At 47.5% G+C, this 57671-nt stretch carries 48 protein-coding genes (1 of these 48 running past the window's edge); 30 read left to right on the forward strand and 18 right to left on the reverse strand.

Annotated features, from left to right (window positions below; genetic code table 11):
* The 3 genes from ACWIP2_RS09305 to ACWIP2_RS09315 all read left to right on the forward strand — a co-directional run.
* On the forward strand, positions 1-754 hold a 754-nt coding region (locus ACWIP2_RS09305), incomplete at its 5' end, for an alpha/beta hydrolase (protein ID WP_448519651.1).
* Positions 755-935: 181 nt separating this feature from the next.
* The gene (locus ACWIP2_RS09310; RefSeq protein WP_448519652.1) at positions 936-1727 is read left to right on the forward strand and encodes an SDR family oxidoreductase; all 792 of its coding nucleotides are present in this window, start codon (positions 936-938) and stop codon (positions 1725-1727) included.
* A gap of 225 nt (positions 1728-1952) precedes the next feature.
* Entirely contained in the window at positions 1953-3638 is a 1686-nt protein-coding gene (locus ACWIP2_RS09315) for an AMP-binding protein (protein ID WP_448519653.1), read from the forward strand.
* 60 nt (positions 3639-3698) lie between these two features.
* On the opposite strand, the gene ACWIP2_RS09320 is transcribed toward ACWIP2_RS09315, so the two are convergent.
* The 4 genes from ACWIP2_RS09320 to rplS form a co-directional block, all read right to left on the reverse strand.
* Complete coding sequence (locus ACWIP2_RS09320) at positions 3699-4100, reverse strand: hypothetical protein (RefSeq protein ID WP_448519654.1); 402 nt, start codon at positions 4098-4100, stop codon at positions 3699-3701.
* Between the two features lie 69 nt (positions 4101-4169).
* Entirely contained in the window at positions 4170-5459 is a 1290-nt protein-coding gene (locus ACWIP2_RS09325; RefSeq protein WP_448519655.1) for a M43 family zinc metalloprotease, read from the reverse strand.
* Positions 5460-5523: 64 nt separating this feature from the next.
* Positions 5524-5751: a DUF3368 domain-containing protein gene (locus ACWIP2_RS09330; RefSeq protein ID WP_448519656.1), complete on the reverse strand. Its 228-nt coding sequence runs from the start codon at positions 5749-5751 to the stop codon at positions 5524-5526.
* A gap of 429 nt (positions 5752-6180) precedes the next feature.
* The gene (gene rplS, locus ACWIP2_RS09335; protein WP_448519657.1) at positions 6181-6537 is read right to left on the reverse strand and encodes a 50S ribosomal protein L19; all 357 of its coding nucleotides are present in this window, start codon (positions 6535-6537) and stop codon (positions 6181-6183) included.
* Between the two features lie 189 nt (positions 6538-6726).
* Between rplS and rpoC the strand changes: the two genes are divergently transcribed.
* The gene (rpoC, locus tag ACWIP2_RS09340) at positions 6727-11046 is read left to right on the forward strand and encodes a DNA-directed RNA polymerase subunit beta' (RefSeq protein WP_448519658.1); all 4320 of its coding nucleotides are present in this window, start codon (positions 6727-6729) and stop codon (positions 11044-11046) included.
* A 107-nt stretch (positions 11047-11153) separates the two neighbouring features.
* On the opposite strand, the gene gldB is transcribed toward rpoC, so the two are convergent.
* The 5 genes from gldB to ACWIP2_RS09365 form a co-directional block, all read right to left on the reverse strand.
* Entirely contained in the window at positions 11154-12149 is a 996-nt protein-coding gene (gldB, locus tag ACWIP2_RS09345; RefSeq protein ID WP_448519659.1) for a gliding motility lipoprotein GldB, read from the reverse strand.
* Positions 12150-12340: 191 nt separating this feature from the next.
* On the reverse strand, positions 12341-12772 hold the full coding sequence (locus ACWIP2_RS09350) for a hypothetical protein (protein ID WP_448519660.1): 432 nt from the start codon (positions 12770-12772) through the stop codon (positions 12341-12343).
* 129 nt (positions 12773-12901) lie between these two features.
* Positions 12902-13531 carry an L-threonylcarbamoyladenylate synthase gene (locus ACWIP2_RS09355; protein ID WP_448519661.1) on the reverse strand — a complete coding sequence of 210 codons (630 nt, stop codon included), beginning with the start codon at positions 13529-13531 and terminating at the stop codon, positions 12902-12904.
* 375 nt (positions 13532-13906) lie between these two features.
* A complete protein-coding gene (locus tag ACWIP2_RS09360; RefSeq protein ID WP_448519662.1) occupies positions 13907-14338 on the reverse strand; it encodes an Hsp20/alpha crystallin family protein in 432 nt (143 codons plus the stop codon).
* A 111-nt stretch (positions 14339-14449) separates the two neighbouring features.
* Positions 14450-14899: an Hsp20/alpha crystallin family protein gene (locus ACWIP2_RS09365; protein ID WP_448519663.1), complete on the reverse strand. Its 450-nt coding sequence runs from the start codon at positions 14897-14899 to the stop codon at positions 14450-14452.
* 331 nt (positions 14900-15230) lie between these two features.
* Between ACWIP2_RS09365 and ACWIP2_RS09370 the strand changes: the two genes are divergently transcribed.
* From ACWIP2_RS09370 to ACWIP2_RS09380, 3 genes are read left to right on the forward strand one after another with little or no spacing between them, the layout of a single operon-like run.
* Positions 15231-16112: a bifunctional 5,10-methylenetetrahydrofolate dehydrogenase/5,10-methenyltetrahydrofolate cyclohydrolase gene (locus ACWIP2_RS09370; RefSeq protein ID WP_448519664.1), complete on the forward strand. Its 882-nt coding sequence runs from the start codon at positions 15231-15233 to the stop codon at positions 16110-16112.
* Between the two features lie 30 nt (positions 16113-16142).
* Positions 16143-16901 (forward strand): iron-sulfur cluster repair di-iron protein, encoded by a 759-nt coding sequence (locus ACWIP2_RS09375; protein ID WP_448519665.1) that lies wholly within the window; start codon positions 16143-16145, stop codon positions 16899-16901.
* A gap of 49 nt (positions 16902-16950) precedes the next feature.
* Positions 16951-19284, forward strand: coding sequence for an ATP-dependent helicase (locus ACWIP2_RS09380; protein ID WP_448519666.1), 2334 nt, complete (start codon positions 16951-16953; stop codon positions 19282-19284).
* Positions 19285-19293: 9 nt separating this feature from the next.
* Here the strand turns inward: ACWIP2_RS09380 and ACWIP2_RS09385 are convergent, their stop codons facing one another.
* Complete coding sequence (locus ACWIP2_RS09385) at positions 19294-20526, reverse strand: proline dehydrogenase family protein (protein ID WP_448519667.1); 1233 nt, start codon at positions 20524-20526, stop codon at positions 19294-19296.
* A 78-nt stretch (positions 20527-20604) separates the two neighbouring features.
* On the opposite strand from ACWIP2_RS09385, the gene ACWIP2_RS09390 reads away from it, so the two are divergent.
* Genes ACWIP2_RS09390 through ACWIP2_RS09405 form a run of 4 tightly spaced genes read left to right on the forward strand, consistent with a single transcriptional unit; the run spans position 20605 to position 24653 of the window.
* Positions 20605-21633 (forward strand): dipeptide epimerase, encoded by a 1029-nt coding sequence (locus tag ACWIP2_RS09390; protein ID WP_448519668.1) that lies wholly within the window; start codon positions 20605-20607, stop codon positions 21631-21633.
* Positions 21634-21685: 52 nt separating this feature from the next.
* On the forward strand, positions 21686-22423 hold the full coding sequence (locus ACWIP2_RS09395) for an NfeD family protein (RefSeq protein ID WP_448519669.1): 738 nt from the start codon (positions 21686-21688) through the stop codon (positions 22421-22423).
* A 24-nt stretch (positions 22424-22447) separates the two neighbouring features.
* Positions 22448-23179, forward strand: a complete 732-nt coding sequence (locus tag ACWIP2_RS09400; RefSeq protein WP_448519670.1) for a tetratricopeptide repeat protein — start codon at positions 22448-22450, stop codon at positions 23177-23179.
* Between the two features lie 10 nt (positions 23180-23189).
* Positions 23190-24653: a S1C family serine protease gene (locus tag ACWIP2_RS09405; RefSeq protein ID WP_448519671.1), complete on the forward strand. Its 1464-nt coding sequence runs from the start codon at positions 23190-23192 to the stop codon at positions 24651-24653.
* Here the strand turns inward: ACWIP2_RS09405 and ACWIP2_RS09410 are convergent.
* Positions 24650-25678 carry an isoaspartyl peptidase/L-asparaginase family protein gene (locus ACWIP2_RS09410; RefSeq protein WP_448519672.1) on the reverse strand — a complete coding sequence of 343 codons (1029 nt, stop codon included), beginning with the start codon at positions 25676-25678 and terminating at the stop codon, positions 24650-24652. The two genes, ACWIP2_RS09405 and ACWIP2_RS09410, sit on opposite strands and share 4 nt — an antisense overlap.
* A 79-nt stretch (positions 25679-25757) precedes the next feature.
* Here ACWIP2_RS09410 and ACWIP2_RS09415 point away from each other — a divergent pair, with 79 nt between their 5' ends.
* Genes ACWIP2_RS09415 through lpxB form a run of 3 tightly spaced genes read left to right on the forward strand, consistent with a single transcriptional unit; the run spans position 25758 to position 28647 of the window.
* Complete coding sequence (locus ACWIP2_RS09415; RefSeq protein ID WP_448519673.1) at positions 25758-26327, forward strand: acyl-CoA thioesterase; 570 nt, start codon at positions 25758-25760, stop codon at positions 26325-26327.
* 38 nt (positions 26328-26365) lie between these two features.
* Entirely contained in the window at positions 26366-27544 is a 1179-nt protein-coding gene (locus tag ACWIP2_RS09420; protein WP_448519674.1) for a hypothetical protein, read from the forward strand.
* Positions 27541-28647 (forward strand): lipid-A-disaccharide synthase, encoded by a 1107-nt coding sequence (gene lpxB, locus ACWIP2_RS09425; RefSeq protein ID WP_448519675.1) that lies wholly within the window; start codon positions 27541-27543, stop codon positions 28645-28647. Before ACWIP2_RS09420 ends, lpxB begins: the two co-directional genes overlap by 4 nt.
* Here lpxB and ACWIP2_RS09430 read toward each other — a convergent pair.
* Positions 28621-29907 carry a hypothetical protein gene (locus tag ACWIP2_RS09430; RefSeq protein WP_448519676.1) on the reverse strand — a complete coding sequence of 429 codons (1287 nt, stop codon included), beginning with the start codon at positions 29905-29907 and terminating at the stop codon, positions 28621-28623. The two genes, lpxB and ACWIP2_RS09430, sit on opposite strands and share 27 nt — an antisense overlap.
* Between ACWIP2_RS09430 and ACWIP2_RS09435 the strand changes: the two genes are divergently transcribed.
* Entirely contained in the window at positions 29906-30598 is a 693-nt protein-coding gene (locus tag ACWIP2_RS09435) for a hypothetical protein (RefSeq protein WP_448519677.1), read from the forward strand. The two genes, ACWIP2_RS09430 and ACWIP2_RS09435, sit on opposite strands and share 2 nt — an antisense overlap.
* A 10-nt stretch (positions 30599-30608) precedes the next feature.
* Here ACWIP2_RS09435 and ACWIP2_RS09440 read toward each other — a convergent pair whose 3' ends face one another.
* Positions 30609-32147 carry an AAA family ATPase gene (locus ACWIP2_RS09440; RefSeq protein ID WP_448519678.1) on the reverse strand — a complete coding sequence of 513 codons (1539 nt, stop codon included), beginning with the start codon at positions 32145-32147 and terminating at the stop codon, positions 30609-30611.
* Positions 32148-32723: 576 nt separating this feature from the next.
* Between ACWIP2_RS09440 and ACWIP2_RS09445 the strand changes: the two genes are divergently transcribed.
* The 8 genes from ACWIP2_RS09445 (at position 32724) to omp85 (ending at position 43305) form a co-directional block, all read left to right on the forward strand.
* Positions 32724-34778 carry an alpha amylase C-terminal domain-containing protein gene (locus ACWIP2_RS09445; protein ID WP_448519679.1) on the forward strand — a complete coding sequence of 685 codons (2055 nt, stop codon included), beginning with the start codon at positions 32724-32726 and terminating at the stop codon, positions 34776-34778.
* A gap of 410 nt (positions 34779-35188) precedes the next feature.
* A complete protein-coding gene (locus ACWIP2_RS09450) occupies positions 35189-36685 on the forward strand; it encodes a GH3 auxin-responsive promoter family protein (RefSeq protein ID WP_448519680.1) in 1497 nt (498 codons plus the stop codon).
* A 45-nt stretch (positions 36686-36730) separates the two neighbouring features.
* Positions 36731-37585, forward strand: coding sequence for a hypothetical protein (locus ACWIP2_RS09455; RefSeq protein WP_448519681.1), 855 nt, complete (start codon positions 36731-36733; stop codon positions 37583-37585).
* Positions 37586-37588: 3 nt separating this feature from the next.
* Positions 37589-38281 (forward strand): response regulator transcription factor, encoded by a 693-nt coding sequence (locus ACWIP2_RS09460; RefSeq protein ID WP_448519682.1) that lies wholly within the window; start codon positions 37589-37591, stop codon positions 38279-38281.
* Complete coding sequence (locus ACWIP2_RS09465; protein WP_448519683.1) at positions 38281-39639, forward strand: sensor histidine kinase; 1359 nt, start codon at positions 38281-38283, stop codon at positions 39637-39639. Before ACWIP2_RS09460 ends, ACWIP2_RS09465 begins: the two co-directional genes overlap by 1 nt.
* 87 nt (positions 39640-39726) lie before the next feature.
* Complete coding sequence (locus ACWIP2_RS09470) at positions 39727-40458, forward strand: MgtC/SapB family protein (RefSeq protein WP_448519684.1); 732 nt, start codon at positions 39727-39729, stop codon at positions 40456-40458.
* A 3-nt stretch (positions 40459-40461) separates the two neighbouring features.
* Positions 40462-41805, forward strand: coding sequence for a magnesium transporter (gene mgtE / locus ACWIP2_RS09475; protein WP_448519685.1), 1344 nt, complete (start codon positions 40462-40464; stop codon positions 41803-41805).
* Positions 41806-41841: 36 nt separating this feature from the next.
* Positions 41842-43305 carry an Omp85 family outer membrane protein gene (omp85, locus tag ACWIP2_RS09480; RefSeq protein ID WP_448519686.1) on the forward strand — a complete coding sequence of 488 codons (1464 nt, stop codon included), beginning with the start codon at positions 41842-41844 and terminating at the stop codon, positions 43303-43305.
* Positions 43306-43462: 157 nt separating this feature from the next.
* Here omp85 and tsf read toward each other — a convergent pair whose 3' ends face one another.
* Both tsf and ACWIP2_RS09490 read right to left on the reverse strand, forming a co-directional pair.
* Positions 43463-44296, reverse strand: coding sequence for a translation elongation factor Ts (gene tsf / locus ACWIP2_RS09485; RefSeq protein ID WP_448519687.1), 834 nt, complete (start codon positions 44294-44296; stop codon positions 43463-43465).
* A gap of 106 nt (positions 44297-44402) precedes the next feature.
* On the reverse strand, positions 44403-44552 hold the full coding sequence (locus ACWIP2_RS09490; protein ID WP_448519688.1) for a hypothetical protein: 150 nt from the start codon (positions 44550-44552) through the stop codon (positions 44403-44405).
* 122 nt (positions 44553-44674) lie between these two features.
* Between ACWIP2_RS09490 and aroC the strand changes: the two genes are divergently transcribed.
* The 5 genes from aroC to ACWIP2_RS09515 are packed head-to-tail and all read left to right on the forward strand — an operon-like array spanning position 44675 to position 52238.
* Complete coding sequence (gene aroC / locus ACWIP2_RS09495; protein WP_448519689.1) at positions 44675-45799, forward strand: chorismate synthase; 1125 nt, start codon at positions 44675-44677, stop codon at positions 45797-45799.
* Between the two features lie 25 nt (positions 45800-45824).
* Positions 45825-48596, forward strand: a complete 2772-nt coding sequence (locus ACWIP2_RS09500) for a T9SS type B sorting domain-containing protein (RefSeq protein WP_448519690.1) — start codon at positions 45825-45827, stop codon at positions 48594-48596.
* A gap of 47 nt (positions 48597-48643) precedes the next feature.
* Entirely contained in the window at positions 48644-49672 is a 1029-nt protein-coding gene (locus ACWIP2_RS09505; protein ID WP_448519691.1) for a sugar phosphate nucleotidyltransferase, read from the forward strand.
* Positions 49672-51438 (forward strand): tetratricopeptide repeat protein, encoded by a 1767-nt coding sequence (locus ACWIP2_RS09510; protein ID WP_448519692.1) that lies wholly within the window; start codon positions 49672-49674, stop codon positions 51436-51438. The genes ACWIP2_RS09505 and ACWIP2_RS09510 overlap by 1 nt, the downstream gene beginning before the upstream one ends.
* A 14-nt stretch (positions 51439-51452) precedes the next feature.
* On the forward strand, positions 51453-52238 hold the full coding sequence (locus ACWIP2_RS09515) for a DUF4292 domain-containing protein (protein WP_448519693.1): 786 nt from the start codon (positions 51453-51455) through the stop codon (positions 52236-52238).
* A 2-nt stretch (positions 52239-52240) separates the two neighbouring features.
* On the opposite strand, the gene ACWIP2_RS09520 is transcribed toward ACWIP2_RS09515, so the two are convergent.
* Positions 52241-52432: a hypothetical protein gene (locus tag ACWIP2_RS09520; RefSeq protein WP_448519694.1), complete on the reverse strand. Its 192-nt coding sequence runs from the start codon at positions 52430-52432 to the stop codon at positions 52241-52243.
* Positions 52433-52670: 238 nt separating this feature from the next.
* Here ACWIP2_RS09520 and ACWIP2_RS09525 point away from each other — a divergent pair, with 238 nt between their 5' ends.
* Positions 52671-53870, forward strand: a complete 1200-nt coding sequence (locus ACWIP2_RS09525) for a class I SAM-dependent methyltransferase (protein ID WP_448519695.1) — start codon at positions 52671-52673, stop codon at positions 53868-53870.
* Positions 53871-53879: 9 nt separating this feature from the next.
* Positions 53880-54245 (forward strand): hypothetical protein, encoded by a 366-nt coding sequence (locus ACWIP2_RS09530; RefSeq protein WP_448519696.1) that lies wholly within the window; start codon positions 53880-53882, stop codon positions 54243-54245.
* A 158-nt stretch (positions 54246-54403) separates the two neighbouring features.
* Here ACWIP2_RS09530 and ACWIP2_RS09535 read toward each other — a convergent pair whose 3' ends face one another.
* Positions 54404-57502 carry an efflux RND transporter permease subunit gene (locus ACWIP2_RS09535; protein ID WP_448519697.1) on the reverse strand — a complete coding sequence of 1033 codons (3099 nt, stop codon included), beginning with the start codon at positions 57500-57502 and terminating at the stop codon, positions 54404-54406.
* A 127-nt stretch (positions 57503-57629) separates the two neighbouring features.
* Positions 57630-57671, reverse strand: partial view of an NUDIX hydrolase gene (locus ACWIP2_RS09540; RefSeq protein ID WP_448519698.1) — the final stretch only. 549 nt of this gene lie beyond the right edge of the window; the window shows 42 of its 591 coding nt (coding positions 550-591); the start codon falls outside the window, past its right edge; its stop codon occupies positions 57630-57632.

Genomic DNA, 57671 nt, shown 5'->3' on the forward strand with positions numbered 1-57671 from the left:
ACTTTCAACAATTCTTATGAGCCAAATCATCACGCTGCCCGATTTTTACCTGCCCAGCCTTGCGCGAAAGCGCACGCTGCACATCTGCTTGCCACCTGATTACGACTATTCAGCCCGTCGCTATCCCGTTATGTATATGCAAGACGGACAAAACCTATTTGACGAAGCGAAGGCTTATGCCAAAGCATGGCGGGCAGATAAAATCCTTGCCCGCCACAGCCAGCAAACCAAACGCGGTTGGATATTGGTAGGCATTGAAAACGGCGGCATAGAACGGCTCAACGAATACGCGCCCTTTGAGCGGCAAGGCATGGGCGGCGGGCTGGCACACCAGTTTCTACACGATATTCAGGTGTTCGTCAAGCCCTTTATAGACAGCAGCTACCGCACCTGCCCCGACCGGGCGCATACGGCAATGTGCGGCAGTTCTATGGGAGGCTTGTTGTCGCTTTATGCTGGCGTGGCTTTTGCCGAAACCTTTGGCAATATTGCCGCCTTTTCGCCTGCGCTGTGGTTCAATCCGCAGGTGGTCGAATGGCTGGCGCGGCGCGAACAAATGCCTACACGTTGGTACGTTGTTGGCAGCCGTACCGAAAGCCGCTACATGGCAGCTACTTTGCACCGCATCTACGAGGCGTTGAAAAGCGGACACCGCCCCGACAGTCGCCTCCACGTCGCCATCCGCGAGCGCGGTCGCCACAACGAAAGTTTCTGGGGCAGAGAGTTCAGGCGATTGCTGAAAGCGTGGGGATGAGTAGGATGACTTAATCAAGATACTGACACATACATTGATTGGTAATTTCATTGCGTTTATTTATCCAATTGAGGAACTTTTTCCTACATGCTAAAAGTCGTTTCAACTGTGCACGTCGAATTGACAGCTATTGATTTTATTCAGATTCGCACTACCTTTAAGCACAACAACACCGGTAAATATGAGTCAGGTAATATGGATTACGGGCGCGTCTTCGGGTATTGGCGAAGCGCTGGCGTATGCCTTTGCGAAACAGCCCGACACACAACTAATACTTTCTGCCCGCCGCGGCAATGAGTTGGAGCGCGTAGCTAAGGCAACGGGGCTGCCACAGGAGCGTCTGCTGATTTTACCCTTAGATCTTGCCGCTGGCGATATGCTGCCCGAAAAAGCCCAACAAGCACTGGCACATTTTGGCAAAGTGGATATTATGGTACACAACGGCGGGGTCAGCCAACGGGCTTTTGCCAAAGATACGCGCTTAGAAGTAGATAGAGCCATTATGGAAACCAATTTTTTTGGTGCGCTGATACTAACCAAGGCGCTGCTGCCCTCGATGCTGGCGCGTAAGTCGGGGCGTTTTGTAGTGATTAGCAGTTCGGTGGGCAAGTTCGGCACGCCGCTCCGCTCTACTTATGCCGCCTCCAAGCACGCGCTGCATGGCTTTTTTGATTCGCTACGCGCTGAGTGCTGGCGGGAAAATATCAAGGTTTTGATGGTCTGTCCGGGCTATATCCGCACACAGGTATCGGTAAATGCCTTTATCGGCACGGGCGAAAAGCAGGGTACAATGGACGATGCGCAGGCAAACGGAATTCCTGCCGAGGTTTGCGCCGAGCGAATCATTGCCGCCATCCGCAGCGATAAGGAGGAAATCAACGTGGCAGGCGCTAAGGAAATGCTCGGGATTTATGTCAAACGCTTTTTCCCTGCTCTATTTTCCAAGATGATTCGCAAAATGAAAGTTACTTAGCAGCCGATATCTGATTGTACACGGATTTTGGCGGATTTGCCAATAAAATCGAAAGTGAGTTTTGATAAAAATCAGCGCAAACCCGCGTTATCTGCTACTAATCAGCGTTCAAAGAAGTTAGCATAAAGATGTTGGTTTTGAGAAAAATGAAAATCGGCGTTTCAAAGAATTGATTAAATTAGCGACCTTGCAATTTTTGAAAATGAAAACTCTGAACATATGTCAATGAATCAGCAACATCCTTGGTTTGAGAGCTATCCGGCGCGGATGCCTCGCGAAATTAATCCTGATCAGTTCTCCTCTGTCCCTGCCATGTTGGAAACAGCCTTTGCGCAGTATCCCAATCATCCGGCGTTTATCCACATGGACAAAACGCTGACTTTCAGAGAAATAGATGAGCTGTCAGCGCAGTTTGCCGCTTATCTGCAAAATAAAACCAACCTGAAAAAAGGCGACCGCGTAGCTATTCAGATGCCCAACGTAATGGCTTATCCTGTTGTCATGTTTGGCATTTTGCGTGCGGGCATGGTGGTAGTGAATACCAATCCGCTCTACACTCCTCGCGAAATGGAGCACCAGTTCAACGATTCGGGCGCAAAGGCAATCGTTATTCTGGCAAATTTTGCTTCTATTTTGGAAAAAGTATTGCCCAATACTCCAACGCTTGAACACGTCATTATTTCAGAAATTGGCGACTTCCTGCCTTTTCCCAAGCGGCAGATTGTTAATTCAGTTGTGAAGTATGTCAAAAAAATGGTGCCAGCCTACAACATTCCAAAGGCAGTGATGCTCCGCGAAGCCCTTGCACAAGGAGCGCGTCTGACCTTTGCCAAACCTTCTATCCAACCTTCCGATATTGCATTTATCCAATACACAGGCGGTACTACGGGGGTTTCTAAAGGCGCGATGCTTACCCATCGGAACATTACAGCTAATGTGGCGCAGATGCGCGCGGCTATGGAGGTTTCGCTGGAACTGGGCAAAGAGACGGTTGTAACGGCGCTGCCGCTGTACCATATTTTTGCGCTGACGGTAAATTGCTTTGGTTTCTTTATGATGGGAGGAGCGAATTTACTCATTACCAACCCGCGCGATATGAAGGCTTTTATCAAGGATTTGGCAAAACATCCGTTTACGGCTATTACAGGTGTGAATACGCTGTTCAACGGTTTGCTTAATCAGCCTGCCTTCCGTCAGTTAGATTTTTCCAAATTGAAAGTAACCGTTGGTGGCGGCATGGCGGTGCAGGCGGCGGTAGCCGAAAATTGGCGCAAGGTAACGGGTTGTTTTTTAGCCGAAGGTTATGGACTTACCGAAAGTTCGCCCGTGCTTTCTTGCAACCCTACCGACGGCACAGGCCGCATTGGAACTATCGGTATCCCGCTGCCTTCTACGGAAATGAAAATTGTACGGGAAGACGGCAGCGATACGCCTTTAGGTGAACCGGGCGAAATTTGGGCGCGCGGGCCACAAATCATGGCAGGTTACTGGCAGCGCCCCGAAGAAACCAACAAGGTAATTATAGACGGTTGGCTTGCCACAGGCGATATCGGCGTTCAACTGCCCGGCGGCTACTTTAAAATTGTGGACAGGAAAAAGGAAATGATTCTCGTTTCGGGCTTCAACGTCTATCCAAACGAAGTAGAGGACGTGGTAGCGCAACATCCAAAAGTATTGGAAGTAGCCGCTGTTGGTGTTCCTGACCCGAAATCTACCGAAGCAGTTAAAATATTTGTCGTCAAGCGCGACCAGTCACTTACTGAGGATGAAATTCGCGAACATTGCAAAGGCAACATGACCGCCTACAAGCAACCCAAGCACATTGAATTCCGTACCGAGTTGCCCAAAACCAATGTAGGCAAAATCCTGCGGCGGGCGCTTCGGGAGGAGGAAATGAAGAAATATCAGTAAGGCTATAAAAAAAGCTGCTTCACAAGAGGCAGCTTTTTATGGTTGAATAAAACTGGCCTACTACTTATTCAGCCATTCAAATGCCTTGGCCTCGTCTTCGAAAAATAAGGTTTTGTAGCCGGCGTTAATATCTTCCTCAATCGTTTGCTGAACAGAAAGCGCCGTGTAAAAGTCTTTGCTTAGTAACACAGCCATTTTCTTTAAATTAACTTCGCGGTAAGGTTCCGATAAGAGTTCATTCGTCCATTGCTGCAGTTCAGGACTAATGGTACGTATGCTATTGACCCCATCGGCAAAAATTTTGTCGGGACGTTTTTCAAGGACAAAGTTTTTATAACGGATAAACTCTGCCTTGTAAAGTTCATCCGTTACATCTTCGGTCATTGACCACCGGGTAATCAGCGCATTGGTAGCGGCATCATAGGCGATCCTTACCTGATTGGATTCGTAAAGAGTTTCCATCTGTGTGTAGGTAGTTTAAAGTGATTTATGCATTCATAACCCTTGTATTTAGATACTGAGCAAATAGCTTTATTCTGCCATAATTCGCCTGAGTATCACTCCGCGGGAAGTATTTAGCTGAAGCAGATACAAGCCCTTAGGTCTGCCTTGCAGCGAAAAATTAAGTTCGCTGCCCGAAACAACACCTGATGCTACCTGTCTTCCCATAGTATCATAAAGCTGATAATCAGATGCTTGTCCGCCTGTGATTTCTACCTTAAAATCGCCCTGCGTGGGGTTGGGATATAGCCGTACTTCGGGGTGCAAGTCTTCTGCTTCCAGCCCAACGGTAGAGGTAATCAGTTCGCGGCGGCGCGGACTTATTTCCAACACTCGTCTCATGCGCTGCGCCTGACATCTGGTGAAGATGTTCATGCAAAAATCGTCCGTAAAATCCATGTAATTTTGAATCATGGTAGGTGTAGGCGCATTCGGACAATAGCGCACGCTCAGGTTGCAGCGAAAATTTTCGGCATTGGTCGGCGGAGTGTCGGCGCAAAAATCGCCATCTACCGCGCAGGAGTACTGGTCAAACGGGTGGAGCAGTCCCAAAAAATGTCCCATTTCATGGGTCAGGGTGCGTCCTAAGTTATAGGGGCCGCGCGATAGTTGCGGTACTTGCACTTTTCTAAAAGAGCCGATGCGGTTGTAGCGAATTACTAATCCGTCGGTAAGCGCCAGACCACCTTGCGGCGGCAGCCCTTGCAAGCCGCTAAGATCAGGAAACTGCGCATAGGCGATTCCTACGCGGTTGTTGAGGCGGAGGCTGTCTATCACCCAAACATTAAGGTAGCGGGTAGGGTCCCAAATGGTTTGCGGCTTCAAGTCGCGGTCTAAGGTTTCGTTAGTCCAAAAAAAGCCGGGGATGCGTTGGATTTGATAGCGGCGAATACCTCTTTCAGGCAGCAATCGCCCCGCAGAGTCGTAGGCAGCGGGATAAAACTCAATGCCTGCATCGGCTGCCACCGATTGAAATTCGGGCAGCGTTTCGGTGCGGTCAGGATTGAGGCGGCGAAAATCTTCATTGAGTACCTCTATTTGCGAATAAATTTGCGCAGCGCTGATATTGGTTCCCGTGCCAATGGGTTCGCCATAGTGGAATACGTGGAAAATCAGCGGGATGCGATAGACGACATTTTCCGTACGGGCGTTGGCAGGTGCTTCCCCGAGCTTGTCGGCGTTTTCAAAGAAATATGCCATTTTTTCGCGGGATTCGGGGCTAAGGTAGAATCCACAGCGCACTTCTTCTATTTCCTGCTGTTGTGCGGAGGCGGCAAAAGCTGCCAGAGAGAGCCAAAAAAGCGCAAACAATTTCTTCATAATCCCAAACTTACTTTTTTTCGCTTGTTTTTCCATTCTGACGCAGAACAAAGCGCTGGTAAACTTATTCCCGGGCTAATTGCAAGATCGTTGCATACAACTTAGGATTGATATAAAATCCTGCTTCCTTATCAAGCTGTTCTAAAATGGGTTTTATGTGCATCATCATTAGTCCTTCTTGTTTGGCTTTAAGCAGGATTCCTAACAAGCCAATCACTTTAATATGAAGGTTTTCTGCTATTCTACGTCCTATAAGTTCGTTTATGATAAGGAAATCGGCTTTAAGTTCCAAACTAAGAGCTATCGCTTCAGCTTCACCTCAATCCAAGTCTTTTAATAAGTCGGAAACTTGTGCCTGATTATGAGGAGGCTGTCTAAAAAGGCTAAATGTAGCACAGACTTCAGCCTGTAGCTATTTGATAATCAAGCGACTAACAAATCACAGACTAAAGTCCGTATTACTTTTTGGACAGCCTCGATTTACCCATCATCCAATTCATAATGGCATAACTGTTTTGTTACCCCAAAAGCAGCAATCCAAAAAGAACATACTACTACTCACCGAAGAACAAAGATTGCTTGCGCGACTTTTTCAGCTTAGGTGTTAAAATGCGGAAGTCAGGAAAGAATCTGTGGGTATAAAGCGCGCCGCAAGTAAATAAAAAAAGCCAACAACTCTTAAAGCGTTGGCAAATGCTATATTGTTTGGAATCCCGAATTACTACTTCAGTCTCTCTTTGATGCGGGCAGCTTTACCTGATAAATTGCGCAGGTAATAAATTCTTGCGCGACGAACATCACCACGACGTACCAGTTCAACTTTATCAATATTGGGTGAAATCACAGGAAATATGCGCTCCACACCCACGCCATTAGAAATTTTGCGTACGGTAAAAGTTTCACCGTTGGTGCTGCTGTTTTTGCGCTGGATCACCACACCCTGAAATTGCTGAATGCGTTCCTTATTACCTTCAATAATTTTTACGTGTACGTTGATGGTATCACCCGCTTTGAATGCAGGAAGGCTTGTTCTCTTACCTGCATACTCTTGTTCTACTAATTTTATCAGATCGTTCATGACGGTACGGATTTACATGCCCTTGTAAAATGGAGTGCAAATTTAGCGTCTTTTATAAAAAAACAAGTTGTCACCTTTGAAATTTCGCTAATTTGCGCGAAGAAAATCCTGAAAAATCCTTGTAAATGTGGTTAAAATGCTTTTTTACACTAACTTTGTTGATTCAAAGCATAAACTGCATCACTATACATGGCGTTCAAGAAAAACAAGAAGTTTAGCAACGACTTTACCAAAATCACAATCAGTCTTGCTTCTCCTGAATCCATTCTGGAAAGCTCTCACGGCGAGGTTACCCAACCTGAAACGATTAATTACCGCACTTACAAGCCTGAAATGGGCGGTTTATTCTGCGAGCGCATTTTCGGTCCGGTAAAGGACTGGGAGTGTCATTGCGGCAAATATAAGCGTATCCGCTACAAAGGCATCATTTGCGATCGCTGCGGGGTTGAAGTTACAGAGAAGAAAGTCCGCCGCGAGCGCATGGGACACATTTCTTTGGTTATTCCGGTAGCTCACATTTGGTATTTCCGCTCACTTCCTAACAAGATTGGATACCTGCTAGGGCTTTCTACCAAGAAACTGGATCAGATTATTTACTATGAGCGTTATGTAGTTATCCAGCCCGGTATTCTAAAGGACTTGAAGGAAGGCGACTTTCTTACTGAAGAGCAGTATCTGGAAAAACTGGATATGTTGCCGCGCGAAAACCAGCAACTGGAGGACAGCAATCCAGATAAGTTTATTGCCAAGATGGGCGCTGAAGCATTAGAGATGATGCTTTCCCGCATTAACTTGGATGAACTTTCCTACGAACTGCGCGACATGGCCGCTAACGACAGTTCGCAGCAGCGCAAGTCGGAGGCACTCAAGCGTCTCAAAGTGGTGGAGGCTTTCCGTAGCGCAAATGCTCGTTTGGAAAATCGCCCTGAGTGGATGATCATCCGCATGGTGCCTGTGATTCCACCAGAGTTGCGTCCATTGGTGCCGCTGGATGGTGGCCGTTTTGCTACTTCGGATTTGAACGACTTATACCGCCGCGTAATTATCCGCAACAACCGCCTCAAGCGTCTGATTGATATTAAAGCGCCGGAGGTAATCCTGCGCAACGAAAAGCGTATGCTACAGGAAGCTGTAGATTCACTATTCGATAACTCGCGTAAAGTAAACGCTGTGCGTTCAGATGGCAACCGTGCGCTGAAATCGCTTTCCGATATGTTGAAAGGCAAGCAAGGTCGCTTCCGCCAAAACCTGCTCGGTAAACGCGTAGATTATTCAGGTCGCTCGGTAATCGTAGTAGGCCCTGAGTTGAAGTTACACGAGTGTGGACTGCCTAAAGATATGGCAGCTGAATTGTTCAAGCCGTTTATTATCCGTAAGCTAATTGAGCGCGGTATTGTAAAAACTGTAAAATCAGCCAAGAAAATAGTTGATCGCAAGTCGCCTGTGGTGTGGGATATTCTGGAAAACGTACTGAAGGGGCATCCTGTGCTTCTTAATCGCGCTCCTACACTCCACCGACTGGGCATTCAAGCCTTTCAGCCTAAGCTGATCGAGGGCAAAGCTATCCAATTGCATCCGCTGGTTTGTACGGCATTTAACGCCGACTTTGACGGTGATCAGATGGCGGTGCACGTTCCACTCGGCCATGAGGCTATACTGGAAGCATCGCTGCTCATGCTGGCATCACACAATATTTTGAACCCCGCTAACGGTTCGCCAATTGCCGTACCTTCTCAGGACATGGTGTTGGGCTTGTACTACCTCTCCAAAGGACGCAAGTCCACGCCTGAACATCCGGTCAAAGGCGATGGCATGTCGTTCTACTCGCCTGAGGAAGTAATTATTGCCATCAATGAAGGTAAATTAGATAAAAACGCCTACATCAAAGTGCGCGTACCTGTGCGCAATGAGCAGACCAAGCAATTGGAAACCAAACTCGTAGCGACAGTTGCGGGGCGCGTGCTCTTCAACCAGGTTGTTCCCGAAGAAGTGGGCTATGTCAACGAGGAACTGACTAAAAAGAAACTGCAAGTCATTATTTCTCAGGTATTCAAGATCGTGGGCATGGCACGTACAGCTCAATTCCTTGACGATATCAAGCATCTGGGCTTCCAGACAGCCTACAAAGGCGGTCTTTCTATCGGTTTGGATGATATTATGATCCCTGAATCCAAGAATAAACTCATCGAAGAAGCCAAGAAAGAAGTAGATGCTGTATGGAACAACTATTACATGGGTCTTATTACCGACAACGAGCGCTACAACCAGATCATTGACATTTGGACGCGGGTGAATAACAGCATTACGAATACGCTGTTGAAACAACTGGAAGAAGACAAAGGCGGCTTCAATTCCATTTACATGATGATGCACTCGGGTGCCCGCGGTTCACGCGAGCAAATCCGTCAGTTGGGTGGTATGCGTGGTCTGATGGCCAAACCACAGAAAAACCTGCAAGGTTCTGTTGGTGAGATCATCGAAAACCCAATTCTTTCCAACTTTAAAGAAGGACTGGATGTAGTAGAGTACTTCATTTCTACGCACGGTGCGCGTAAAGGTCTTGCCGACACGGCGCTGAAAACTGCCGATGCGGGCTATCTGACCCGCCGTCTGGTAGATGTTGCACAAGATGTCGTTGTAAATGAAGAAGACTGCGGCACGCTGCGCGGTCTGACTGTTGAGGCGCTAAAAGATCAGGAAGACGTGATTGAAAAACTGTCTGAACGTATTCTGGGGCGTGTGTCTGTACACGATGTTTACGATCCGCTGACAGGTGAATTGCTCGTAGAAGCCGGACAGGAAATTGACGAAGATATTGCCCGCCGCATTGAAGACACCAGTATCGAGGCGGTAGAAATCCGCTCAGTGCTGACCTGTGAAACCAAGCAGGGTGTATGCGCTAAGTGCTACGGCCGTAACTTAGCAACAGGTAAGCTCGCGCAAATTGGCGATGCGGTTGGTGTAATAGCGGCGCAGTCTATTGGTGAGCCTGGTACGCAATTAACACTCCGCACATTCCACGTAGGTGGTACAGCATCCAACATTGCCGTAGATTCAAAGCTGGTAGCCAAGTATCCCGGTCGGATCAAGTTTGAGGAGATGCGCAAGGTTACTACTACCAACTCCGAAGGTGAGCGCATTGATGTTGTAATGGCGCGCTCTGCCGAAGTAAGCATCATCAACCCTGAAAATGGACAGGTGCTGATCAGCAACAACGTTCCCTACGGATCATTCCTGCGCGTAAAAGAAGGAGACATGGTAGAAAAAGGTCAGGAAATCTGTTTCTGGGATCCTTTCAATGCAGTAATTCTTTCTCAATACGATGGTGTGGTCGAGTTTGAAGCGATTGAAGAAGGTGTTACCTATCAGGAAGAGTACGACGAACAGACTGGACACCGCGAGAAAGTAATTATTGAAACGAAAGACCGTGCGAAAAACCCTACTATCACAGTTCGCAATCCGCAAACCGGTGAGCAGGCAAGCAGTAACCTGCCCGTAGGCTCACACTTAGTAGTAGAAAACGGTCAGCAAATCCGCGCTGGACAGATCTTGGTAAAGATTCCGCGTGCGATCGGTAAAACGCGTGATATTACAGGTGGTTTGCCCCGCGTAACAGAACTATTCGAGGCGCGCAACCCATCCAACCCTGCGGTTGTAAGTGAAATTGATGGCGAAGTAAGCTACGGAGGTATTAAGCGTGGCAACAGGGAAATTTACGTGAAGAGCCGTGAGGGTGTACAGATGAAATACATGGTACCGCTTTCCAAGCACATCCTTGTGCAGGAAAACGACTACGTAAAGGCAGGTATGCCACTTTCCGACGGTGCTATTACCCCCGCCGATATTTTGGCCATTAAAGGGCCTACTGCTGTGCAGGAATATCTGGTGAATGAAATTCAGGAGGTCTATCGCCTGCAAGGTGTGAAAATTAATGATAAGCACCTCGAAGTAATCGTCCGTCAGATGATGCAGAAAGTAGAGATCATTGATCCGGGTGATACTACCTTCCTGCCAGGTCAGGTGGTTGATAAGTGGACATTCCGCGAGGCTAATGACTCTATCATGGACAAGAAAGTAGTTACCGATGCGGGCGATTCAACCGTGATGAAAAAAGGCATGATTGTCAGCACCCGCAAGTTGCGCGATGAAAACTCAAGCCTCAAGCGCAAAGACCAGAAGTTAGTGAAAGTGCGCGATGCACAACCTGCCGTATCTAAACCTACGCTGCAAGGTATCACACAGGCCTCGTTGGGTACGAAGAGTTGGATTTCTGCCGCATCATTTCAGGAAACGACTAAGGTGCTGAGTGAGGCAGCTATCCGCGGTAAAACAGACTTCCTCACAGGTCTGAAGGAAAACGTAATTGTCGGTCATTTGATCCCTGCCGGAACAGGCATGCGCGTATTTCAGACAAACCGCGTATTCTCTAAAGAGGATTATGAGCAAATGCAGGAATCGAAAGAGGCATTTAACAACGTGCGCTCAAAAGACTATCAGGAATTATCCTAAACGCTTGGAATAGTCAGCCAAGAAAGCCGCCTGAACTTGTTCTTGTTTTCGGGCGGCTTTTTAATGGGCTATTACAAATCTTACGCAGGAATCTATGGTGAAAAATGCTATCTGGGTGGACGATACCCAGAGGTTTCAAATATTTTCTGTGCATCCTTCTCCGCCATTAGTTGCGGCAGGGTTATCTGCGGATGCTTCTTTAGGTAAGCACGTACAATTTGCCAACCTAACCATGTTCCGATGCGTCCGGGACACTCGTCGCCTATTTCAAAAGTATGTGGACGTTGTTCTATGTAGCGCTTAGATGCTATCTGACTGGTCTCAAAAAACAGGTTATTTTTGATAAAGTGCGCCCAGATAACATCCTGATTGTCGTAAGAGTCTTGAAGTTCTTTTGCTGTATAGCGAATAATAAGTGAATCAGCTACATAGGGTAGTATCTGCGAGGTAAACTCATAGGCTTTTCCATAGGCAATCATTTGGTTGAGCATGGTCTGATTGCCCTCACTTATTTGGTTATACCGCGCGGAAAGCATCAATATGACGGCCGGTACAATCAGTTCTTTGCGATAATGCCTGAAGATATAATTCGGATCAGGGGAGCGGTAGCGCGAGTCCTGCCCGATGAAGTAGTCCAAGCCAATGAAAATGGCAGAGTCGGTAATGGTCAGATCGTTACCATAGCCCGTTACTATCGTATAGACAGTAGGCACATAAAAATCGGGATAGTAATACTTCACCATGCGGAAAGCCTGCTCCAACTCGCGGCGGATACCTGCCATATCACCGAGGTGTTCCTGTGCTTCCATTGCCAGTGTGTCTATATACGCGCTCTGTCCGAGCCGCAGCATATCGCTGATAGGAACAGCATCGTTGCGCAAGCGACTGCGGAACAGGTACGTATTGGCAAAAGCAGGATATTTATCCAAGAAACGGCGAGCTTCTTCTTCATTGCTAATGGCTGCAATTTCACCTTCCAGCCTCACCAACGACACTTCTACGGGGATGTGTGAAACGTCAGGTATCTCGCGATCCTGAGAACAGGCCCAAATAAAGGTCAAAGAGATAACAATTGGCAATAGCTGCCGCCGGATAATTTGCATGATGAGTGAAAAACAATTGGTGTGATGTTATACCATGATGAATCTTACAACAGGTAATACTTCTCTGCGGACTTTGCGAAAAATCATTGCCTGCTTTGCGGTAGCACTTTTTTAACTGCAAAGCAGGTCAAATTTTACGCAGAGAATACACTGAGGTTAAACTCATTTTAGTATTATTTCATCTGCAAAGATTATACGTTTACTTGTGGTTCCAAAGTTTTTTCTTTGAGCCAATTACCTGCTTGGCGAGCGCTGTGAAAACATGCAAGATCCAAACGCTTGCCGCCAAGATTTACTTGTACGTTGATTAGATTAGCAATTGTTGTACCATTAGTTTTTTCCGGATTGATAACCAGAGCATATGCCTTGATACCTTGTTTGGTCAGTTGACGCGTTTTTTCGTGTATCAGATACGAATAAGCATCTTCGCGTAGCACTTTGAGTTTACTCAAATCGGACAGCAGCAGGTTTGCACCCGTTTGCTTGATGGCTTGCAGGATAATAGGTGTTGCTGTTACGAAACGTGCATAATCTACGAAGCCATACCAGTTTTCAATCAGTACATTTTCGGTAGGCAAATACTCAAGATGTAAAAAATCATCATTGAAAAGTGTTTGGTTCATAAAGTTGGGTAGTCTTCATATCCACTAAAAGTAAGAACGTTGTGTTGTTTATCAGTTGTTGTTTAGAATACCATGTGGTTTTGTCCGATGTCTATAATAAACGTATAAGTGGTGCGGATATTATTATTGCTACAAGTATAATGCAAGATCGCCCAAACCTTCGCGTACAACCTCCATCGTGCCATCATTTTCGCACAGCACGACCGTTGATGGAACGTTGCCGCCATAGCCTGAGTCAATGACTATATCTACTAAATTGCCGTATTTGTCTCTGATAAGTGAGGGATCGGTCATGTATTCAATAATTTCGTCTTCGTCTTTGATAGAAGTCGTCAGGATCGGATTGCCCAATTCCTTAACAATCGCGCGGGGGACGTTGTGTTCAGGCACGCGAATTCCTACCTGATTTTTCTTTTGCCCTACAATTTTAGGCACTTCGCTGCTCGATTCCAGAATAAAAGTAAACGGGCCGGGCAACGCTTTTTTCATCACCCGAAAAACCGCATTAGGAATCTGACGGGCATAATTGCTAATATCGGAAAGGTCGTAGCAAATAAACGACAGGTGCATTTTATTAGGCTTGATGCCTTTAATGCGGCAGATGCGCTCAATAGCTTTGGCGCTGTATAGGTCGCAGCCGATACCATAAACCGTATCGGTGGGGTAGATGATAACACCTCCATCGCGCAAGCATTCTACCACGCGGCGAATTTTCTGCGGCTCCGGATCTTTCGGGTGAATATGAATCAACTCCGCCATGCTGCGAAGTTAAGAAGTTTATCGAGAAAAGCATTTTCGAACGCTACAGTTTGCTTAGCCTGCTGTAGCGTAGCTTCTGGATGAACTGATCACATTTTTTACAAGATTTTAAAAACTAACGGCTTCCGGTTAGGGAAGCCGTTGTTTGAATTAACAAGCAAGAACCTTTCGTCTGTTACTGCTAAATTTGAAAGTTTTATTGAACTTTAATTTAAAAAGCAATAAAATTTTGTCTTTCAACATGCTTAAGCGAGCTTTTATTTCATTCATTTTGTAAAAGCCGCAAAGCAAAAGCAGATAAGCCAGCGAAATAGCGGAGATACCTACAGAAAACTTTTCCATGATGACCTCCTTTCCTGTTTGTTAAATTCTTGCTTATTTAACTTCTATGACTTTGCTGAGATTATCGGCAGTAGCTTTTTTACCTAAGCGAATCTGTAAGATACCATTTTTAAGATTTGCCTGCACTTTGTCGGGGTCGGCATTGCTCGGCAGTTGAAAGATGCGCTGAAAACTGGCATAGCCAAATTCGCGACGCATCCAGTTTTTTTCGCGCTCTTCTCTTTCGTACTGTTTCTCGGATGATATTTTGAGATATCCTTCGTGTACTTCCACTTTGATATCTTTTTTATCCAGCCCCGGTACAGCCACGCTTACTTCAAAAGCTTTTTCCTCGTCGCTAATATTGACAGAGGGTAAAGTCCCTACTTCCTGCTTTTCACCATTTCCAATAATTTTTCCAAAAAAGCTTTCCACTACTTTTGGAAATTTGGGTATAACCTCCTTTGTCCATTTGATTAAGTCCATACCGATTGTAGTTTAGTTTGAACGAGCAAAACAGGTAGGTAATTAAAGCGAAAGATACGAATTCCATGCGTAATTGACAACAAAGAATCCGTATCTTCCACAAGCTACATGTTAAGCAATTTCAATTTGCTTGGGCTGTTGTTTTTTGGCTTCTTCCTTCTTAGGAATATGAACAGAGAGAACGCCGTTTTCATACTTAGCGGTTATATTGTCGCTGTGGACAATATCAGGCAGTGTGAAAGAACGTTGGAACGCACGGTAAGAGAATTCTTTATGAACAAACTCATCTTTCTCCTCGTTTTTTTCTTCTTGTTTTTCAGAAGAAATCGTCAATAAGTTGTTGTTTAAGTTAATTTTAAAATCGGTTTTTTCCATGCCCGGCGCAGCCATTTCCACCACGAACTCATCGTTATTCTCTTTGATGTTTACCGAAGGTAGCGTAGTGTTTGTAGCTGAAAAATTGTTGTGCATCCATGAGCCAAATTCCTTGTTTACAAAATCATCAAAAATTTTGTTGATGGATGGGAAAAATGTACCGAAATCATATCTTGCGGGTTTCATAAGTATTGTGTGTTTAGTTTAACAATGTTTACTTCTCAAATATATAATTTTTCAACTGATATGCCAAAATTCTAAGGCAGCATTTTTGACAGTTTACAGCCTTATCGCACTGTAAAACTAACAAAAACCTACGATTTTTTTAATATTCAATAATCCCCTCTGTCATCTTGTCAGTTGAGAACAAAAAATAACAGATTATTGACAGTGCTAAGTGAGCAAGTCCCACCCTTCAAGATATGCCGGACTTTGCCTGAAGACGAGATTATGATCTATCGCCGCACGTGTCATTGAGGTCAATGTTATATAACTTCGCAAAAAAATCGGGGGACACATGATTCTCATAGACGGCAAGGCTGTCGCAGAAAAAATACAGGCAACAATCAGCGAGGAGGTAGCAAGGCGCAAGGCTTCAGGTGGGCGTATTCCGCATCTGGCAGCTGTGCTGGTAGGCAACGACGGCGCAAGCGAAACCTATGTAGGCAACAAAGTGCGTACTTGCGAGCGCATTGGCTTCCGTTCTACGCTCATCCGCCTGCCGGAAACCATCAGCGAGGCCGAACTGCTGGCGCAAGTACAAAGCCTAAATGAAAACCCTGAAATTGACGGCTATATCGTCCAATTGCCGCTGCCTAAGCATATCAATGCGGAGAAAATTACTTATGCCATAGATCCTGCTAAAGACGTGGATGGTTTTCACCCTGCCAATGTGGGCAAATTGGCGCTGGGTTTGCCTACTTTTATTCCTGCTACGCCCTTTGGCATTGTGCAATTGCTGGAACATTACAACATTCCGACAGAAGGCAAACACTGCGTTGTGGTTGGCAGAAGCAATATTGTGGGTATGCCAATGGGCTTGCTTATGTCGCGCAATGCCTATCCGGGCAACTGTACCGTTACGATTACACACAGCCGAACCCCTAATCTGGGCGAAGAAACGCGCCGTGCAGATATTCTGATCGCTGCACTTGGGCGACCTGAGTTTATCAAAGCGGATATGGTCAAAGAAGGTGCAGTAGTGATTGATGTTGGTATTACACGCGTACCTGATACTGCTAAAAAATCGGGCTACAGCATTAAAGGCGATGTCGCTTTTGCAGAAGTTGCGCCTAAGTGCAGCTATATCACACCCGTTCCCGGAGGGGTTGGCCCCATGACGATTGCTGCGTTATTGCGGAATACGCTGCTGGCTTGTAGGGATAATCAGGCAAAATAGTTATCTTAGCATCGTCAAATCATTAGTACCATGTTTGCGCGCGAAAAAAGCCTTGCCGAATTAGTTACAGAAGACCATTCTATTGGGGCTGTGCTACATATTTTTGGGATTGACTTTTGTCTGAATGGCAGTAAAACGCTGGAGGCAGTCTGCCGCGAGAAGCGCATGAGTACAATACCTATTCTGAAAGAATGGGAGGCGATGCGTCAGCAAGAGCGCTCCTCTATGCCCGAACTGTTGAAAGGCTATACCGTAGATGCAATCATTGATTACCTGAAAAACTCGCACCGCATTTTTATGCGCCGCCGCCTGCCGTATATGCAGCACTTGGTCAATCGAGCGCAGCCGCAAAACCTGTCTCCGGCGATGCAAGAAACGCTGAATGATCTGAAACTGGCATTTCCGCTCTTTGCAGAAGATTTTGTACACCATATTCTGGAGGAGGAAAACGAAACTTTTCGCTATATCCTCCTGCTCGACGATGCGCTCTACCGGCGCGGGGGGCTTGGGAAGGCGTTTTTTGCGATGCAGAAACACACCATGCAGCATATCGCAGCCCATCACCACGACGACGACGACGACATGCGCGGCATCCGCGAATTGACCAACGACTACGCAACCGACCATAGTACACCTTTGGTTATCCACGTGCTGTACTCCGAATTGCAGCGTTTTGAAAGCGAGCTGCAAACCCATGCAGCCATCGAAAACCGCATCCTGCTGCCCAAAGCCTTCCAATTAGAAAGTAAAGTCAAAAAAATGTTGGCAGAGAAAGCCGCTTTGAATTAGTCAGCCGTTAGCAGCTCACTGTTACGCCTGAAAAATCGTAACTTGCGGCATGATGGAAAAGCGCTTTACAGACTATCTGGCTTCGCTGAATGAGCCGCAGCGCAATGCCGTATTGCATACCGAAGGGCCGCTGATGATTATTGCAGGTGCAGGTTCGGGCAAAACCCGCGTGCTGACCTACCGAATCGCATGGTTGATGCAGCAGGGAGTAGAACCTTTCAATATTCTCGCACTTACTTTTACCAACAAAGCCGCCCGCGAAATGCGACACCGCATCGAGCAGGTAGTCGGACACGATGCCCGCAATCTCTGGATGGGTACTTTCCACTCTATTTTTGCCAAAATTTTGCGCATAGAAGGACATCGGTTGGGCTATACATCCGATTTTACCATCTATGATACCGACGACGCTAAGTCGCTGCTCAAGACTATTATCAACGAAATGGGCTTAGACGACAAGGTCTATAAAGTCGCAAGCGTGATGTCGCGGATTTCGGCAGCCAAAAACCGCCTCATTTCGTGGCAAGAGTATGTACGCAACCCAATTTTTCTGGCGGAAGATACTGAAGCCGCCAAACCTAAACTTGGCGAGGTTTATAAACAGTATGTACAGCGTTGCTTCAAAGCCAATGCAATGGATTTTGATGACTTGCTGTTTAATACCAACGTGCTTTTTCGCGACTGCTTAGACGTTTTACACAAGTACCAGCACAAGTTTCGCTATGTGCTTGTGGACGAGTTTCAGGATACCAACTTTGCCCAGTACCTGATCACCAAGAATCTGGCTGCTGTTCATCAGAATATTTGCGTGGTTGGCGACGATGCGCAAAGTATCTACGCTTTTCGCGGGGCGGATATTCAGAACATTTTGAATTTTTCCAAAGACTACCCTGATTTGGTGACAGTCAAATTGGAGCAGAACTACCGCTCTACCAAGAAGATTGTGTACGTAGCCAACAAGGTAATCGCACACAATCGCGATCAGTTGCACAAAACTGTCTGGACAGACAACGACGAGGGGGAGCAGATAGAAGTCATCCGTGCAGCTACCGACAACGACGAAGGCAGGCTGATAGCTACCTCAATTTTCGAGATCAAGATGCGCCATCAAGCCCCCAACAGAGATTTTGCTATTTTATACCGCACCAATGCACAATCGCGCTCGTTTGAGGAAGCGCTGCGCAAGTTGGGTATCAAATATAAAATTTTTGGCGGCCTTTCGTTTTATCAGCGCAAGGAAATCAAGGACTTGATCGCCTACTTCCGCTTCACGGCTAATCAGCGCGATGAGGAAGCATTCAAGCGCATCATCAACCTGCCCAAACGCGGCATTGGCGACTCTACGGTGCAGAAAATAGTTGTCGCCGCTGCTGAGAATGATATCCCGATTTGGGACGTTGTCCGCCAACCGGAAAAGTATCTGGGCAAATCCCGGATTAGCGCTGCCATCGCCGACTTTGCTACGATGATCAAAGATTTCATGCTTACCCTGACGCAAAAGGATGCCTACGAAACAGCCTCATACATTGCCAAAACGTCAGGATTACTGCGCGAACTCTTTGAAGATAAGACCGTAGAAGGGCGCGCCCGCTACGACAACGTGCAGGAATTGCTCAATGCGATCAAGGAATTTACTGATACGCCCGACCGCGAAGACAAGAGTCTGTCTGCATTTTTGCAGGAGGTTTCGCTGCTAACTACGGCCGACGATGCGGACAAAGACGATGCCGACGCAGTATCGCTAATGACTATTCATCAGGCAAAGGGGTTAGAATTTAAGTACGTTTACGTAGTGGGGATGGAAGAGGATCTGTTCCCTTCGCAGATGATGCTTTCCTCTCGTGCCGATCTGGAAGAGGAGCGCCGCCTGTTCTACGTAGCTATCACCCGCGCCGAGAAAAAACTTGTCCTGAGCTACGCCTTGCAACGCTATCGCTTCGGAAATCTGCGCCCTTGCGAGCCGAGCCGCTTTCTGGACGAATTAGATCAGCGCTATGTACAGATCAGCCACGTCCGCCGCGATGGTTTTGTGGACAGTAGCGGCAAAGTGCGCGGCGAAGCTGATGCGCCACGCGCAATCCGGCGGGGCGAGTCGCCATTGCGCGAAAAGATGCAGCAGAAGTCGGCTATGCCTGCCTCCCGTGAGCTGATACCGCCTCCCCCTGCCAACAACTACCTACACAAACCTTCCCCTAACTTTACAGCCAGTAATCCTGCGCTGCTGCGCGAGGGAATGCGCATCGAACACGCCAAGTTTGGCTTCGGCAAAATCACTAAACTCGATTTGCAGGGAGCTGATAAGCGGGCAATTATTCAGTTCGATAAAGTTGGAGAGAAAACACTGCTCCTCAACTTTGCCAAATTGATGATTGTGGAAAAATAGGGATCTTACTTAGCTTTTCGAGCCTTTTCTGCGGCGTTGCAATTCGCGCTGAACGAGCAGCAATTCGCGGCTGCTTTGACCCGCTACCGAAGTATTTTCCTGTGCGCGACGGAACAAATAAGGCATCACAGCCTCCACAGGCCCGTAAGGCAGGTATTTGGCAACGTTATAGCCCGCTTTGGCTAAGTTAAAGGAAATATTATCGCTCATACCGTAGAGTTGAGCAAAATACACATCCGGATCATTGGGTCTGATGTTGTACTTTTCCATGAGTGCAGTTAGAAAATAGCAACTGTCTTCGTTATGAGTTCCGGCGCAAAGTGCAATCCGCTGTTTGTTATTAATACAGAACCTAAGCGCTTCGTTAAAACTGTTATCGCAAGCCAATTTATTGGGCTGTATCGGATCAGGATAGCCTTTTTCTGCTGCACGAGCGCGTTCTTTTTCCATGTAAGCCCCGCGAACCAACTTCGCACCGAGATAGAAACCCTGTCTGACTGCTAAGGCACGCGCCTGCCGCAATTTTTCCATGCGATCGGTAGTGTACATCTGATAGGTATTGTAAACAACAGCTCGATTGCGATTGTATTTTTCCATCATTTCATAGGCCAGTGCATCTATTGCATCTTGAATCCATGTTTCCTCGCCATCAATAAAAATACGAATGTCGTTTTCTGCTGCGGTGCGGCAAATTTGATCTACGCGCTCGCGGACGCGCTCGAAAGTTTTCAGATCGGAAGGCAGCAAGGGCAGTGCCTCACCCTTCATGCTTGCCGAAACTTTCTCTAGCAGGCGGAAGGGCGCAAGCCCAGTTACTTTGAACACACAAAACGGAATTTCTTGGCGATGTTGGGCAGCATAGTGGATAGTGGCAATTGTTTCGCGGCATGTATTGTCGAAACCTGCTTCGGTTTTTTCGCCTTCTACTGAGTAGTCTAAAATAGCTCCTACGCCCAGCCTTGCCATTTGGCGGATAACAGTACTGCAATCGTCAATGCTTTCTCCGCCGCAGAACTGCTTGAATAGCGTAGCCTTTAGCAACCCCTTGATCGGTAAGCCGACCTGCAAGCCCCACTTTACTATGCCTGTGCCGGTATTGACCAACCAGTTTTGATTAATAGCCTTAAACAAGACATAGCTCTGGTAGAGTTGTGCGTCGGTTTTCATGGCAAAAGCCACGGAGGTATCTTCAAAGGAAACGGCAGTACCAAACTTATTGGTAGGTAAAGTTTGCGTTTGCATGATTTGCAATACATTTTTGAGTGTGCAATATTAGAAACCAAAACCGTAACTTTAAGTTCTGGTTTTATCATTTTCCTTATGCAAATTTTTCTGCGCCGCTATGTGCTGGAACTGCGCAACCGTTTTACCATAGCACACGACTCGCGAACCCATCAACATACGATGATTTTGGCGCTGTCCGATGGCCAAACAGTAGGCTACGGCGAGGCAACCGAAAATCCGTATTACGGGGTTACTTTTGAAAAAATGGAACAGGCGCTAGCGTCTTTGCCGCCACTATTGAGTAATTATCAGTTCTCTACACCGGAACAGTTGTGGGCAGATGCAAAGCCCTACCTGCACGAGTTGCCTTTTGCACAGTGCGCACTCGACGAGGCTGCATGGGACTACTACGGGCGCAAAATGCACAAACCCGTGTATGAGATCCTCAAGCTCAATCCTGCCGATGCGCCTATTAGTAATTATACCATTGGCATTGATGCGATAGATGTCATGCTTGCCAAGATGCAGGCGCAGCCTTGGCCGATCTACAAAATAAAACTGGGGACAGACCACGATCTGGAAATTGTCCACGAACTGCGTCGCCATACCGATGCGCGGTTCAGGGTAGATGCCAACTGTAGCTGGACTGCCGAGCAAACCATCTGCTATGCTGAGGAATTAGCTGACTTGGGGGTCGAGTTCATCGAACAGCCTTTGCAGGCAAACGATTGGGAGGGAATGGCAAAAGTGTTCAGTTACAGCCGTTTACCTGTAATTGCCGATGAAAGTTGCATCACCGAAGACGATGTAGCACGTTGTAAGGGATACTTTCACGGAATTAATATCAAACTAACCAAGTGCGGAGGGCCTACGGCTGCCCTGCGGATGATTGCACTGGCGCGCCAATTGGATATGAAAGTCATGATGGGCTGTATGACAGAATCCAGTGTAGGGATTTCTGCCATTGCGCATCTTGCTCCTTTGTTAGACTATGTAGATATGGACGGTGCTTTGCTCATCAAAAATGATCTTGCCGTAGGCGCTCAGGTAACACCGCAGGGAGTTGTCTATGCCGACCGCTACGGAATAGGTATTCAAATGCTCGACAACTTTCCTTTAACATAAACGCATTCGGATAATTTTGCGTATATTAGCAAAGAACTAAATACCTTCAATCATGACAGGCAGTGGTTTCTTATACGATATGGCATTTTTCTTTATTCAGCCTTGGGTAAGTGCATTCCTGATCCTAGCACTCATGGCAGGGATGATCTTGGAGCTAAAAACTCCCGGCGCAATGATACCCATATTGACAGCGTTGTTGGCTGCAATAGCGTATTTTGGCTCATACTACCTGTTGGGGCTGACCGAGTGGTGGGAGATTCTGGTATTTGCTATCGGATTTTTACTGATGGCTGCTGAAATTTTTGTAGTGCCCGGCTTTGGGGTGGCAGGTATCAGCGGAGTTATTTTGCTGGTCAGCGGACTGGTGCTGGCCGCACTGCCTAACGAGGGAATGGATTTTGAACAAGTGCATACCGCCGATGCCGTTACTTCTCTGACAATGGTGCTGGCAGGCGTACTGAGCGGCATCGTAGCGCTGCTGTATCTGGCTAAAAATATCTTAAACTCCCGCTTTTTCCACAAGGCAACCCTCAACAAAGCATTAGACGCAAGAGATGGCTACACAGTGGGCGCAACCTTGCAAAATCTGATAGGCAAACCTGCGCTGGTACGTACCGTATTGCGACCTTCGGGTAAAGTAGAGATCGAAGGCAGGCTGTACGAGGCTACCTCTTTAGATGCTTTCGTAGAAGCCGGGCAGTGGGTCTATGTTACCGATGTGGAAAGCAATATTCTGCGCGTTCGTGCAGACGAGTCTGCGGCTACAGGCTCCTCCATTATGAAAGCATAACTCTGAACCATTTTTATTACATTCATGAACGTTTTGTTGCGCATTGCCATCAGTCTGGCAATCATTGGCGTGGCTTTGGAAGGCGATGCCCAAACCAAGCATTTAGAAAAGTTAGAAATTGGCAATATGCTGTTTCGGGAGGGTAGATACAAAGAAGCAATTGAAGCATATTCTGAGGCGATTGCGTTAGACAGCAACCTGACCCAAGCCTATAACAATCGCGGCAACGCCTACTTCCGCCTGAACCAATTTATCAATGCGATTTCAGATTACGACAAAGTCGTCAGCCGAACACCTAAAGATACAGATGCTTACCTGAACCGAGGCAATGTGTACGCCATTATTGGCGATAACTGGCGGGCAATCCGCGATTATAATACAGCAATCAACTTAGATCGGAACAACGAGGAAGCCTACTACAACCGCGGGCTGACCTATTTTGCGCTGAAAAACTATATCAAAGCCAGAGAAGACATGGCGCAATGTGTTAAAATCAATCCTAAAAACGCTGAGGCGCACAATTATTTGGGAATTTGTTGGTATTTTGAAGGCAAGGTAACGGAAGCCCTGACACATATCGGCAAAGCAATCGAGCTTTCGCCACAATATGCTGAAGCCTATTACCACCGCGCTACGGTGTATTTCGAAGAAAATATGCCCCGTCAGGCTTTGCAGGACATAGAAAAGGCCGTTCAACTGGCTCCCGACGTTACCGAATACAAGGATTTGAAAGTTGAAATTGAAAAAATAAAGTAAGGAGGACGTTATGGCTGCCATTAATAAGCGTTGGTTTTTTGTGTCGGTGTTTTTCGCTGCCGTGATCGGTGGGGCATTTTCCTTAGGTAGTTATATCCTGTTCTTTCAGCAAAAACCGCAGCCACAGCCCATGCTTGGGTTAGCGAACAATCCGGCAAAGTTTGCAGGGATTTTTGAAAACCTTGCCAGTAATTTTACTGTACCCGAAGGAATGAACTTCTTGCTGGCAGCCGAGCGCAGCACACCTTCAGTTGTGCATATTCGCACCCAATACAAAGGCAGTAAAACAGCTGTCATGAGCTTTTTCGACGACAGCGAGGAAGGTTTGCGGCGAGGGATGTCCACAGGATCCGGCGTTATTATTTCCCAAGATGGGCTGATCTTGACCAATCATCACGTCATTGACGAGGCCGACGAAATCATCGTTACGCTAGACGATAAGCGGCAGTTTAAGGCAACTATCATCGGGCAAGATCCGACAACAGATCTCGCCTTAGTCAAAATTCAGGCCGACAATCTGATGCCTGTTACCTACGGTAATTCGGATGAGGTCAGAGTTGGGGAGTGGGTACTTGCTGTAGGCAATCCCTTCGATCTGACTTCGACCGTAACGGCAGGCATTATCAGTGGCAAAGCGCGTAACATCAACTTGCTGTTCAGCAACGACGGGCTTGCGATCGAGTCGTTTCTGCAAACAGATGCTGCGGTTAATCCCGGCAACAGCGGTGGGGCATTGGTTAATCTGAAAGGCGAACTGATTGGTATTAATACAGCTATTGCGACACGTACAGGTGGCTATGCAGGCTATTCCTTTGCCGTACCTGTCAATCTGGCCAAGAAAGTCGCCGAAGATCTGTACCGACACGGCCAAGTACAACGCGCACTACTGGGCGTAAGTATCAGCGAGGTAACAGACGAGATCGCCCGCAAAAACAATCTGACAACCATTCGAGGTGTATATATTACCGGAGTAGGGCAAGGTAGTGGCGCATTTGACGCAGGCCTAATGCCAAGCGATGTAATTATTGCCATAAATGGTACAGAGGTAAATACTGTATCACATTTGCAAGAAATTGTTGCCCGCCATCGCCCCGGCGATAAGATTGCAGTGCTGATTGAACGCAGAGGCGAAGAGCGGACGGTGGAGGTTACGCTCAAAAATAAACGCAACAGCACGGGATTGATCGGCGCTACGTTACAGGTGCCTCAGTGGAACGCAGAGGTAGAGGAGCTTAGCGAGAATGAAAAGAAGCGCTTTAAACTAAGCAGCGGCGGCTTGCGTATTACACGCCTTGGCGATGGTATCCTCAAGTCCAATCGGGTGCAGGAAGGATTCATTATTACACACATTGACAAAAAACAGGTGCGCAACATCGCAGACCTGCAACGAATGCTGACGCGTAAGAAAAATAAATACCTGCTCGAAGGTGTAGATAAACGAGGCGAGCGCACCTTTTTCGGTATTGGCTTCTAATCCTTGTAAATCGCGATTTTCTTTTGTCCATTGGGGTAGATACAGGCGCGGTACATACCCGCAGAGTTGAAAGGCATTGCAATATTGCCTTTCTTGTCAATAGCAATAATGCCACCTTCGCCCCCCATTTGGACTAACTTTTTCATCACTACTTGATCTGCTGCTTTTTTGAGCGACATCTTTTTGTAAGCCATCAAAGCTGAAATATCGTGTGCTACTACGGCGCGGATGAAGTATTCGCCGTGTCCTGTTGCCGAAACAGCGCAGGTTTCGTTGTTGGCATAAGTTCCGGCACCAATAATAGGCGCGTCGCCGATTCTGCCATAGCGTTTGTTAGTCATGCCACCTGTAGAAGTACCTGCAGCGAGGTTACCATATTGGTCTATCGCCACGCAGCCTACCGTTCCAAACTTGCGGTCTTTGATGAAGGCATCCTCATCGAGCAGCAGTTCGGGGCGGATGCGGCCCTCGCCGATGCTGTCGCGAGCTTTTACTTTCAGCCACTGCTGGTAGCGGCGCTCGTCGCGGAAGTAGCTGTTGGGAACCAATTCGAGTCCTTGTTGTTGGGCAAAAGTTTCTGCGCCGCGCCCGGTCATCATGACATGTGGCGATTTTTGCATTACGGCAATAGCAGCGTCAATCGGATTTTTGATGGTTGTAACGCCTGCAACTGCGCCTGCGGCAAGTGTTTTGCCATCCATGATGGAGGCATCCAGTTCGTTTGTTCCCTCGTTGGTAAACACTGCCCCCTTGCCCGCGTTGAAAAGCGGTGAATCTTCCATGATGCGGATCGCTGCTGCAACGGCTTCTATCGAAGTACCGCCTTTTTGCAGCACGGCATAGCCTGCCGAAACAGCCTCATCCAGTTTCTCGGTGTACTGTTTTTCTATTTCGGGAGTCATGTTAGCCTTCAAAATAGTGCCTGCGCCCCCGTGAATGGCAATAGCGATTGGCTGCTTTTGTGCTTGTACGCGCACGCTTACCGACAGGAACAGGCAAGCAATTAGCATGTAAACTATTTTCATATTTGCTGTGATTTTGCATTAAAATTACTGCAAAAGTTTATTTTTGTACACTACACACTTACCAAAACCTATGCATTCGATGGTACAAAAGAGCCGCCCGGTGAGTTATTCACGGACGGTTATTACAGAGTTGATGATGCCCCATCATGCTAATTTCGAAGGACGCGTACATGCCGGCGCCTTGCTGAGTTTGATGGATCAAGTAGCTTTTACCTGTGCCAGTCGCCATGCAGGCAACTACTGTGTAACCGCTTCTGTGGAAGAGGTAGAGTTTGTATATCCTGTGCAGGTAGGTCAGTTAGTGATCGTAAAGGCTTCTGTTAACTACGTAGGGCAAAGTTCGCTGATTGTGGGCATACGCGTAGATTCGCAAGACATCCGCACCGGTGATATGAAACATACCAATAGCAGTTACTTCCACATGGTTGCCAAAGATCAGCACGGCAATGTAACCTCTGTTCCGCCCTTGCTACTGGAGGATGCAGACGACGTGCGCCGTTTTTTTGAAGGTTTGATGCGCAAAGATGCCCGCACAGTTATGCGCAATAGAATTCGCAGGGACATTGACAGCTATAGCTTCGAGAAAGCGCTGGATCGGATACGCCGCGAGCGTTGTCAGATAGGTTTTGATATTAGCACGGTCGAATAAAATTCTAACTTTTTGCAGTCTGCTGCGTTCTAAAATGCATGGAGTGGCTTTCAAAACCAAAAGAAATTGTTTCCTTTCAACAAAAACCCCAGATATGGCGGCACTTTGGCGGTGAAACCATTCTGGGTATTGCCTCTACCTGCGTTGCTATCTACTCGGCAAGTGTTTACTCGCGGGTGGGCTTTCTCTTAGGGGCAACAGGCGCTTTTTTTTCGTTCCGCCATTTCTATTTGGACTGGCAAAAAAAGTTCATTAACAAACTCACCCTTACACCGCGCAGACTGAGTTTTTCCTTAGGTGTGGAAAAACAGCAAAGAGAAATTCCGATAGTGAACATCGCCAATATGGAGGTGCGTTATGCACATCCGCGCAAAGGTGCGATTATTGCCAATGCTGCTCATTACGAGTTTGAGCAGATGTTGCACCTGATGAAAGGCGAGGAAAATATTAGTGCAGACTGCCAATTGACCTTAAAAGATGGAGAAAAAATTACCCTGCGGGCTGGGTATTTTCCCGAAGGCACTTTCGTGCAGTTTATCAGCTACATCAACGAAGTGTTGACTAATCGCGTCAAAGATGCAGACAAATCAGTAGCAAAAATACGCAGCAAAGCAACTGAGGAAGAAATCTATCTTTCCCCTGAAATTCAGGCAATTATGCAGGAAAATCAAGAATACCTGCAAGCAGACATAGCCCTGAAGGCACAATTGGAACAGGCGCAGCAAAAAGCCTATGAGATGCTATACGTCAAACGCGATGAATTTGATCGCCTGCGGATGGTTGGAAAAACGACGCTCGCGCAGTTTACAGGTGCTGACAAAAAAACAATCTATTTTTTCAAAGACGACTATAAGGCAGGTTTGGAGGCGGATGAGATAGAAGCAGGTGAAAACCTAATCCAGTCTGCCAAAGAGAATCTGGCTTTGGTAAACTCACGGATAGAATCTTACCAAAAAGTTGCGCAGGAGTTGCAACGGCTCGCAGCCAAAGAAATCAAGCGTCAGCAACTCAATCGCCTTGCTGAAGACCTCAAAGAGTTGCAGGAGCAGAATACCGCCCGCAGCATTGAGCAGCAAAGCCTTTCTAACCTACATTTGCCCGATGCAGACCTTTCCGTTTTGCAGGAGTTGGCAAAAATCAACGAACAAATCGCAGGGGCGGATACGCTTGAGAAAACCCTCCTGCTCAAAGAACACATTGCTCTGTTTAAAAAGTGAAATACTACCTGATAGCCGGCGAAAAATCGGGCGACCTGCATGGCGGGAATCTGATTCAAGCCCTCAAAAAATACGATACACAAGCTACTTTTCGCGCATGGGGAGGCGATGCGATGCAAGAAGCCGGTGCAGTACTGGTGCGCCACATCAAGGAAACAGCCTTTATGGGTATCGGCGAGGTTGCCGCCAACCTGCGCAAAATTACCCGCCTGATGGCGCTCTGCCGCGAAGACATACAGCAACACCGTCCCGACGTGGTCATTCTAATTGACTATGCAGGCTTCAACTTGCGCATGGCTGCTTTTGCCAAAAAATTGGGCTGCAAGGTTTTTTACTACATTTCGCCTAAAGTCTGGGTGTGGAACAAAAAGCGCGTGCAGCAAATAAAGGCAAATGTGGATAGAATGTTTGTCATCATGCCTTTTGAAAAGGCGTTTTATGCAAAAGAGGGCTATGATCGTGTAGATTATGTTGGCAATCCGCTTTTCGATGCAATCGCTAAGTTCCAACCTGACACTGCCTTTGCCGCTGTCATGCACAAAGACAGCCGCCCGCTGGTAGCGCTACTGCCGGGCAGCCGCGTGCAGGAGGTCAAGAAAATTCTACCTTTAATGGTAAAAGCGGCACAGCAATTCCCTGATTATCAATTTGCTGTGGCGGGTGTGCTGCACTTATCGCCGCAGCTATATACACCTGCGCTGGAGGCGGGCATTCCCGTTTACCCTGAAAAGGCTTATGATTTATTGCACCTGTCTAAGGCTGCGCTGGTGGCTTCGGGCACTGCTACACTGGAAACGGCACTGTTTCGCGTGCCACAGGTGGTACTCTACCGCACCGGCTGGATCTCTGCCTTATTCTTCTGGTTTTTTATCCGCCTGCCTTTTGTTTCATTAGTGAATTTGATTGCGGGCGGAGAAATCGTTAAAGAGTTGTTGCAATACGACTGCACTCCTCGCCGAATTGTTGAGGAGCTGCGCAAAGTACTGACGCACAAGCGAGCCTACACGCTCAAAGTCTATGACGAACTCATTGCAAAAATTGCCATGCCCAAAAGCGCCTCAGAGGTAACTGCCGAGCTAATGGTGCAGTATGCCAAAGGATAAATTTTGTCTGGTATGATGCCACATCAGCGTGTTTTTTACTCCCCGCGCTACCTGATAGCTCATCAACGCAAGCATGAACAAGGCTGCCAGTTTTTTTGACCGAATCTGTTGCAGCAGCAGCACTGACAGCAACAAGAAAAAAGGAAACAGCGGCAGAAAATAGCGGTCGTTTTCGCTGGCGATATTCATGCGCAGCGCCCATGTGCCGATAAGGTAGCAGCCGAAAGTAAGCAGCAGCGGCAGCAAGTCGCGCCGAACAGCAGACCTAAAAAACAGGAGCATTACAGCGCCAAAAAGTGCTGCTAAAACCGAAACGCGAACAGCTTGGGGAACTTGAAGCGGTAAAATCCAAGTGCTCATCGCTGCCCAACTGAGCTTGACACTTTCCGCAAAGTCAATCAGTGCAATATTCTGACGGAAGTCCTGCGCGTCTCTGACCCACAGAAAATTTCGCAACTGCCAGCCAATGAATGCAATAGCAGCTAAGCTACCTTCTGTGCCTATCTTGCACAGCCGTTTTATCTTTATCAAAAACGGCTTGGAGATTATCCATCGGGCAATAAATATTAGCTTGTCAATCGCAGTCAGACCCTGTAAGTCAGACTGGGGCAGTTTTCGTTCTGACCCTATGGGTCTGACCGAAAACTTATTCCTTTGCGCTCCCGGCGATAATTCCCTTGCACTTATGGTGGTAAAAAACTGCGAGAGCGTCCATGCTGCTACGAAAAAAATACCCGCATTGCGTTGCAAACACATTAGATTTGCCAAAATAATATACAAAAAAAGCATCTCAGGCTTTTCCTTGCGTAAAAAAGCGGCAAAAGTAGCCAGCAGCAAAGCCATAAACACCACTTCCGACCACAGGTAAATGCTACATGCCAGCAAAGGAGCATACAAGGCGTAGCTCAACAGCGCAGCATTGCGGACAGACATAGGCAGGCGATCGGGCAAGCAGCGAGCAAAAAAATAAATGCCTGCTGACAGCGCAAAACCATGTATCCATACAGCAAAAGCAAGTACATCCGGCATCCCAAGCGAGAGTAAAAGAGGGTACAAGGGTGGCCAGTTAGCATAAATATTGCCTTGATAATCAATTAGTTGTTTGCTATTTGCCCAATTTTCAGCGGCAGACAGGTAGTAATAGCTGTCTAAGGTCATGCCTATTTGCCCGCCTGAGGCAAGCAGGTAGCAAGCAAGCGCCAAAATAAAGGCAAGCCACAAGCCCCAATCATTGAAACAGGCTTTGTAAATTCGCCACATGTTGTCAAAAAATTATCACTTGACTCTGGCTGCGGCCTATGTGCGCGGCCTGTTGCTGCAAGATACGCAAATGCTTCTCGCAGACGAACAGTTGCGCTATTTTGTACAAAAACCCTTTGCAGAGCTTTCCAAAGTAGAGCAGGAGTCCTTGCTTCAGGCAGGTATTGTGCAAGCGTTGCCCGAACTTTCGCGTTTCCGTTTGACAGCACCTATTGCCCTTTTTCAAAAAGTATTAACATTGCTCAACGGAATTCGTCCCGATAACATGCTGGAGGTAGGTTTCGACTACCTGCAATTTACGATTTGCTGGTTGCAACATTTTCGCTACCTCTCTGCTGCTATTACCGAGACCGATCCGCGCCATTTGGCGGTTGCCTATGCGCTGCAAAAAGGCGGTATGGGCTTTCTGCAAATTCAGGAGGTAGCCCCTGAAAATATTTTTGGCACGCAACAACAGTTTGATGTAGCTGTTGCGCTCGACTTACACAAAAAAACAGAACACATCGCAGGTGCTTTCCTCGCCATCTGCAAGGCAAGCAAGCGATTTGCGATTTTCAGTTTTCCCTTGCACTCGCTTCGCAGGGAGATTCCGTCCGAAGTTACCATTCGCGAGTGGCTCGCTGCTGCCAACATGCCCTATGTGAAAATAGAGACAGTAGATAATCGCCTATTGGTCGTAGGCAGGAAATAAGATCCGGCTGCTATAGATTTTTGTAGTAATGCTTGATTTTTTCTACACTTAACTCCAAGGCGTTCAGAGCATTGAGCGTTTCGGTATGATTGGCTTCTACCAACTCTGATAGTCGTTTGTCCACGAATAAGTTTTCGCGGCTATGGCGCAGTTCGGCAGGCGCTTCGTTGCGCATGCGCGCTTTTTGAGCAGCTATAAAATTGATGAGTCGCTCGGCATGTTCATCCCAATATTTTTCTACCAATGGGTGTGGTTTTTTATACAGATAGGTGGTTTTTTCTACCTTATGCGTTTTTAGTGGCAAAATAATCGCCTGTGAGTTGTAGGTAAACTCTACCTGATGCTCACCTTTGCCCTTGCGGGCTTTGACGCGGTAGGTCAGTTTTTCGTTTTCATCGTACACCCCAACGGTAACAGGCTCATCAATGTTGAGTTTTTCAAATTCTGTACTCTTAATGTATTTACCCTCAAAGTGATTTTCTATGCCCAGCACCTCAAAATACTGACGGTCTATCAGATACAATTCCTCAGAAAAAACCTTGTTTGGGATTCTGGTTTCGGCTTTTACTTCATCCTCAAATTGGCTAATTTCTTTGCGTAGCGCCGATAGATTCACGGCCAGCGTGTAGCCGTGCTTGCGGATGGTTTCCGAAACGATTTCCCGAGCTACTTCAATTTGTTCGGGATGCGACCAGAGGCAATAAGCAATCAGGAAGCAGTCCATCAAGTCTACCTTGTCGCGCCCATTGAGGAAAGCTGCCGTGCGCAATAATCGGACAATTTTTTTCCAGCGGCGGTCATAGATGCGAAACGGCGGGTCATTTTTAGCATCGTATTCTTCTAACTTCAGGCGGATAACCTGAATGACATTCACCACTTCATCGGGAACGATGACAGTTTCAATTGCCGCATTCCATTGTTCAAACTCATCGGCAGAAATTTTTTCTTCAGCGGTGAGATTGTCCTTGTAAACATCTTCCGTGCTGAGAATCATGCTAATGAAGTTGCCGCTTTGGCGAATTTCACCGATAACAGTGCGCAGTAAAAATCTGTCCCAAAGGGCTTCCAAACCTTCTCCCACCGGCGGCAACTCATTAGAGGCGGCGATGATGCCCTTCACATTGACTTTCATATCCGTTTCGCCGTTGCGGTAGATGCGCTCGTTGAGTACGGTCAGCAATGCGTTTTGGATAGAAGGCCCTGCTTTCCAAATTTCATCGAGAAAAACCACATTTGCACCGGGTAAGTAGTTGTCAGTCAGGCGCTCATAGCGGTCTTCGTCTTTGAGTTTTTTGATAGACACCGGCCCAAAAATTTCATCAGGAGTACTAAACTTGTTCATCAAGTATTCAAAAGATTTGCCGTCGCGAAAGGCAAATTTGAGCCGACGTGCAATTAGGCTTTTAGCAACGCCCGGAGGGCCTAAGAGAAACACGCTCTCCCCTGCTACCGCTGCCAGTAAGGACAGGCGGATGATTTCTTCTTTCTCATAAATTCCTTTGGAAAGCTGCGACAGCAGCCGTTGGGTTTTCTCTCTAACTGATTGCATAAACAATTAACAAAACGGCAGCGGGGTTTGTTTGGAACAGGACAGATGTTTGCTTGCGCGTTGTTGCCTGTCTTTTTGACTTCCGCGTTTTAACACCCAAGCTGAAAAAGTCGCGCAAGCAATCTTTGTTCTTTGGCGAGCAGTAGTATTTTCTTTTTGGCTTGCTGCTTTTGGGGTAAAGTTATACCATTATGAATGGCATGATGGGTAAATCACCCCAGCGGGGTTCAATATGGGTAGTACAATCTTTAGTCTGTAATTCGCTAACCACTTGATAATCAAATAGCTACAGACTGAAATCTCGTGCTACATTCAGCCTTTTTGGACAGCCACACGGAGCAGAAAAAAGGGCAGGGTTGATTTTAATGCTGTTTTGCCGCCGTCGAATTCCTTGAGAATTGCGGCAATCTGTGCAGGGAAAAATTTGCTCTTTTTTATCAGATCGCGTTTTAAAAGGTGCTACTTTTTTGACTGCTTGTGAAACGTACTACTTTTGGGGAGTCTTACAATTGTGGCATACAGTTAATCATTCTTTTTTCGTATGTTGGATGCCGAAGTTCAACGGTAGTTTCTATTATGAAGTCAAACATCCGCAAATATTTACCGATTGTTCAGCAAGATTCGTGGCTGGAACCATTTAACCACCAACTTGCGGCGCGTTTTATGCGCTTCCATGAATTGCTTTTTCAACTGGAGGAGGCATACGGCAGTCTGTACGATTTTGCGGGAGCGCATCAGAAACTTGGCATTAACTACGACGCGGAAGCTAAAGGCTGGTACTATCGCGAGTGGGCGCCTGCCGCCGAGTCGATTTTCCTGATTGGCGATTTTAACGACTGGAATCGCACTTCGCACCCGCTCAAAAAAGGCGAAAACGGCATTTGGGAAATTTTGCTAGATGATCAAACATATGCTGGTAGATGGACGCACGGCAGTTTATTCAAAGTGTTGGTAAGATCTGCCATTGGCGAGGTAGAGCGTATTCCCGCTTATGTTCGCCGTGTGGTGCAGGATGAGGTAACGAAAGATTTTGCCGCGCAGGTATGGCATCCTCCTGTTGAAGAAGTTGCTGCCGAACGCATAGCCCAACCAAAGGCATCGGTAGAGGAATTGGCGACAGCCATTAAGGCAGGCAATATTCCTTTACTGATTTATGAAGCACATACAGGCATGGCCCAAGAGCGCGAAGGAATAGGTACTTACCGTGAATTTGCTGACTTTATTTTGCCGCGTATCAGCCATGCAGGCTATAATGCGATTCAACTGATGGCGGTAGCCGAACACCCTTACTACGGTTCATTTGGCTACCATGTGTCTAACTTTTTTGCACCTTCATCGCGTTTCGGAACGCCCGAAGACCTAAAATATCTTGTAGCAAAGGCGCATGATGCGGGTTTGCTCGTCATCATGGATTTGGTGCACTCGCACGCGGTGAAGAACATTTTGGAAGGGCTGAACCTTTGGGACGGCACAGAGTACCAATATTTCCATGCGGGTGGGCGCGGCGAACACCCTGACTGGGACTCCAAACTGTTCAACTATGGCAAGTGGGAAGTGCTGCAATTCCTGCTTTCCAACGTGCGCTACTGGTTGGAAGAATTTGATTTTGATGGCTTCCGATTTGATGGCGTAACTTCCATGCTCTACCTGCACCATGGACATGTGGCTTTCAACAGCTATGCTGATTACTTCACCGAAGCGGTGGATAAAGATGCTGTTACCTATCTCCAATTGGCTAACTACCTGACCCACACCATTAAACCTTGGGCAATCACCATCGCCGAAGACGTGAGCGGAATGCCCGGACTGGGCTTCCCGATTCAGGGCGGCGGTATCGGCTTTGACTATCGGCTGGGCATGGGCATCCCCGACTATTGGATTAAACTGATCAAAGACCAAACCGACGAGCAGTGGGACGTGGTGCAGATGTATTACACCATGCTCAACCGCCGCAAAGACGAGCGCACGATTGCCTATTGCGAGTCGCACGATCAGGCGCTGGTAGGAGACAAAACCATCGCTTTCCGCCTGATGGACAAGGAAATGTATTTCAGCATGGCGCGAAACATCCCTAATTTGGCGGTGGACAGAGGCATCGCCCTGCACAAGATGATTCGGATGTTTACCATTGCGCTGGGCGGCGAGGGCTACCTGAATTTCATGGGCAACGAGTTCGGACATCCCGAATGGATTGATTTTCCACGTGAGGGCAACAATTGGAGCTACAAATACGCCCGTAGGCAGTGGAGTCTTGCTGATAATGAGCTGTTGCGCTACTCCTACCTGCTTGCCTTTGACCGTGCAATGATTGCACTGGTTAAGCGTTTCAACCTGCTTCAACCGGGTTTGCAGACGCTCCTGCTCAACCAAGACCAAACCAATCAGACAATTTGCTTTGAAAAAGGCGGGCTGATTTTCGTTTTCAACTTCCACCCAACAGCTTCTGTGCCCGATTATAAATTCTGGGTGCCACAGCACGGCAAGTACCGCATCATACTCACTTCGGACGAGCATGAGTTTGGCGGACACGAGCGCATAGATCTTACAACCGAGTTTTTCACTGACGCAGATCAGTTTATTTCTATCTATAACACGCAGCGTACCGTGCAGATATTTGAGAAGGTGGGTTAGGTGTCTTATGTTCTGTGAAAGATTCCCTACAACTCCCGCTGATGCTAAAAGGCATCAGTAGCTTGCTCTATTGCACACGTAGCTGTCCAAAAAGTAATACGGACTTTAGTCTGTGATTTACTAATCGCTTGATTATCAAATAGCTACGAACTGAAGTCTGTGCTATATTCAGCCTTTTTAGACAGCCTCAGCAAAAGGGGGCGGGGTTGATTAATGCTGCCAACATGCAATCTCTACGGAATAAAAACTGCATGATAGATGATTGATTTAGTATTAGCTGTACTCTCTTTGCCAATAGTTTGCCTGTCTTTGAATTGCCAACTTGCCGAATCTTCACAGTATTTAGCTATTACGATTATTGATGCTGCGAATATTGTCAAAACCAATCGGGATTAGCCGTATTTTTGTGCATGATTCGCTCTGTACTTGCCAAACCTTTTGCTGCTTATATCGTCGCGCGTCAGCGGCAGTGGGCGGCTCGTCCTGTCGAAACGCAAATGGCGGTTTTAAAATCCTTGGTCAAAGCAGCCAGACGCACGCAGTTTGGTGCTGACCACGAATTTGAGCAGGTGCGCACCTATGAAGACTTCAAAAAGCGCGTGCCTATCCGCGACTACGAGGGTTTGAAACCCTACATTGAGCGCATTATGGAAGGCTGGAGTGATGTTCTTTGGCCGGGCAAACCCGCTTACTTTGCCAAAACTTCGGGGACGACATCGGGTACAAAATATATTCCGATGTCTCGCGAATCAACACCGTACCATGTCAATAGCGCCCGCGATGCATTGATGTGCTATGCTTATGAGACGGGTAATTTTGATTTTTTAGACCGCAAGCTGATATTTCTTTCGGGAAGTCCTAAACTGGATACGAAGGCAGGCATCCTTACGGGGCGACTGTCTGGCATTGTGAATCACCACGTTCCGGCATGGCTGCGCAGCAACCAAATGCCCTCCTACAAAACCAACTGCATAGAAGACTGGGAGGAGAAATTAGACCAAATCATTGCTGAAACGCTCAAAGCCGATATGTCGCTGATTTCAGGAATTCCGCCTTGGGTGCAGATGTATTTTGACCGCATTCAGGCGCGAACAGGCAAGACGATTAGCGAGGTTTTTCCCAACTTTTCGGTTTTTGTTTACGGCGGAGTCAATTTTGAGCCATACCGCACGAAATTGTTTAAGTCTATCGGTAAAAAAATTGCCAGCGTAGAGACTTATCCTGCCTCAGAAGGTTTCATCGCCTATCAGGATACCCAAACCGAGCCGGGGCTGTTGCTGCTGCTCAATCATGGTATTTTCTACGAGTTCATTCCTGCCGAAGATTATTTCAAGCCCAATCCGCGCCGTTTGCACATCGGAGAGGTAGAATTGGGAGTCAACTACGCGCTGATTATGAACACCAATGCAGGGCTGTGGGGTTATTCCATCGGCGATACGGTCAAATTTGTCAGCAAAAATCCGTATCGGGTGGTGGTTTCGGGGCGCATTAAGCATTTTATTTCCGCTTTTGGCGAACACGTCATCGGCGAAGAAGTGGAAAAAGCGATGCAATATGCCCTGCAAAAGCATCCTGAAACGGCTGTAACAGAGTTTACCGTTGCGCCGCAGGTCAATCCTCCTAGTGGAGGGCTGCCCTACCACGAGTGGCTGATTGCCTTTGCCAAAGCGCCGCAAAATCCCGAACAGTTTGCGCAGGACTTAGACGACCGCCTGCGCCAACTCAACGCCTACTACGACGACCTGATTACGGGCAACATCCTGCGGCGATTGGTCGTTACATCGCTGGAAGAAAGCGCGTTTATCGGCTACATGAAATCGCTGGGCAAGTTGGGTGGACAGAACAAAGTGCCGCGCCTGAGCAACACCCGCGACATTGCCGATGCCTTGCAGCGGTTCAGGGTGTGATTTTTGTGGGAGTTTTATAGACAATTTCACCAACTACCTAATCCTATGCTCATAGCCAATCCTATATACGACGTAGTTTTCAAGCGGCTGATGGAAAACGAGAAAGTAGCGAAGTTTTTCATCGGGACGCTGTTGGAAGAAACCATTGAAAGCGTGGAGGTCAAACCGCAGGAATTCACTTATACCAGTGTGCTGACAGGTTTGGCAGTCTTCCGTTTAGATTTTATTGCTACGATCCGCACCGAATCGGGCGAATACAAAAAGGTGTTGATAGAAATTCAGAAGGCGCGAAACGCGATTGACTTGATGCGCTTTCGCAATTATTTGTCCGAACAATACAAGAAAGCAGATAAAGTCAATGGTCGTGAATTTGTCTTGCCGATTGTAACGATTTACATTTTGGGTTTTACGCTGCCTGAGATCCACAGTCCTTGTATCAAGGTAGCGCGTCAGTACATTGACCTTGTAACGCACACAGAGTTAGAGCAAAAGAGCGAGTTCATAGAAAAGCTGACCCATGACAGCTATGTGGTGCAGGTAGGGCGCATCACCGACCGCTACCAGACGCGCTTAGACAAGTTGCTGAGCATTTTTGAGCAAAGGAATTTTGTTGATGAAAACGAGATCACGAAGAATTACACCTACCAACCCGATTTGGAAGAGGTCAAAGAGATGACCGATATTTTGCACTATGTCGGCACCGATCCCAAAGAGCGCCAACAGATAGCTATAGAACAGGAAGCGTGGCGAACAGTTTATGCTATGTTTGAAGAAGCAAAGCAGGCATTAGAGCAAAAATTAGCTAAACAGGAACAGGAATTAGCAGAGCAGCGAAGAATCAACGAAGAAAAAGACCGCCTGATAGCTGAGCTGATGCGCAAATTGAACGAACCCGAGTAGCATATGAAAATTTTGGTCATAGAAGATGACGAGCGTGTATCCGAACTGATTCGGCGCGGGCTGGCAGAAAACGGATTTACAACCGAATCCGCCTATGATGGGCTTTTGGGTAAAAAGTTAGCGCTCCAAAACGACTATGCCTTAGTGATTACCGACGTAGCGTTGCCCAAAATGGACGGGCTGGAACTTTGCAAAGAGTTGCGGCGCAGCAAGCCCGCCCTGCCGATTATCATGCTTACCGCGCTGGGAACGACCGACGACAAGGTAGAAGGATTTGATGCCGGAGCGGATGATTATTTGGTCAAACCTTTTGAAATGCGCGAACTGCTGGTGCGCATTCGGGCGCTGCTCAAACGGAGTCAAACTGCGAGCGCTTCTGCCAACAGTGGCGGCATTTTGCAATATGCCGATCTGATATTGAATACCCATACAAAAACTGCCGAGCGCGGCGGAGCGGCTATCAACCTGACTCCCAAAGAGTTCAAACTGCTGTCCTATATGCTGCAACATGCCGGGCGTGTACTTTCTCGCAGCGAAATTGCCGAGAAAGTGTGGGACACGCATTTTGACACGGGTACTAATTTTATTGACGTTTACATCAACTATTTGCGCAAAAAAGTGGATAAGGATTTTGAACCTAAACTCATCCACACGCGCCCGGGAATGGGTTTTGTATTGATGAAGCCAGAAAACTGATGAAAATTCGTTTGCGTTTGGCGCTGCTGTTTACCGCACTATCAGCAGCTATTTTGCTGATTTTTGCGGCAGTAATTTACTTCTCAGCACGTAGCAACCGCGAAAAAGAATTTTACACCTTGCTCCAAAAAGAGGCAATTACGAAAGCAAATCTGTTTCTGGATGCCAAAGTAGATACCGCTACTTTGCAGAATATCTACCGCAACAATCGGCAGATTCTCAATGAAGTAGAAGTTGCTATCTATGATAGCGGCTTTCGCCTACTCTACCACGATGCAGTAGAAATTGATTTTGTCAAAGAAAATCCGCAAATGCTGGCGCAAATTCTGCATAAGGCTGTCATTCAGTTTTACCAAAAAGAATGGCAGGTAGTCGGGCTGGCCTACGAGCACGAAGGCATCACCTACCTGCTGACTGCTGCGGCATATGATCAATATGGCTATGCCAAATTGGATAATTTGCGACGAACCATCGCGCTGGTTTTTGTGGCGGCGATGGCGCTTATCTATGGAGCAGGGCTGTACTTTGCCCGCCGCGTGCTGCAACCGATTGCCACTATGACTGAACAAGCACGGCTCATTTCTGCTACCAATTTGCACCTGCGCCTTCCCATCAACAGCAACCGCGACGAACTCACCGAACTTGCAGCTACTTTCAACGACATGTTGGAACGTTTGGAACATTCGTTTGAAGCACAAAAAAACTTCGTGTCCAACATTTCGCACGAGTTGCGCACACCGCTGGCGGCGATTGTTGCCGAACTGGAACTCGCCCAAAGCCGCGAACGCAGCGCCGAAGAATACCGCAGTATAATTAATCGCATACAGGGTGATGCGCAGAAAATGGCGCGACTTACAAGCAGCCTTTTAGATCTTGCCCGTGCAGGCTACGACCCCGCGCAAATTACCTTCCGACAGTTGCGCATAGACGAGCTGCTATTTGATGCGCGGCAGCAACTCCTGCAAGCCTATCCGGATTATCGCATAGATATTTGCTTTGCAGGCGAACCTGAAACTGAAGAACAAATCACGCGCAACGGCAACGAGTACTTGCTCAAAGTCGCTTTTATGAACCTGATGGAAAATGGTTGTAAATTTTCCGCACAAAAAAGCTGCATAGTCGTGTTGGATTTTTCATCAAAAGGCATAGAAATCACCATTGCTGATGAAGGCATAGGCATTGCAGCCGACGACCTGCCGCATATTTTTGAACCCTTCTATCGCGGTGCAAATGCTCGCTTTGCAGCGGGCAACGGCATCGGACTTTCTCTGACCCACAAAATCATTCAACTGCACAAAGGCACGATTGAGGTTAGCTCCGAGCCGGGCAAAGGCACGCGCTTTCTAATAATTTTCTAATGTTTTTCTAAAAGTCCTCTAACGGCTGCTCTGATGAGGGGCGGGTAATTTTGTGCCATTAAAAGCCTTGAAAACCAGTGCAAAGCCATGACCCTCTTAGATTTTACTTTACGATTAGCGCTTGCCTTCGGGCTTGGCGCAATGATTGGCATAGAGCGCCAATGGCGGCAGAAAAGCGCAGGTTTGCGCACCAATACGCTGGTTTCGCTGGGTTCGGCGGCTTTCACGCTTATATCCTTTGCGCTTACAGCGTCGGTAGGAGATGACGGCGTTTATAGGGGCGATGCTACCCGGATTATCGGACAAATTGTTACAGGTATCGGCTTTTTGGGAGGTGGAGTCATCCTGAAAGATGGTGTAAATATTCAGGGACTGAATACCGCCGCTACTATCTGGTGCTCTGCGGCAGTAGGCGCACTGGCAGGTGTAGGATTTCATGCAGAGGCTACTGTTGTTGCCGTTGCGGTGATGCTTACCCACCTGCTGCTGCGCCCCTTAGGTTTGCAACTCAATAATTTTTCCTTCAAGAAAGAAGAAAATGGCTCTTTTTTCTATGTCATCAAGTTGCGCTGCAAAGAGCAGGTAGAAAATCACTTGCGCGTGCTGATATTAGATGTACTCAAAAAAGACCCGCACTTGCAACTTCGTGCGCTGAAAAGCACCGACAACGGCAGTCCTGCCTATACTTATGTAGAGGCAGAAATATACGCCAACGCAAAGCACGATCACGAGATAGAAAAACTGGCGGGATTGCTTACGCTGGAATATGGCGTAACAGAAGTACGCTGGGAAATCGTCGGACAACAAAACGACTTTTAAGCCATGCAGACAATCGTAAAAAATATACCCCCGGTAGAAATATTGAAAAATATGCCTGTTGTTGAGGTTGCCGAACAGTTGGTCGGTATGGAAGCTATCGAGCTTTTGCCGCAGTTAGACCACTTCACTACTGCCCAACAGGGGCTAATTGTAGCAGAGTTCCCAATTTTGCGGCAATTGGAACTTTTTCAATCGGTGAGCCGTAAACGCTTTGCTCTCATATTTGAGCAAATGCCTTCCGACAGTCGCGCCGATCTTTTTCAGCATCTTTCGCAGCGCGAGCAGGCTGAGTTATTGCCTTTTCTTTCCAAAAAAGTACGTGAAGACGTTATCCAGCTCAGTAATTATCCGCCCGAAACCGCAGGCGGTATTATGAGCACCGACTTTGCTACGGTTCAGGCAACAATGTCCTGTTCAGAGGCAATTACCAAAATACGCATGGATGCGCCTTCCAAGCGCACGATCTATTATGTGTATGTAGTTAATGACAATCAGGAAATGCAGGGCTTTATTACCCTTAAAGACCTGATTATGAACGAGTCAGATGTGTTGGTCAGCGAGGCGATGCACCGCAAATTTGCCTTTGCCTATGTGGACGAAGACCGCGAAGAGGTAGCCAAAAAGATAGAGCGCTACGACCTGGTAGCATTGCCCGTTCTCAACCAGCAGAATCAGTTGGTTGGCATTGTTACCCACGATGAGGCAATGGATGTCATTCGCGCCGAGCATACTGAGGACATGGAACGTTTCATGGGTATTATTCAGACCAATGAAGCGTTTGATTACATGAAAACAAGTACATGGGAGCACTTTCGCAGACGCGTTGTATGGATTGTTTCGCTGGCTGCCGTAGGTATTATTTCGGGTATGATTATTCACAGCTACGAAAACGCGTTGGAAAAATTGCTCATTCTTGCCTTATATATGCCAATGGTTGCCGATACGGGCGGCAATGCAGGCAGTCAGGCGGCTACCGTAGTAGTAAGAGCTTTGGCTTTAGGTCAGGTTACTGTGCGCAACTGGTTGATGATCCTTTGGAAAGAAGCCCGCATTGCTTTGCTTTTGGCTATCTGCTTAGGCGCGTTGGCATACGGGAAAGTCTTGTTTCTGAGTTGGGAAACTGAAATCCCTGCTGCGTATTCGCTGCCTGTTATTGCTTTTATGATCTCTATTGCCTTGTCCTTGCAGGTAATTACGGCAACTATTATCGGTGCAGGGCTGCCAATATTAGTGAAGCGATTGGGCGGAGACCCCGCAGTAGCTGCAAGTCCTGCCATTACTACGGTAGTAGACATTACCGGGCTGCTGATTTATTTCGGCATGGCTTCATTGTTCTTCGCACTTTAACCCTTTTACGTTTAACCGTTTAATCATTCATCAACAATGAAAAAGTTTGTCTTTACCCTTTGGGTACTGATCTGCAGTACGAGTGCTTTTGCTCAGGAGGTTGATACTGTCCAAAAGCAACAAGAGTTGCCTTTCTACATAGACCCCGTAAAGCGCATGGACGAGTTGGAGCTTGCCGATAAAAAGGAAGGTTCGTTCATTACAGGTGTACCGCGCTTTGAGTTTGACCCGATTCGCGGCTTCGGCATTGGCGGAACGGTGAATTTCTTCGCCAATAAGACCAAAGCTGACCCCTTTTTTCCTTATACGCCCTATCGCCACAACCTGACCGCCGAGTTTTTTATTTTCCAAAACGGACGCATTCGCTATGCGCTGAACTACGATGCGCCGTATATTTTTAATTCGCAATGGCGTTTGCGTGCCGATGTCGTATTCTGGGAAGACCCGCACGCACAGTATTGGGGGATAGGCAGAGAGTTTATGAAGCGCCCGCTTCGTTTCCGCGACAAGCAGACAGGGCAGGAGCGCGACTTTCACAACATCAATGACTACGAGCGCAACCTTAGCATCGCCGAGCGCGGTGCAGACGGTCGCTACTACAACGACCACCATTACCACCACATAGAGCAGCGCGAACAACTCTACAACCTGCTGGGCGAGCGCGTACTCATGGGCGGAAAACTGCGCCTGATGTTTGGCTACGAAGCCTTGTTTACCTCATTTTCATCCTTCAAAGGGCGTGTTGCAGAAGTAGCTGTAAACAGTTCGGGCGAGAAAGTAAAGGCTATTAACAATATCACGCTGGTTGATAAACAAATTGCAGACGGCACTTGGGATCGCTTCAATCTGGCGGGCTTTACGGGCGACGAGCGTTCATTATTTACCAGTATGCTGGCAGGCGCGATTATCTACGACACCCGCGACTTTGAGCCGGATGCCTCACGCGGCGTATTCCTGGAATATTCGCACGAGTATTCTGCTCCTTGGCTGGGTTCGTATTTTAACTTCAACAAGTTCATGGCGCAGGGCCAGGTGTTCCATACGCTGGGGCGTTGGCGCGATGGCAAAAGTCGCCTGACTTTTGCAGGTCTGGCTGCCTTTGGACATATCTTCGGCAGCAAAATCAACTTTATTGAAATGTGGGATTTGTCCAGTCAGGCAGAGGCGGGCGGCATCCTTGTGATGGGTGGTGCGCGTTCGCTGCGGGGCTATCGCGAAGCACGATTCATGGCACCAACAATGGCGCTTGTGAATCTGGAAATGCGGGCACGGCTCTACGACTTCCACCTGTTCCGCCAGCATTTCGCTTTGGGCATAACACCGTTCTACGACTTCGGCAGCGCATGGGACAGCCCCCGCGACTTTAACTTTCAATACTGGAAAGGCTCGCCGGGCATCGGCGGCAGGGTAAACTGGAATCAATCTACCGTTCTGCGCTTAGACTATGCCCAAAGCCGCGAAGGAGGTCAGGTGTTTTTTGGCTTCGGACATATTTTCTAACAGTTCGTAAAAATAATAAGAGGCTGTCTAAAAAGTAACATAGACTTTAGTCTGTGATCGTTGAAATACTTGATAATCAGACGACTACAGACTAAAGTCTGTGCTACATGTAGCCTTTCTGGACAGCCTCCTTGTTGTAAATACTCTTCAGATAATATCAGCCGGTAATACTGATGCGTTTGAAGTCGGTTACTGTTAGCCCTTTTTCAACACTGTCCAAGTACTGGCTGATGCTCTTGCTGTTGTCTTTTACGAAATCCTGCTCGAGCAGCGTATTTTCTTTGTAGAATTTGTTCAGCTTGCCCATGGCAATTTTCTCCAGCATATTTTCAGGCTTGCCTTCAGCACGAGCTTGCTCCTTGCCGATTTCAATTTCACGTGCGATAACAGCCGGGTCAATGCCTTCGCGGTTCAGCGCTAGCGGACGCATAGCAGCGATCTGCATCGCAACGTCCTTGCCGGCAGCTACAGCAGCGTCGGAGGTAGAATTAAGGGCTACGAGTACGCCTACTTTTGCACCTGTATGGATGTAAGTAACTACGCGATCACCTGTTACATGTGCATAGTGGGTTACTTCGATTTTCTCACCGATTTTACCCATCATGTCGGTCAGGTGCTCAGAAAGCGTGCGACCGTCTTCCATCTTCATAGCATTGATTGCCTCGATGTTGGCCGGCTTGTGTGTAGCTACCATATCAACTATTTTATTGCCCATAGCTACAAAGTCTTCATTTTTAGCCACGAAGTCTGTTTCGCAGTTCAGGGAGATGGCAAAACCTTCTTTGCTGTCTGCGCTGGTGCGCAAGAACACAGAACCTTCGGAAGACTCGCGATCTGCACGTGAAGCAGCTACTTTCTGGCCTTTTTTGCGCAGAATATCAATGGCAGCTTCAAAATCACCATTGGCTTCAGTGAGGGCTTTTTTGCAGTCCATCATACCTGCGCCTGTCATTTGGCGTAATTTGTTTACGTCTGATGCTGTAATAGACATAATTTCAAGAATATGTTTTGAGATGAAATTCAAAGGTGGGAAACAGTAAGATGCTGTAGGGCACTTAAAAGTAATAAGTCGAACTTTGCAACCCGACCTTTTTGCATTAAGCCTGTAGTTGTTGCTTGAGGCTGTTCATTTCTTGGCGAACAGCTTTCAACTCGTCCACATTGCGGTTAGCTTTCTTCTGGCTCATGATATTTGCTTGCTTTGCTTTGAGTTCTTGCAGGCGCTTTTCGATGTCAGCTTTATTCATGATAAAAGGCTGTTTTATAGTTAAATGAAATAGTTGCGATGGTAAATTGCAGCGCAAAAGTAAGCCTTTTATGTGCCAAAGCCAAAACTTGATTATATCTTTGTTTGAAATGAATTTGGCAAATGAGCAATAGTTTTGGAAAAATATTCCGCATAAGCACTTTTGGAGAATCGCATGGTACGGCAGTGGGAGTGGTGATAGACGGTTGTCCGGCAGGCATTCCCTTCGATCTGGATTTTGTGCAGCGCGAGATGGATCGCCGCCGTCCTGGGCAGTCTCGTATTACTACCCAGCGGCAGGAAGGCGACGAGGTCAAAGTGCTTTCCGGTATTTTTGAAGGATACACACAGGGCACACCGATTGCGCTTGCTGTCTGGAATGAAGATCAGCGCAGCAAGGATTATGCCCATATTGCAGATAAGTTTCGCCCTTCTCATGCCGATTATACTTGGCAAGTTAAATATGGCACGCGCGACTACAGAGGCGGCGGGCGTAGTTCGGCGCGTGAAACCCTCGCTAGGGTAGCAGCAGGAGCAGTTGCCAAACTTTTTTTGAAGCATTTAGGCATCAGCATACACGCCTATGTGTCGCAGGTAGGCGCACTCAAGCTCGACAAGAGCCACAGCGAACTTGATCTTTCTGAAGATGCGATAGAAAGTAACATTGTGCGCTGTCCCGATGCGGCAATGGCCGAGCAGATGATTGAGCTGATTGATCGGACGCGCAAATCCCGCGATACCATCGGCGGCGTGGTCAGTTGTGTGATCAAAGGCGCTCCGGCAGGTCTGGGCGAGCCTGTTTTTGACAAGTTACATGCCGAATTGGGCAAGGCGATGTTGAGCATCAATGCGGTGAAAGGCTTTGAATACGGCAGCGGTTTTGATGGCGTGGCGATGCTCGGTTCGCAGCACAACGACGCGTTCTACACCGATCCCGACGGGCGGGTGCGTACTCGCAGCAACCATTCAGGCGGCATACAGGGGGGTATCAGCAACGGAGAAGACATCTATTTTCGCGTGGCCTTTAAGCCTGTTGCTACCATCATGCAGGATCAGGAAAGCATTAACCAAAACGGCGAACAGGTCGTTATTTCAGGTAAAGGCAGGCATGACCCTTGTGTAGTACCTCGCGCTGTGCCAATTGTTGAGGCAATGGCAGCTCTTGTAATGGCAGACTTTGTTCTGAGGAATCAAGTGGTCAAATTAAGTAATATCATATCAGCTGACCCCACACCAACTTTGTTGTAGCGGATTGTGTTAAATCTAAAAACTAATGATAAGATCTTTCAGGCAAATAATAGTCCAAATAGTCCTTTTTTGTTTTGTATGGCTGCTGCTGGCTCTGACACAGGTAGCACAGGCTACACACATTCGCGCAGGCGACCTGGTGGCTCGCAGGCTGCCCGGCGCATCTCTCAGCTACGAATTTACCGTAACGATTTACACCGATGATGAAGGCGTTCCGCCAGATGAGGAAATTGAAATCTTTTTTGGGGATGGCTCGCCCTCGCGCCTGATTCGCCGTACTTCTTCGCGCTCGTTAGGCAACCTGACGACTGAAAATATCTACCGCACGACCTATACCTTCGCCGGCCCCGGCGAGTTTAACGTAGGTGTTGTAATTCGCAATCGGAATGGCGGGATTGTTAATATTCCGAATTCCATTAACACAGCCTTTGCAATCCAGTCCACCTTCTTGATCTCACCTTTTCTGGGGCTGAATTCTTCTCCTATCCTGACTAACCCACCGGTAGATTTTTTAGCTTGTTCGCGCCGCCGTTTCAGGCATAATCCGGGTGCTTTTGACCCCGACGGGGATAGTTTGTCTTATCGTTTCACTATTTCCAAAAGAGGGCTGAATCAGAATGTGGATATTTATTTTCCCCTGAATCAGGTTCCGGGTATTAATGCAACAACAGAGGCAGGCAATCAGCCAGCTACGCTTACCTTAGATCCGATCACCGGCGATTTAATTTGGGACGCGCCCCTACAGCCGGGCGAATATAACGTTGCCTTTTTTGTTGACGAATGGCGCAATGGTATCCGCATTGGCTCGGTAAACCGCGATATGCAGATTATTGTACGCGAGTGCGTCAACCAGCCGCCGCGCTTTACCAATATTGAAAAAGATACCTGTGTGATTGCGGGTGCTTTGGTTCGGGATGTTATTACAGCCAACGATGCAGACGGTAACAGAATAAGCATATCGGGGGTAGGCCAGTTGTTCAATCTGTTGCCACCCAGCAATCGCGCTACTTTAGACAGCATACCTTCGCCTTTAGGGACTGCCCGAAGCAATTTCCGCTGGCAAACAACCTGCAACGATGTAAGCCGTCAGGTTTACATTGCAACTTTTATTGCTCGCGATTTTCCGAATCCGATCCGCAATCAGTTGGCAGAATTCATGACTTACCGCATCCGCGTGATTGGGCCACCGCCGGACTTGCAGCAGGCTATCTACGATCCTGCAACCCGTAGCGTTACGCTCAACTGGGCTAACTACACTTGCCCTAATGCAAATAATATGCTGGTGTACAGGCGCATTGGGCCTTCGGGCTGGCAGCCGGGATTTTGTGAAACAGGTATTCCTGCGTCGGCAGGCTACGAACTTATCGGCAGGATAGACCCTGCAACGGGTCGTTTCATAGACAACAACGGCGGGCGCGGTATGCAACCGGGCATTACCTATTGCTATCGTATTTTTGCTACTTTCCCCGAACCTAAGGGAGGAGAAAGCATTGCTTCGCAGGAGGTCTGCGTTACCGTGCAAACCAATGCGCCGCTCATTACTAACGTTAGCGTAGAGCGCACAGCTACAACCAACGGCGAGATTTTCGTGCGTTGGGTAAAGCCTATAGGTATTACGCCTGAGCGCTTCCCCCGCCCGTGGACATATGAGGTAGCGCGTGCCGAAGGCTTCGGCACAGCTACTAACATGGTGCGCCTGCCGCAAACCTTTGCAGAAAACGACACTTCGTTCACAGACACGAATTTAGATACTGAAAATCGGGTGTATAACTACCGCGTCTATTTCTTTTCGGCAGGACAGCTCATAGACAGCACAGCGGTGGCTTCATCGGTGCGGCTGACTGCCCAACCCGCTGCCGGGGCAATTACCTTGACATGGAACGCACAGGTGCCGTGGAACAACAATTCGGCGCGTTTCCGTCGCCACTTGGTCTATCGCGAGCGACTCACTCAACGCGGTACTTTCGATCTGATAGACAGTGTGGACGTAACTACAGTTGGCTTTACTTACACCGATCGGGGGACTTTCCAAAATCAGCCTTTGCAAGAACGCGAGCAATACTGCTACTATGTTACCACACGCGGTACATACGACAATCCCAATATCTTTGAGCCGCTACTCAATAAGTCGCAGGTAGCCTGTTCTGCTCTGCGCGATACTACAGCGCCTTGTCCGCCTGTTTTGAGCCTTGAGCCACTGGATTGTACGCGTTTCGATCCGCGAGATCCGACAACCTGTGCCGATTCGGTTTTCAAAAATGAATTAACATGGCAACCGAACCTGACACCGCCTTGCGATACAGAGATCGTTGGTTACAATCTTTACTTTGCGCCTTTTGAGGGCGATACGCTACGCATCTTGCGCCGCAATATCCGCGATACGAGCTTTATCCACGAGCAAATCAATAGCGTAGCGGGCTGTTATGCCGTAACTGCATTGGACAGCGCAGGCAACGAGAGCCGATTGAGCAACATCGTCTGCAACGACAACTGTCCGTTTTACGAACTTCCCAACGTATTTACGCCCAATGGCGATGGTAGAAACGATACGTTCCGTCCGCTGGTGTGTCCGCGATTTGTGGAGAGCGTAGAGTTCCGCGTGTTCAACCGATGGGGCGCTATTGTGTACCAAAGCAATAATGACATCTTCATCAACTGGCGAGGTGTGAGCAACTCGGGTGCAAGGTTGCCGGCAGGAGTTTATTTCTACGAGGCAGTAGTAACTTTCCGCCGCCTAAACCGCGAGGCAAGCCGCACGACAATCAGAGGATGGGTGCAGATTATTTTGCAGGAATAATCCTTTTCGTATATTCGGCAGAACACTTTTAACCTTGAAAACAGAACATGAAGATTATTATTCCGATGGCGGGCAGAGGAACTCGCATGCGTCCGCACACACTGACCATCCCTAAACCTTTAGTACCTATCGCAGGAAAGCCGATCGTACAGCGGCTCGTCGAAGATATTGCAGTCGTTTGTAATGAACCGATTGAGGAAATTGCGTTTATCATCGGCGACTTTGGGGCGCAGGTCGAGCGCGATCTGGCGGCCATTGCCGAACGAATGGGAGCTAAGGCAAAAATTTATTACCAAGATCAGCCCTTAGGAACGGCTCACGCGCTGCTTTGTGCCAAAGAATCTATTTCCGGACCCGTAGTAGTAGCCTTTGCCGATACGCTTTTCAAAGCAGATTTTACGCTGGACAAAACCAAAGATGGCATTATCTGGGTACAACGCGTAGAAAACCCTTCTTCCTTTGGGGTAATCAAAACCGATGAGGCAGGTTTCATCACCGATTTTGTAGAAAAACCAACCCATTTTGTCTCCGATCTTGCTATTATCGGCATTTATTATGTAAAAGATGGCGATATGCTGCGCAATGAGATGCAGTACCTCTTAGACAACGACATTAAGGATAAAGGCGAGTATCAGCTGACCAATGCCCTAGAAAACATGAAGCAAAAGGGCGTAAAATTTATCCCCGGACGCATCAGCGAGTGGTTAGATTGCGGCAATAAAGACAGCACAGTCAGCACGAACAGCCGTTATCTGGATTATCTGCAAGAGCGCCAAGCGGCAGGCAAATTGCAAGAGGTTTTAGTAGCTGCTTCAGTGAAAAACCACAACAGTGTAATCATTCCCCCTGTTTACATAGGGGATAATGTACAACTGCACAATAGCGTTATCGGGCCGCATGTTTCTATTGGGGCCAATTCGGTTGTAAAACACAGTGTGATCCACACCTCGCTAATCCAACAAAATACATTGATCGAAAACGCTATTATTGGAAACTCTATGCTGGGCAGCCATGTTAAATACACAAGTCATGCTCACGATTTGAGCATTGGCGATTATACGCAAGTAAAACTCTGATGAACAACAAAAGTCTTTTTTCGAGATCTGTAGGCTTAGTAGTTTTATTAAGCCTGTTGGTGTTCTTTGAAAGTGCAGCGCAGAAGCCGCTCAAGCCGACAATTCAGCCGCCTGCCGATTCGCTGGAGATGGCAAGAGAGGTAGAGCAAAATACTGCTGAATACCTTTTCACCGAAGCAATGCAGTACTTCCTTTCCGAAAACTATCAGAAAGCGCTGCGTATCTTCGAGGAAAGCCGTAAGTTAGCCCCCAACAACTCGGCGATTCTCTACCAGATGGCGCGTACCTACCAGCGCATGGAGGACTATAAAAATGCTATTCACTATGTTCAGCAGGCACTTAGCCTTTCCAAAGACAATCGCAACTATCTCTCTACGCTGGCAGAGATTTACGAGAAGCAAGAGCGCTACAGCGAAGCTGAAAAGATATTCGCCCGCTTAGTCGCACTCAAGTCCGACGAGATAAGCTATTATTACGACTTGGCAAATGCGCTGCTCTATCAGAGCAAATTCAAAGAAGCCATTCGCATTTACGACGATTTGGAGAAAAAGGTAGGTTTAGAGCCTGCTGTTATCCAGCGCAAACAAAAGTTGTACTTAGCTATGGGTAACACCGAAGGCGCACTGCGGGAAGGCAAAAAACTCATGGAAGCCATGCCCGACGATCCGGATGCGTACATTGCGCAGATCGAGTTGTTGATGAATGCACGTAAAAATGAGGATGCTCGCCGCCTGATTGCCGAAATTGAGCACCTGTTCCCCTACGAGCCGCGTATCTTGCTCCTAAGTGCCGATCTGGCAAAGAGCAACGGCAAAAAAGACGCACAACTGCGGGCATTGGAAAAAGCCTTTGATTTTCCACAGTTGGAAATAGATCTGCGGCTCCAAGTCCTGTCCGATTTGTACGATCAGGCAGGTGCAACCAACGACCCCCAACTCAGAACAGTTCTGCTTTCGCTTTCAGAAAAAACAATGCAGATTTATCCCGACCATCCGCAGATGCAGGGACTGTATGCCGCTATTCTGCTGGAGACAGGCAAAGCTATCGAAGCCAAGAGCTACTACGAAAAAGCTGTTAAACTCAACGGCGACAATTACCATGCGTGGGTAGGGCTGATACGTGCCGATCTGATGTTGCAAAACTACAAAGACCTTGCTCGCCATACCGAACAAGCACTCGAATATTATCCGAATAATGCGACTTTCTGGTTCTACAACGGGACTGCGCATCTGGCCACCCACAATTATGACGATGCAGTAGCATCGCTGGAGCAAAGCCGCTTGCTTTCTGTGGGTAATAAGGAATTGCTGCAAAATATCTATCCGCAACTTGGCGATGCTTACAACGGACAGAAGCAGTATGCCAAGTCGGACAAAGCGTATGAGGAGGCGCTGGTGTACGACATGAACAATCGCTATGTGCTAAATAACTATAGCTACTACCTCTCTCTGCGCGGCGAACAGTTAGACAAGGCAAAGGAAATGTCAGCGCGGCTGATAAAATTGGAGCCCGATAATGCTACTTATCTGGATACGCACGGCTGGGTGTTATATGTCCGCGGTGAGTATCAGGCAGCGTTGCCATTTTTGGAAAAAGCAGTCCGCCTGAACCCTTCCAATCCTACATTGTTAGAGCATTACGGCGATGTACTCTACAAAATCGGCAAAAACGAGGAAGCGCTTAAGTATTGGCAATTAGCTAAGAAGAACGGCTCCAACAGCCAGTGGATAGACCGCAAAATCGCAGAAAAAAAACTGTTTGAGTAAAAATCTTAGTGATTATGCAACTGTACACCTTTGCTCGGCGCTTTGTCTATGCAGGCGTAATGCTGGTTATTTTATTGACAGGCTGCCAGAAACCACCTGCTAAGACCAATACAGGCGCTTCAACTCCGCCGCTGTCCACCCGTAAAGAAGAGAGTGTTTATCAGTTCAACGCTTTTGATTTTACGTATCTGACAGCTAAAGGCAGGCTGGTATTTGGCAACAACGGGCGCGATGTAAATACTAACGCAGATATTCGGATGAAAAAAGATAGCGCTATCTGGATTTCATTGCGTCCCGGGCTGGGTATCGAGGCTGCTCGGGTTTTCATTACGCCCGACTCTGTCCGCATCTTAGACAAACTCAACAGCGATTTTCTGGGATTTACTTTTGACTCGCTGGGCAGACGGCTGGATATGCCTATCAACTTTCAACTCATCCAGCAGACGCTTCTCGGCAATTTGCCCTATGATTTAGAGAAAGCTAACCCAATTGCCGCAGGAGAACAATATATGCTGCGCAAACAGCAGGCAAACTTAGATATGATAGGCTACGTAGGGAGTCGCACCGCTCGTGTAGAAAAACTTTCGCTGAAAGACATAAACGCCCCCAATCGTTTGGAAGCGGTTTATGGAAATTTTACTATGGTAGAAAACATGCTTTTCCCCTTCGTTTGCAATGTAGAGTTGAGTTTTGAGTCGCCCGACGGCAACAGAACTTCTATGTCGTTCAGATTTACACATAGCAAGGTAGAACTGAGCCGCGAACCACTGAAATTTCCTTTCAGCAAAGCCGGCCGATAGTTTTACTCTCTTTGTAAGAATGCCCGCACCCGTTCGATAATGCGCCTTGTGTTGCAATTTGTTGCCATTTGCCCGCATTGGTTGCTTTCCAATAAGAAATCCCCCGCCTCAAAAAACTGCTGTTGGGCGAGTAGGCGGTTGCTGATCGTCCATAATAATCCAAGCACTGCAAGTCGGAATAAGATCTGTGGCATGTTAGTTCATTTGGAAACACAGGTGAGAAATAATACCACTATGAATTGCATGATGGGTAAATGACAGTACTGCTACACCTACAGCCTGCAATAATCGGGGTGCGCCGATCCGAAGCAAGAAAACTTTGATGAAGTTGCCTTGTTTATTTTTGAAGCCAAACATTTTAGCGTAACTTACACTTATATACAATAATTAATTTGATTAACTATTTGTTCAACTATAAACGCTAGAATCAGTATGAACCAAGCACCGATCAATGTGCCGCCTGCATGGCACCGCATTGGCAAACACGAAGTAGCGCCAGAAGCAAGCCACGACGAAATTGCCCGTTTTAATTTCCTGTCTAACCTGAACAAACACTTGGCAACAGTGGTTTCGCCCGGTAATCGCGCGGCTTTTGATAAGCGCGTACGTCCGCGTTTTCGCCGCGAGAAGGGGCGCGATTTTGAGAGCCGTCGCGAGGTGCGCGACGCTATGTTGAAAGATCCACATTTTCAGACATGGAGTGCGCTGCGCCGCGCTGCTATGGAAATGCGCCAGCAGGCAGGGCGTTCGCTGGTGTTGCGTCAGGCAAAGCAACTGGCAGAAAAAGCAGCAAAACTCAATGCAGGCAAAGATACCCTGCAACTAAATCCTAACCTGAACATTCCCCCTTACATTGCCAAAGTAGATAACCACCTGATGCCGGGCAGTTATCATACAGAGCTTTTTGAGGGCGACGTATCAGCAGCGGCTAACTATGACATGGGCCTGTTTGTAACTACCGGCGGAGCGTTGGGGCGCTTCAACGACGGTGGAGGCAAAGCGATTGCACAGTGGCTGCTTTCACATCATCCCGAATTTAAGCCGAAGCGAATCCTAGATATCGGCTGTGGCTTAGGACACAATGTATTGCCGATTGCACAGGCTTATCCTGATGCAGAAGTAGTGGCAATAGATGTCGGTGCGCCAATGTTGCGCTACGGACACGCCCGCGCACAAGCATTGGGGATTACTAATGTGAAATTCATGCAGATGGATGGGCAGTTTACAGGATTTGCCGATGAGAGTTTTGATTGGATTCAGACAACGATGTTCCTCCATGAAACTTCGGGAAAATCTATCTACGGCATTATGAAAGAGATTCATCGGATGCTAAAACCGGGTGGACTTACCATGCATATCGAGCAACCACAATATACGCCTGAAATGGATCTGTACGAGCAGTTTATCCGCGATTGGGACGCTTTTTACAACAACGAGCCTTTCTGGTCGAAAATGCACGACATAGACACCTTAGAACTGATGACTAAGGCAGGTTTCAAAGCTGAAAACTTCTTCCAAATTGGCGTGCGTGCGGTTAATGACAATGAGGATCATACCAAACCGCGTGCCCCTGAGCCGGAAGATCATGGCAGAGCAGCAGTATGGAACGTATTTGGGGCATGGAAAAAATAATGCAACTATATGGAAATCAATGATATAATACTTGCCAACAGCAAGGCAAAAGGAAAGCGCCCCTATTTTTTTGATGATGCGGCAGTAGAGCGCGTATTGAATATCACTATGGCTGTGGCGGGTGAGCTTGCTGTTGTTCGCGAGCGCTTAGACACAATTGAGCGCTTGTTGGAGGCAAAGGGAACGCTCTCTCGTGCAGATATTGAAGCCTATCGCCCCGATCCTAAGAGTGAGGAGGAGCGTCAGCGCTGGCATGCAGCTTACATTGCCCGCATTTTGCGCATTGTGCAGCAGGAGATGGAAGCCATTCGCGACGAAAATCCCGATAACAACCGCACAATGGACGAGGTTGCCGACGAGTTGGAACACATTTAAAGTTCTCAGCAAATAAGAATGAGGCTGTCTAAAAAGGCTGAATGTAGCACAGACTTTAGTTTGTAACCGTCTGATTATCAAGTATTTCAACGATCGCAGACTTAAAGTCTATGTTACTTTTTGGACAGCCTCTTTATTTTTTACAAGTATCACGAGCGTTAAACCGCCAATTCCTCTGGCTCTTGCGTTTTAGGCTGTGGAGCTTCTTTCTTAGCTATGTTGGATGCTTCCTTAGAGAAGAAAGCATAAATTGCAGGGATAATGTAGAGCGTAAGCCCTGTGGCAATCATCATACCGCCAATTACAGCAATACCCATAGAAACGCGGCTCTCTGCACCTGCACCCAGCGCAAGCGCAATCGGCAGCGTACCCAGTATGGTTGAGAGAGCCGTCATTAGGATCGGGCGGAAACGCTGTGCTGCTGCTTGCTGAACTGCTTCGAGTTTGTTGATCCCTTGCTCTTTCTTCTGATTGGCAAATTCTACAATCAGGATAGCGTTTTTCGTTACCAGACCGATGAGCATAATCATACCAATCTGGCTGAAAATATTCAGCGTTTGCTTAAAATACCAGAGTGAAATCAGCGCTCCGGCAAGTGCAAGCGGTACGGTGAACATGATAATGAGCGGATCGCGGAAACTTTCAAACTGCCCCGCCAGTACGAGGTAGATCAGCACCAAGGCTAAGCCGAAGGCAAACAGCAGACTTGAAGAGCTTTCTTTAAATTCCTTCGACTGTCCTGAAAGAGCAGTTGTAAACGACTCATCCAGAACGCGGTCGGCAATGGCATACATAGCATCCAAGCCATCGCCGATTGTTTTGCCCGGTGCAGGTGTAGCTGAGATAGTTGCCGATACGAAGCGATTGTAGCGCAGCAACGACGGAGGGCTGCTTTCTTCGCGAAGAGAAACGAGGTTGTCCAACTGGATCAGATCGCCGTTTCTGTTTTTCACATATAGCGAGCGCAGATCGAGCGGGTCGTTGCGGTCGCCGCGACTCATTTCGCCGATTACCTGATACTGCTTGCCGCCCATGATAAAATAGCCGAAGCGCATACCGCTAAAGCCTAATTGCAGCGTTTGCGCGATATCTAACACATTGACACCCATAGTATTAGCCTTGTCTCGGTCAATACTTAGCCTGATTTCGGGCTTGGTAAATTTCAAATTGACATCTACTGTCGTTAGTGTAGGATCTGCCTGTGCTTCTGCCATGAATACGGGCAAAATTTCGCGTAGTTTTTCCAGTGTAGAAGTCTGGATAACAAACTGAACAGGCTGCCCGCCTCGTCGGTTACCGATCGTGGGCGACTGGGTTGCAATCGCACGGGCTTCGCTCAAGCTGCGCAGCTTTTTATTGAGCATATCGGCGATTTCTTGCTGGCTGCGTTGGCGGTCTTTGGGTTCTACTAATTCTAAGCGACTAAAGCCTGAATTGGCCGCACCCGATATAAATGGTGGCGAGGTAATTCCGATAATAGCCTTAGCTTCAGGTACATTTTGCTTCAGTGTATCCAACAGTTTAACCATATAGGCATCCATAAATTCAAAGGAAGCACCTTCCGGGCCTGTGATAGAAATACGGATGCTTGAGCGGTCTTCCAAAGGTGCAAGTTCCTGTGGCAGACTTTCAAAGATGATTACCATTAGCCCAATAGCGCCTGCAATGATAGGGAAAGCCAGCCATTTGACTCGCATAAAACCTGCCAAGGATGCCTCGTATTGTTTATTGATCCATACAAACATACCCTCGGTGCTGTTGTAGAACCAGTTGTGCTTTACGCGGCGCTTGAGCAGGCGCGAGGACATCATTGTAGTCAGCGTCAAGGCGACAAACGAGGAAATAATTACCGAACCTGCGATAACTACCCCGAACTCTTTGAATAATTTACCTGTAATACCCTGTAGGAAGATAACTGGCGTAAATACAGCAGCCAGCGCAATAGTAGTGGAGACAACGGCGAAGAAAATCTCTTCTGCACCTTTGATTCCTGCTTCCATAGGGGTCATGCCGTCTTCTATTTTGGCGTAGATATTCTCCAGAACTACAATCGCATCATCTACCACCAGACCAATCGCCAGTACAATACCGAGCATCGTTAATACGTTGATCGTAAAGCCTGCGGCATACATAATAAAAAACGAGCCGATGAGCGAAACAGGAATGGCAACTAGTGGGATGATCGTTGTACGCCAGTCGCGCAGGAACAGGAAGATGATGCTTGCTACGAGTGCAAAGGCAATGTAAATACTTTCTTGCACTTCGGCGATGGAGGCGCGGATATATTTGGTATCATCGAAACCTACAGAAACATCAATATCTTCGGGCAGGTCGCGGCGAATCTGCCCGAGGCGCTTGTAAAACTCGTCGCTAATGGCAATCTGATTGGCCCCGGGCTGCGGTTCTATGGCATAGCCTACCATATAGCGCCCGTCGCGGCGGAAAAGTGTTTTTTCATTTTCAGCAGTCAGTTTAGCAGTACCTACATCGCGAAAGGTTACTACTTTTTCGCCTATTTGCTTGATCACTAAGTTGTTGAAATCTTCCTCAGTTACCAGACGACCAAATGTTTTTACGGTTAGTTCGGTAGTATTTCCCTCAATTCTTCCCGAGGGCAACTCGACATTTTCCCGCAATAATGCTTGACGTACTTCTAAGGGCGTAACCTGATAGGCTGCCAACTTATCCACATCAATAATGAGGCGCATAGCATATTTTTTTTCGCCCCAAACGCGGATGCCTGATACGCCCGGGATGGTTTGCAGACGCTCTTTGATTAACTTTTCGCCAATAGCAGTGATCTCCATCGTGCTTCGCTTGTCGCTTTGTGCATAGAGGCTGATAATGAAACTGCCGTTTGCATCGGCTTTGGCTACTACAGGTGGATCGCATTCGGCAGGCAGCCGTGAGATAGCTCCCGATACTTTGTCGCGCACGTCGTTGGCTGCCTCGTCTATGTTGGTTTCCAGATCGAACTCGATGTTGATACTGCTGCGCCCATCACTACTTGTAGATGTGATAGAGGCAATCCCCGGGATGCCATTAATGGCTTCTTCCAATGGCTCGGTGATTTGTGATTCTATTACTTCGGCATTCGCACCTGTAAACGAGGTAAATACTGATACAACAGGAGTTTCTACGTTAGGATACTCGCGAATGCCCAGATACCGGAAACCAATGATACCGAAAATGACAATGACCAGATTAAGAACGACGGTCAGAACAGGTCTTCTGATACTGACGGTTGAAAGACTCATAAATCAGAAAAAATGTAGTACGGGAAAGACAATAACAGCAGTTGTAGTTGATATGCAGGATGTTGATCGTAAAGATAACTTATTTATGCTACTTATTGGTGATTAACACGTTCCATGCGGAATATGTTCATAGAACAGGGTTAATTGCTGCAAGAAACTCGGTAAGCAT

The sequence above is a fragment of the Rhodoflexus sp. genome (assembly GCF_053489755.1).

Coding starts and splice junctions, on each gene's coding strand:
- ACWIP2_RS09400 (WP_448519670.1), top strand. CDS start 22,448: ATGAACGTTTTGTTGCGCATTGCCATCAGTCTGGCAATCATTGGCGTG.
- ACWIP2_RS09450 (WP_448519680.1), top strand. CDS start 35,189: ATGATTCGCTCTGTACTTGCCAAACCTTTTGCTGCTTATATCGTCGCG.
- ACWIP2_RS09380 (WP_448519666.1), top strand. CDS start 16,951: ATGATGGAAAAGCGCTTTACAGACTATCTGGCTTCGCTGAATGAGCCG.
- ACWIP2_RS09515 (WP_448519693.1), top strand. CDS start 51,453: ATGCAACTGTACACCTTTGCTCGGCGCTTTGTCTATGCAGGCGTAATG.
- ACWIP2_RS09385 (WP_448519667.1), bottom strand. CDS start 20,526: ATGCAAACGCAAACTTTACCTACCAATAAGTTTGGTACTGCCGTTTCC.
- ACWIP2_RS09370 (WP_448519664.1), top strand. CDS start 15,231: ATGATTCTCATAGACGGCAAGGCTGTCGCAGAAAAAATACAGGCAACA.
- mgtE (WP_448519685.1), top strand. CDS start 40,462: ATGCAGACAATCGTAAAAAATATACCCCCGGTAGAAATATTGAAAAAT.
- ACWIP2_RS09360 (WP_448519662.1), bottom strand. CDS start 14,338: ATGGACTTAATCAAATGGACAAAGGAGGTTATACCCAAATTTCCAAAA.
- ACWIP2_RS09390 (WP_448519668.1), top strand. CDS start 20,605: ATGCAAATTTTTCTGCGCCGCTATGTGCTGGAACTGCGCAACCGTTTT.
- ACWIP2_RS09510 (WP_448519692.1), top strand. CDS start 49,672: ATGAACAACAAAAGTCTTTTTTCGAGATCTGTAGGCTTAGTAGTTTTA.
- ACWIP2_RS09465 (WP_448519683.1), top strand. CDS start 38,281: ATGAAAATTCGTTTGCGTTTGGCGCTGCTGTTTACCGCACTATCAGCA.
- ACWIP2_RS09500 (WP_448519690.1), top strand. CDS start 45,825: ATGATAAGATCTTTCAGGCAAATAATAGTCCAAATAGTCCTTTTTTGT.
- ACWIP2_RS09410 (WP_448519672.1), bottom strand. CDS start 25,678: ATGAAAATAGTTTACATGCTAATTGCTTGCCTGTTCCTGTCGGTAAGC.
- ACWIP2_RS09365 (WP_448519663.1), bottom strand. CDS start 14,899: ATGAAACCCGCAAGATATGATTTCGGTACATTTTTCCCATCCATCAAC.
- tsf (WP_448519687.1), bottom strand. CDS start 44,296: ATGTCTATTACAGCATCAGACGTAAACAAATTACGCCAAATGACAGGC.
- ACWIP2_RS09440 (WP_448519678.1), bottom strand. CDS start 32,147: ATGCAATCAGTTAGAGAGAAAACCCAACGGCTGCTGTCGCAGCTTTCC.
- ACWIP2_RS09395 (WP_448519669.1), top strand. CDS start 21,686: ATGACAGGCAGTGGTTTCTTATACGATATGGCATTTTTCTTTATTCAG.
- ACWIP2_RS09505 (WP_448519691.1), top strand. CDS start 48,644: ATGAAGATTATTATTCCGATGGCGGGCAGAGGAACTCGCATGCGTCCG.
- ACWIP2_RS09535 (WP_448519697.1), bottom strand. CDS start 57,502: ATGAGTCTTTCAACCGTCAGTATCAGAAGACCTGTTCTGACCGTCGTT.
- ACWIP2_RS09435 (WP_448519677.1), top strand. CDS start 29,906: ATGTTGTCAAAAAATTATCACTTGACTCTGGCTGCGGCCTATGTGCGC.
- ACWIP2_RS09530 (WP_448519696.1), top strand. CDS start 53,880: ATGGAAATCAATGATATAATACTTGCCAACAGCAAGGCAAAAGGAAAG.
- ACWIP2_RS09315 (WP_448519653.1), top strand. CDS start 1,953: ATGAATCAGCAACATCCTTGGTTTGAGAGCTATCCGGCGCGGATGCCT.
- ACWIP2_RS09375 (WP_448519665.1), top strand. CDS start 16,143: ATGTTTGCGCGCGAAAAAAGCCTTGCCGAATTAGTTACAGAAGACCAT.
- ACWIP2_RS09520 (WP_448519694.1), bottom strand. CDS start 52,432: ATGCCACAGATCTTATTCCGACTTGCAGTGCTTGGATTATTATGGACG.
- ACWIP2_RS09325 (WP_448519655.1), bottom strand. CDS start 5,459: ATGAAGAAATTGTTTGCGCTTTTTTGGCTCTCTCTGGCAGCTTTTGCC.
- ACWIP2_RS09405 (WP_448519671.1), top strand. CDS start 23,190: ATGGCTGCCATTAATAAGCGTTGGTTTTTTGTGTCGGTGTTTTTCGCT.
- gldB (WP_448519659.1), bottom strand. CDS start 12,149: ATGCAAATTATCCGGCGGCAGCTATTGCCAATTGTTATCTCTTTGACC.
- ACWIP2_RS09355 (WP_448519661.1), bottom strand. CDS start 13,531: ATGGCGGAGTTGATTCATATTCACCCGAAAGATCCGGAGCCGCAGAAA.
- ACWIP2_RS09490 (WP_448519688.1), bottom strand. CDS start 44,552: ATGAATAAAGCTGACATCGAAAAGCGCCTGCAAGAACTCAAAGCAAAG.
- ACWIP2_RS09445 (WP_448519679.1), top strand. CDS start 32,724: ATGAAGTCAAACATCCGCAAATATTTACCGATTGTTCAGCAAGATTCG.
- ACWIP2_RS09455 (WP_448519681.1), top strand. CDS start 36,731: ATGCTCATAGCCAATCCTATATACGACGTAGTTTTCAAGCGGCTGATG.
- rpoC (WP_448519658.1), top strand. CDS start 6,727: ATGGCGTTCAAGAAAAACAAGAAGTTTAGCAACGACTTTACCAAAATC.
- ACWIP2_RS09460 (WP_448519682.1), top strand. CDS start 37,589: ATGAAAATTTTGGTCATAGAAGATGACGAGCGTGTATCCGAACTGATT.
- ACWIP2_RS09470 (WP_448519684.1), top strand. CDS start 39,727: ATGACCCTCTTAGATTTTACTTTACGATTAGCGCTTGCCTTCGGGCTT.
- ACWIP2_RS09310 (WP_448519652.1), top strand. CDS start 936: ATGAGTCAGGTAATATGGATTACGGGCGCGTCTTCGGGTATTGGCGAA.
- ACWIP2_RS09320 (WP_448519654.1), bottom strand. CDS start 4,100: ATGGAAACTCTTTACGAATCCAATCAGGTAAGGATCGCCTATGATGCC.
- ACWIP2_RS09415 (WP_448519673.1), top strand. CDS start 25,758: ATGGTACAAAAGAGCCGCCCGGTGAGTTATTCACGGACGGTTATTACA.
- ACWIP2_RS09525 (WP_448519695.1), top strand. CDS start 52,671: ATGAACCAAGCACCGATCAATGTGCCGCCTGCATGGCACCGCATTGGC.
- omp85 (WP_448519686.1), top strand. CDS start 41,842: ATGAAAAAGTTTGTCTTTACCCTTTGGGTACTGATCTGCAGTACGAGT.
- rplS (WP_448519657.1), bottom strand. CDS start 6,537: ATGAACGATCTGATAAAATTAGTAGAACAAGAGTATGCAGGTAAGAGA.
- aroC (WP_448519689.1), top strand. CDS start 44,675: ATGAGCAATAGTTTTGGAAAAATATTCCGCATAAGCACTTTTGGAGAA.
- ACWIP2_RS09420 (WP_448519674.1), top strand. CDS start 26,366: ATGGAGTGGCTTTCAAAACCAAAAGAAATTGTTTCCTTTCAACAAAAA.
- ACWIP2_RS09430 (WP_448519676.1), bottom strand. CDS start 29,907: ATGTGGCGAATTTACAAAGCCTGTTTCAATGATTGGGGCTTGTGGCTT.
- ACWIP2_RS09350 (WP_448519660.1), bottom strand. CDS start 12,772: ATGAACCAAACACTTTTCAATGATGATTTTTTACATCTTGAGTATTTG.